Origin of the sequence: Oscillatoria nigro-viridis PCC 7112 (assembly GCF_000317475.1) — a bacterium.
In the GTDB taxonomy this organism is placed as follows: Bacteria; Cyanobacteriota; Cyanobacteriia; order Cyanobacteriales; family Microcoleaceae; genus Microcoleus; species Microcoleus nigroviridis.
Genome location: NC_019729.1, coordinates 5,012,454 through 5,070,124, shown reverse-complemented (window position 1 = coordinate 5,070,124; position 57,671 = coordinate 5,012,454). Strand labels below are relative to the sequence as shown.

Here is a 57,671-nt window from a genome sequence, read left to right as displayed (position 1 = left end):
TAGTGCGATTCCGGAAACCTTTATCTATGACGGTAAAGAACAATCCATGTACGATTCCCTCTGGAATAATCAGATGTTAATCGATAAAGGGTTGGGTGCATTGATGGAAGAAACTTGTTCCCAACCAGGCACTAGAATTGGTTTGTTTAACACACCTGATTTTAAGATCGCAGGAACACCCTATACATTTATTGATGCTACCGAACTAGCATCTGTTAAACTCGGACGGCAGGCGCAGTTAGCAAGTTATAACGATTACCGCGAAATGTGTGGTTATCCCAGGGTGACTGATTTCAATCAAATTACGGGTGACGAATACGCTCAACAGAAATTAAAAGAGCTGTACGGTCATGTTGATAAGATTGAATTATTTGTCGGATTGTACGCTGAAGATGTCCGGAAAAATTCAGCAATTCCGCCTTTAGTAGCACGGATAATTGGCATTGATGCTTTCTCCCAAGCTTTAACTAATCCTTTGTTATCGCCTAAAGTCTTCAATAAGGAAACTTTTTCTGAGGTTGGTTGGGAAATTATCCAAAATACCAAAACAGTCTCTGATTTAGTGAATCGTAATGTGCCTCCAAGCGATCCCAAGTACAAAGTCTCCTTCGAACTTTAAGTTGTAGCTGACAACTAAGACTCAAGGTAGTGGGCGGCGCAAACACACCTGCGCCCTCAAAAATGGGGAAGAAAAAGCCGATATTTTCCCAAGCGCTCGGCTACGGCAATTCGGAAGCAATTGCACCAGCATTTATACTGTTTAACAGATGCAACGGTTTGTGTAGAGCCTTTTTTAGCGATTAACCGAAGGTTGTGTGATGAACAAAAAGTTATTTACCGAATATCCGGAACAGGACGAACTCAAATACTACGATCTTTTGGTTGAGCAAGCCAAGCTTCGGATGGATAATCTTTACGGCAATAAGGAGCGGGCGCTGCGAGATACTCACGCCAAAACTCATGCTTGCGTTAAAGGAACTCTGGAAATTTTTGACTTTGATGAGGAAGCGATTAAACAGGAATTGGGCAAACGCGCTTCGTTAACTTCTTCGCAACTCAATGCTATTTCCCTTAAGCAAGGTTTGCTGGCCAAACCCAAAGAATATCCTGTTTGGTTGCGATTTGCTAACGGGGCTACCAAAGTATACCCCGATTACCAAAAAGATTCGCGCTCAATATCACTGAAAGTGATGGGGGTGGAAGGGGAACGACTGGCGCAAAGCCACGAGTCAAAAACCCAGGACATCATTGTTCACAATTCAGAGATATTTGTGAGCCAAACCATCAAAGACTACTACGGCTTTTTTTCTGCTCTGGTTGAATCACCAGAGACATTGAAAAAGTGGCTAATGCGACATCCCAGACACTTTATAGCGGTCTCGACGCTTACGGGTAGCCGGACTCCGAAGAGTTTGCTAACAGCCAAATATTGGAGCGGTTCACCCTCTGCTTTGGGTCTCTATCCCGATTTCGATCCCTCTAAACCTGGTCTAGTTCCTGTCGAATATCCTGCTGTAATTAAGTATGGGTTTACTCCGGTTTCATCCCAACCACCGCACGAGATAATTCCAGAAGAATCTCGACCGGGAATTCCTAAAATTCCCTTTGTCGATCGCGCTAAAGCCTTGGGTTTAGATCCGAATAAACCAGACAATTATTACCGGGACAATCTAATTCAAGCTTTGGCGAAACCTGATGCCGAATACTGGTGGGATTTTGGCATTCAGTTCCAAACCAGCCTAAAAATGCCGATCGACGATGGCATCAATGTCTGGAAGGAAAATGAATCACCCTTCTTGAGAGTAGGTCGTCTCACCGTCCAGCATCAGATTATTGATTATGAAAAACAATCTGATTTCAACGAAAACCTGAGATATTCTCCCTGGAACGGCTTAGCAGTTCATCGTCCAGTAGGTGCGATCAATCGGATACGCGGTGTTGTTTACCCTGTTGTAGCGAATTATCGCCTTCAAAAGCGAGGCATTGTCCACCAAGAACCAACCGGAGAAGAAACTTTTTAAGGGAATAATTTGAGGCTGGGACATCATTTAATGCCATCAGGCAAGTGTCGTCCGAGCAAATGGCCACTCAAAGAAGTTCCCAAGCGAAACCTTCAAAAAATCCCATCCCTTTTTAGGGGGTGGGAATGTTGAAAATTATGAATTCTTAGTCCTCAGTCCTCATTATTCAGTAGCAATTAATCAATAACTGGGTTCTTACCCAATTATTAATTATTCTGCTAGCAACCAACTGATGACTAATGACCAGCGACTGATGACTAATAACTTAAGCTTGCCGTGAGTAGTATTCCACCACTAACAGTTCGTTAATCTGAAGAGCAATCCACTCGCGCTCGATAACGCCGTTAACTTTGCCAACCAGTTTTTGCTTATCAAATTCCAAGTGATTCGGCAAGTGAGCCAAGCCTGGGTCTTTGAGATTAGCTTCTACCATTGTGCGAGAGCGCTCTCTATTTTTCACCGCAATTACATCACCAGGCTTGCACTGATAGCTGGCGATATTGACTTCACGGTCATTGACAGTTATGTGACCGTGATTTACCAATTGTCTGGCGGACGGAATGGTTGGAGCCATTCCCATCCGAAACACAGTATTGTCCAAGCGCATTTCCAAAAATTGCAGTAACACTTGACCTGTGGAGCCCGTGACACGGCGGGCTTTGCGGACGTAACGGAGCAGTTGGCGTTCCGTCACACCGTAATTGAAACGGAGTTTTTGCTTTTCTTGCAAGCGAACCGCGTACTCAGAGAGCTTTTTGCGGTTTTGACCGTGCTGTCCAGGCGGATAATCTCGTCTGGGGGTTTTGCGGGTTAGACCCGGCAACTCTTTCAGGCGACGGACGATTCTCAATCGGGGGCCTCGATATCGAGACATTTATTTTCCTCTCTAATATCTGTATGCAATTTTATGCAGACTCTATATTATATGTTGGTAACGGCCAAAATTCAAACAAAGATCGATAAAAAAACGATCGACCGCAGGGCGATCCATAATGTGCGGTAAATTCTGAAGGAAAACCCGATCGCTCGCCCCAATCAGCCAAAAAAACTCACTACTCGATCTGCCATGCACAACCGCAATTTTTCCCGCACTTCTTCCCCAAAGCCAGCACCGACAGGCTCAAACCCTACCGGGCGCTGGATATTGGCTCTCGGCACGCAGCTAGCAGCACTCGGTTTGTTGGCAACAGCACTGCCAATCTCACCAGCCTCAGCGATCACCATTAGATTCCCTCGCTCTAGGAATCCCTATCGCGTCTGCGCCCTGGAACTAATCGAAGCCGGAGTGGGGGCAGAGGCAGCGGCAGCCGCTTGTGCTGACGCGCTCCACCCCCGCGACATATCTAAATGCGCCCTCCAAATCAACCGCAAAACCAATATTTCGGGTGTCGAAGCGCTCTCTAGCTGTCGGCGGGTGAGGCGTCCCAACGAATTGGCTAGTTGCGTAGTGAATATTAACGGCAAAAGTCGAACTCAACCTGCAGATCCCCTGGTAGTGCTTGATGGATGCCGCCGCAGTTTATTGCCCCAACAGTTTTCTGAATGCGTAGTCGGTTTGAGCGGCAGGCTCGAATTTCCGACTGACAGGTTAATCGCCACTTGTCTTGACCCGAGGGGCAGCGTGAGCCAGTTGGACGGGCGTCCTGCACCGACGCCTCCAGCGGAGCTAATTTCACCGCCTTCGCCCGTCAATTAATCACTGTTAACTGTTGACTGTTAACTGTTAACTGTTGACTGTTGACTGTTGACTGTTAACTGTTGACTGTTAACTGACTAATGACTGATGACTAATGACTACTTTTTATAATCAAATGTCAGAAATTTTTGCTCAAATTACAGTCGAAGAATTAGGTCGCCACTTAGCAGAAACCAATGCTGAGAAATTGCAGCTTGTAGACGTGCGGGAACCTTACGAAATTGAACTCGCGGCGCTGCCGGGATTTGTAGCTTTTCCGCTGAGCGAGTTTGCCGAATGGTCGGGTGAAATTGACGCTAGACTCGATCGCGATACAGAAACCCTAGTTCTGTGCCATCACGGAGTGCGATCGGCTCAAATGTGCCACTGGTTAGCGACTCAAGGATTTACCAATGTTAAAAATATCGTTGGCGGTATCGATGCTTACTCACTGGTGGTCGATCGAACCGTCCCCCGCTATTAACATCAAATCCAGTTCTTAATTATCGTTTTATTCAGAGTCCGCGCGGGCGGACTTTGTATGTGTAGTAACGAATTATAGAGAATGTTGGCGAATTAAAAAAGGGTGAAACCAAACATCCCATAATCATGGCAAAAGAACTATGATGAGCCAGAAGTAAAAAGAGCAGAAAAACTAGAGACACGGGTCAAGGCAATCGGAATGTTACGCCAAAATGCCCACATTCTCGACAGATTCATCGCCGCAGCAGTCACAATATGTTGTAGACGAGTTTTGGCAAGACCCATGTAACGAGCCCGGCGCAAACCAAAAACACGAATTCCTTGAGATAGGGAACTTTCAACACCAGCCCGTAAGGCATAAAGCTGCTTAAAATCCAGGGTATGTTGTCTAGCCCTACCCTTGGCAAGAGCTTCGTAAAGAGGTTGAGGTTTGAGAGTCAGAACACGAGCTGACGCGGGCGAATGAGTACATTGAGAGGGCACAGGACAACCAGCACAATCAGCCCGACTTTCATCGCACTTGAATGACTCGATTGTCATAGCGATCCGAGGGTTGATGCCAAGATTTGCTGATGTGGCCCTGGGGACAATTCGCATGGCGATGCTCCCAATTGACCGTAAAACAAGAAAGATCGAAGCCTTGCTGTGCTTGTTCTTGCCAACTAGAGTCAGGCGGTACAGGGCCAAGGATCTCAATACCTAAATCAGTCTCGCTGGTGAGCAAGTGTTGGGCGTCAACATAAGCAGTATCGACGATATGTTCTTGTGGCAATCGGTGTTTACCCTGCAAAGCTTGATGAATCACCTGAGTCATTTCGACATCTCCGATGGTTGCGGGTGTCGTTTCCACATTAGTAATTAGGGTTTGCTGAATAAAGAGCAAAAGATTTACGAGGGCTGGGTGATGCGATTGCGCGATCGTCCGTCAGGTCGCCGTGAAAAACAGGTAAAATAGGTCAAAACCCGTGCATCACCATTTGCGATTGCGTACAGAAAAGCTGAGCTTGCTCTCCTATCACCCTCCGACTTTGAACTCCCCTCATGTGGAAGGATCGCATTTACCGTACAAGGGAAAACCGAGCGTGGTGCAAAGAAAAAGGAATTAGGCGAGCGTGGGCCCCCACTAGGAAGACCGCCAGCAAATGTGAGTCAATCAAAAAAGAGGCAAGCGTTGGAAGATAAAAGGATTAGAAATGCAATTGAGGGCAAGTTCGGGACTTGCGTAAACGAAGATTCGGTCGCTCATCTAATGATGGCTAAACTCGATAATACATCTACTACAGTTATTGAAATTACTTTTTTAGTCATGAACCGATGCTTCCTGGTGGCGCCGGGTTTTTTGTGTGTTTTTATGTCTATTTGGAAAAAGAACACCTGTTTTTGGGTTGAAGATAATCCTCAATTATAATTGGGGGGAATCGATACAGGAAAAGCTTATCTTTAACTGAGCTTTCAGATATCGATCGAACTTGTTCTTTGCGGGCGATCGATTATTCAGCAAACCCTACATAGGGCTTACTGAATAAGTTAGGAAAAATCGCGATCGCAATTAATGGGCAATTCAAGCTCGGCAAAACATAACTTTTTGTTGACTATAACTTGCCCAGTTATAGCTTTTAATAATCATTGAACCATAAATAGGTGTGATTTTTGGTTTTTGACATAAAAACACACAAAAAACCCGTCTTAACCAGGTAGCAAGGTTCATCACTAAAAAAGTAATAGCAATAGCTGTTTCCGAAGTATTATCAAGCTTTGCCATCACTCGATTCAAGCTAAATCTTCTTTTACCTTGTCCAAATTTGCCCTCAATAGAGTTACGAATTCTTTCATCTTCCCAGGCTTGTTTCTTGGTTTCCTTACTAACAATTGCTGGTGGCCTTCCTAAAGGGGGGCCACTAATTCTAATTCCTCTTTCTTTACACCAGGCTCGATTTTCCCTGGTTCGATAAATGCGATCGGCATGGACTGATTCTGGATAGCATCCTGTGTAAATTTTAAATGCTTCAAATGAGTGCTTTTAAGTCTCCTGATTCGTTAAAGTTATCCCAACTTATCCGGTCTAAAAATACATATCCTTCACTGCAACTCGCTGACAGTTTAGCTCCAAACTCTACGGGTTTTCCTGCTTTTCCTCTAACAATGGGACGGATGTGCGGTTGGCTTAAACTTACCCCAACTGTCCGATATACTCTGTTTTTTATTTTCCAATAACCAGAGTTGTTGGCGATAGACTTCTGTGAGAACTAGCAAGGTTTTATATTGCTTTTTGGTCAAACTTTGTAGGGTGGCACCTGATTCGATTAGCTGTTCAATATTAGCGAGGTTTCTTTTGATATATTGCAGTTGTTTTTTAAGGGCTTGGATTTTTTTGTTTCGTTTAGGTCGTCGTTGTTTTGCTACTGCTAAGTAGTCTTTCCTGGCTATTTTCCGGTAGGTTCTGGGTTTTTTATTGATTTTTACTTTGAGGGATTTATAGAGAATATCGATGATTTTTTCGGTATGAACTCTGGCTCGGTTTAATAGCCCTAAGTCGGTGGGATAGCTAATATCTGCTGGAGCACAGGTCGCATCTATGACTAATTTTCCTTGATTGGTTAATTCATTTTTTGCGTCCGAATCCTTTTTTTTTTCGGGCGGTTTTGGGGTGGTTTCGCGCATTTTTTCCACCATCCGTTCGTTCACTTTCTTGATTAAGTTTGCACTGATTCGCTGCCGAAAGTGGACTAATAATGATGGATCAAATGGGGGTTCATTACTGTATGTTGATTGACCTATAAAGTATTGCAGGTATGGGTTTTCTCGGATCTGTTCTACTGTTTCTATGTCGCTGATTCCCAGCTTTTCTTTGATAATTAATGCCCCTAATGCCATCCTAAATGATGCAAGCGGGTGCTCCCATTTCGGTCGGAAAATTTGCAGCATATTCTGATTCAAATTCTAACCAAGGAATTAGTTGGGTCATTTTTACCCAACGGTTATCTTCTGACAATCTTCCTTCAAAGGGGAGTTCAAAGTCGGATGGGGAGCTTGGGGCAAGCTCAGCTTTTCTATACACGATCGCAGGTGGTGATGCACGGGTTTTGACTGATTATACCTGTTTTTCACGGCGACCCTTACTACTTTTTTGTTCGGAAAACCCATACACTGTTTACTTTTCTCACTGATTCAGCAAGCCCTACATAAACTTTTGGTTTGATTATCAAGTTTGGTTACACACTCACCATACTTTTGCTATCTCCTGCGATCGTCGCCCATGCCAGGAGTACAGTCAAACCAAATGCGACTATTGACCCAGCAATTCACCTGAGTCGATCGATACTGACGCACAAACTTTGTATGTAAGGTGTGGAGTCCGCAGCTTACCACATAGATAATGTAAAAATTGTTTTCGGGCCTAATATCGTTTCCGGTTGCATCGGAATAATATATTTGGATCGTGTCAGTGGGAGCTTAAGAGCTCGCGATTTGGGTAGCGAGCTCTTAAGCTCCCACTATAATTCCGATGTCACCGGATTTGATATAAATTTTCTTGAATATGCGATCGCAGTTGCACCTCAAAACGATTAGTTACGATGTGTTTGCTTTTTTACTTTTTTCTTGTGAGCACCCATAATTGACAAGAAACTTTTAAATTTCAACCATATAATACTTCTTCTACAGGCGGCGTGGCGTCTGTAGGGTCGAACTGTTTGATTTTCAAAGCTTGTAGCAAAAACAGCCAGATATAAAGCGGATTCAAAAAAACATACCGCTGCCAAAGGCGCCGAGGTTCCTTAATCATCCGAAACAGCCATTCCAAACCTATTTTAGATAAAAAGTCAGGAGATTTAGCCAAATTACCCGCATGAAAATCGTAAGCAGCACCTACAGCAATCAACGGCATTGATAAGTCGTCCCGGTATTCGTAAGCCCAGACTTCTTGCCGGGGACACCCTAAACCGACAAAAGTAATTGCTGCACCGCTGTTGCGAATTTGCCGTGCAATTTCTTGTTTCTCTTGGGGCGAAACGTGCCTAAATTTAGAAGGCTGAGTTCCAGCAATAATTAACTTGGGAAAACGCTGGCAGAGATTGCGAGATAAAGCTTCCAGTACAGAGGCTTGAGAGCCGTACAAATAGATAGGTAATCCTTCTTCTGCCGCACGTTCGCAGATTTGTAACATCGCATTCGGCCCGCAAACTCGATCGGGCAATTCCGTATGGTAGAGCCAGTTTAACGCCCACCTGACCGGCTGTCCGTCTGGCAATACTAAGTCAATGTGATTAATCCGATAACGATGAGTGCTGTCGAGAACTCCAGTCATTACCCCGTGAACCGCTAGAGCAGAAACTGACATTGGTTTTCCGGCGCTGGCTGCCGCAATAATTTTGCTAACAGCCGCTTCATAATTAACGGCATTTACTAATATGCCCAGTACATTCTTTTTCCCTTTATCAATCATGGAGCACCTCTTTAAGTCAACGCTCGCGGTTACACTCATAAATCTCCCCTAAGATTTGTTTAACCTTGTATTCTTCAATCGTTTACCGAAATTCCCAGCACATTCTGTTTGTCCCGCTCACTCATGGGAATCCTCTTTCAGCCAACGCTCGCGGTTACATTCATAAATCTCCTGTAGGATTTGTTTAACGTTATATTTCATTTTCCAGTTGGGATAGTGACTGGAAAATTTTGAATTGTCGCTAATCCACCAAATGTGATCGCCAATGCGATTCCCTTCAGCATAAGTCCAATTAAACTTGCGTTCCGCAATTTCCTCGCACATCTGGATAGCTTCTAACATCGAACAATTGCTGTACCTGCCTCCTCCTGTATTATAAACTTGGGCGCTTTTGGGAGCTTTATAAAATTCATAAAATGCCGAAATTAAATCAGCGCTATGAATGTTATCGCGAACTTGCTTGCCTTTGTAGCCAAACACGGTGTAAGGAGTTCCCGTGACAGCACACTTCATCAAGTAGGCGAGGAAGCCGTGCAATTGAGCTCCAGAGTGATTTGGACCCGTCAAACAGCCGCCGCGAAAACAAGCGGTGTTCATATTAAAATATCGACCGTATTCTTGGACTAAAACATCAGCAGCTACCTTAGAAGCACCAAACAAACTGTGCAGGCACTGATCGAGTGACATATCTTCCCGAATGCCGCTTTCGTAAGTATGGCCTGGTTCAATTTCCCACCTGTGTTCTAATTCAATTAAAGGCAAACTGTTAGGCGTATCGCCGTATACTTTATTGGTAGAAGTGAAAATGAAAACCGCTTTAGGACAGTACAAGCGAGTTACTTCTAGAAGATTGAGAGTGCCGTTGGCATTGACGGTAAAGTCTATTTTCGGAGCACGAGAAGCCCAATCATGGCTGGGCTGGGCTGCTGTGTGAATTACTAATTCGATCGACTCGCCGTACCGCTGAAAGATATTGGTAATCGCTTCATAGTCGCGAATGTCCACATCTAAGTGATAATACTTGGTACCCAAAGACTTTTCGAGCTGTTGGCGGTTCCAGTTTGTAGAACCATCAGCACCAAAAAAGAACTGGCGCATATTATTGTCGATGCCAACTATATCTAAGCCTTGTTTGGCAAAGAACTTACACGCCTCAGAGCCAATTAAACCCGCCGAGCCAGTAATGATTGCAACGCCCACGTTTCACCGCCTGAAAAAATATAGTTTTTTGTGTTTTGCCCGCTCGAACAAATCAGAAGTTATCCTGATTTTCCGTCGAGTACATCTTCGCACAATTGGGCAAAGAATTTACCTTTGATATTCCAATCATAGATTTCCCTGACGCGCGTTTGACCCGATCGACCCAAGCGATCTCGCAATTCACGATCTTGGGCTAAACACACTATAGCTTCTGCTAGACCTTGCACAGTGCGATCGGGGTCAGTAGCAGCCACTTTAATCCCCGTTTGAGCGGTCACTTGAGTAGCCGGGCCCCCCAAATCCAAACAAATCGTCGGACGACCAACCCCCATCATTTCCGTGCAAACAAAACCACCAGAGTCATGCAAACTCGGATGGAGGAGAACGTGAGACTCCCCCATTTTAGAAAGAGTTTCAGTGCGAGATAAAGTTCCCCAAAAAAATACTTTATTTGCCAGTCCCAATTCTGTTGCCAAAGCTTCCAAACGCTGCCTTTCCGGACCGTCTCCCACAATCCAGTATTCCGATTGTTCCAGCTTTGCCTCCGCAAATGCACGGAGTCCCAAGTGTACCCCTTTCCAGTGTAAGAGACGACCGACACTGATGAATCTAATTGGTTGCTCCGGCGGGATAGGAAATTGCTCTAGTTCTTGAATTTCCTGCTGCGATAAACCGACTTGGGAGAAAATCTTCACGTTTTTTGCTTTGAGAAATCGCAGTCTGGCTGCGGTTTCTTCCGTAGTTGCCAGCGCCACAGCACTGCGGCGCGCTGTCAGCCCCACAAACGGATCGCGTTCTCCTACGCTTTGAGCCAATGCTCGCAGCGTTTCGTAAATTTTGCCCCGGCGGCTAAAATCTTCCCAAAAAGGCTTTGGTGCTGCTTCTGCACCCCCCACAGGCCCCCAAATAAAAGGATGCGGCAACAGTGCCAGGAAACTTGGAGACCAATGTTTGACATAAGTTACGTGATGTACTGTGTCAAAACCGATTTCGCGATCGAGCTTCCGAGCGATAAAATAAGCCCAGATTTGCCACAGATAGTAGTGAAGTTGCAGCAATCCTTGTTTCCCCTTCCAATCTTCGCTCCACCCAAACGGATCAAAATAAACAAAGTGCAGGTTTGGCACTGGGTTCCGCTCTAGTTCTGCTTCAATGTACGATCGACAAAACGTGCGAGTCAATACCCAACTTTCGTGATATTTAGCAGATTGGATAACAGTATTCCATCCTACTCCCTCTTCGGAGCCGAGATTCGGTTCGCAAGCAAACGCAGATAATAAAACTTTCATGGCTAAGTCGTAATTAGTAATTGGTAATTGGTAATTTTTCCCTCTTTCCTCTTCCATCCCTCCGTTAAATCATTTAAAAAATCCGTTGCCGAACTTGCTTCACATATTCTCCATCAAAAAAGATGTAACTTCGACATAAGCTTTAGCTGCTGTTTCCGGAGTTTTTTGAGAGATTATCTGTCGTGAACGCTGTCCCATCGACTCAATTAAATCAGGATGATCTATAAAAATTTGCATCTTCTCCGCTAACTCTTGAGCACTGCTAGGGTCGAAAATATAACCGTTCTCGCCTGACATAATTAACTCACAGGAAGCTGCACCCTTTGAACACAATACTGGTTTTCCCAACACCATCGCTTCGGGTACAACCATACCCCAGACATCCTCAAAAGTAGGAAACACAAAAATATCAGCTTGCTGAAAATAAGCACCTAAATTTCCATATTCCACCCATCCCGCCCACGTTACTTGCTCTTCAAAATCGTACAGTTTAATAAATGTTTCTAGTTCTTCCCGCTGATCTCCCTTGCCAACAATCAACAGCGAATAATCAACATAACCTTGATTTTTAAGAATAGCGCAAGCTTCTAAAAGCGTTTTAATTCCCTTTCTCGCCGTAATGCGCCCTACATACAGAAAAATCGGGCGTTTTAACTGCAAGTTGGGCGGCTGAGTTTGATCTAATCGTTTCAGCAAAGCTCCCGCGTCAGGTACGAGATAGGTTCGGGTAAAAATTTTATCCTCCGGTACATTGAGAACTTCCATCAAATATTTTTTCCCCGCATTGCTATTGGCAACAAAAGCATCGGCAAACCGCACAAGGATGCGGCGCACAAAAGTCCTAAAACTGGAATCTCGAAAGTCTGTATTTGGGGAACTACCATCGTAAATAATCGCAATTTTCCACCTCAGTAGCGGTTTTAAAAACGCAACAATTACAGTCCACAAAGAGAAAGCTTGGGGAAAGACCACATGAGGTCTAAATTTTAGCAAATAGCCGATAATACTAGGCGATACTACAATGAATCCGCGATCGTACCCTGTTTCTATCTTTTCCGTCTCGACAAATTTAGTCTCCCCTACCAACTGAATTGCCGATGCTCCCGGCAGCGTAGGATCGAACCCAGACCAAACACGACCAGTATAAAATACAGTATTCTTAAAAATTTTTGTAAATTCCCTCAAAACAGGCTGCCAGTAAGCTCCCAGTTCCACTTCCGGGACAAGCCAAGCAATGCGGAGTTCATTTCTATCAACCATCCTATTCACCTTGAGTTTTGTTTTTAGTCAATCCCAGTTTACTCAACACTGAAAGCCAAACTAACCTGCGATAAGGTAGCAGCCAATAAATTGGCCACAACCAGCCACCATGCCGCTGAGTAAATACTTTCCACTCTTGAGCCGGTTGCAGGGTAGTATCTTTGAAGGATAAACCTTTCGGTTTGCTCATTTTATCCAATCCTTCACTTAAATTATCAGCAGCCGTTTTGGTCACCTGGGGGTTGAGAGAACAAGTGCCTAAATAGCCAGGAGCAATCCAAACTGTACATCCTTTCTGTCTGGCTCGTAAACCATAATCCCAATCGCCAATATAATGGACAAAAGCCGGATCGAGGTTGCCGACCGTTTGCACAACACTGCGGGGAATTAATACGCAGTTGCCGTGCATAGTATCGCACATCTGAGGCTCTTTTGTTGGTTCTAGAATACCATATCGGAATGGGTGCAAAGGGTTATTTCGCACCACACCGCCGTATGTTGTTTGACCCGTTTCCGGGTCGCAGGTAGAACCGGAAACGATTGCTTTGGTTTCTCCTTTTTCTGATAATTTTTGAGTGGTTTCTAGCAAGACACTTACGGTTTCTGGATAAATAAGAGTGTCATCATTTAACCATAGGTAGTAGTCGGGATCATCTTTCATTGCTTCGGTAAAAGCCCCACGCATTCCCCCGTTCCAAAATAAGTTCCCATCTCCGGAAAAAATCTTGACTTGAGGATAGGTTTGACGAACTGCCTCGCTGGTTCCGTCTGTGCTGGCATCATCGACTAGATAGCCTAAAATATCAACATCTGCTGGAAGTGCCTGCTTAAAAAGAGCATCTAAGCAAGCTAATGTTTTCTCTTTGCGGTTGAAGCAAGTTAAAAGCGCGGCGATTTTAGTACGGTTCATTATTCCCAATTTGGCTGCTTTTAGCGATAGTTAATGTAAAAAGATTGCTGAACAAATCATAACTTTTGTCTTTACTTGAGAGTTGACAAAAGTTCGTTAAAAATAGATAAATAGCGCTTTGCTTGTATCTGTAAGGTGAATTCTTTTTCCACTTTCTGGCGGGCGCGAATACAAAGTTTTTGATGCCGATTTGGATCTTCTAAAACCCAAGCAATTCCTCGCGCTAAGTCTTCTGTTTCATAAGGTTTAGCTAAATAGCCATTTGAGCAGTGTTCGATCATATCGGGCAGCCCCCCGATATGGAATGCGGCGCTGGGGATGCCGCAAGCAAGGGCTTCCATCACTGTATTTGGCAAGTTATCTATCACAGAAGGGGCAACGAAAATATCTGCTGCTGCATAAACCGTTGCTAGGGAAATATCATCGGCTAGTCTCCCCAAATAGTTAGTTTTAAAACCAAGTTCAATGGGATTTTCGGGTTCAGAAGATCCAAAAACCAGCAACTCTATCCGATCTTTCCAGCCTGATTTACTGAGGCTTTGTAAAGCGGGTACGAGCAAGTTAAATCCTTTCCAGCGATCGCCCGTTCCACCTGCACCTCCAAAGAGTACAATTTGTTTATCTTGAGGTAAATTCAGAATTGCTCGCGCCCAGTGACGATTTATGGGTTTGTACTTTTGAGTATTGATGCCATTAGGAATTACTTCAACTCGAAAATTTTTGAATAAAGAACTAGAATTAGCGCATTTAGCTAACCAAACACTAGGGCTAACCAGAGTTAGGTTAAGCTTTTTCCAAGCTTTAGCTTTCCGCTGCCACACCCACCGCGACAGATCCGAATCTTTATTATTGTGAAGTTGCGGACAACTACCACAAGATTGAGTGTAGCGATCGCAATCTTCACTATAATGACATCCACCTGTAAAAGGCCACATATCATGGAGCGTCCAGACTAAGGGTTGATTAAACTTCGGAATACTTTCTACTTGTAAATAACCTCCACAAACCCAGTGCAAATTAATAATATCCGGTTCGAGTTTGGCAACTTGATCCGGGAGAGAATCGGGCAGCCATTGCGTAGAAAATATACCTGGGTTTCTCTCAGGATAAAATCGCAAGGGTGCGTTAGATAAAGTTGAAATAATCTTGTCAAACTTATTCGCAATACTATTCTGCGACGAAATTACATTGCGATCGCCACTACTCTTATTTTTGACCAGCATTTGCGAAGACACACCAATCCCCTGAAAACCTTGGTGCAGTCGATAAGCGGCGCGGGCAGCCCCCCCTTCACTATCAGAACTATTGAGAAGTACAACCTTCATTTCCCCTGCCTTTTCTCTAAATTTCTAGCTGACTTTGCCTGATTTTTTAAAAATTTTATTGACTTTTTTTTGCACCTTCCTTAGCAAGGGCGGATCGTAATCATATAAAGTGTTTTCAGTAAAATTATCTGCTTGCACATCCCGGATGGCAAAGGCTGGGTGTTTCATCGGAAATATTATAGCTTCTACAGGCATATTACTATAAGGACTGTTGACATCCTCCGTATTAGTTCCCCCTACACCATGTCCGATATTAGAAGCTAAATTGACATTTGCAAGAATATTCATACCATTTTGAATAAAACTAGCAAATGTCCACTGAAAAGCCCAACTCTGTAATTTTTTTTCATAACAAAGCTGAAAAGTATTTGTCCAAACTTTTACAGCATGGGAGTCTCCCAGTACATCCATCAAAAAATTACCATCCCGAATTTCCGGCCACAACTTCATATCTAAATCATAATGCTGCCAAGCTCGCCTCCAACTCGCCCAGCTCCAGCAGTGATTATAGCGAGAAAAGTAGTAACTATAATCAGTTCTTTTTCGCCCAAACTGAACATTTTGACCAGAGATTGACAGAATCCGCCGAGCGTCTCGGTAACGCTCCAGCAATTCTTCAGCGAAGCGGAAAAAAGTAGGATGAGGGAGACAGTCATCCTCAAGAATAATTGCCTCTTCAACTTGATCGAACACCCAATTCATACCGCTAGAAACCCGCAGGCGACAACCGAGATTTACGTCTGCGTAATTCTTCAAAACTTCGCAGTCCCAATCTACTTGGTCAATAATAGCTCTAGCCGCAGCACATTCTCGATCTTCTCCAGCCCTATCTGGACGTGGGCCGTCAGCAATTACTAGCAATTTGGGAGGTTTTGCCTGACGAATTGCCTCAAATACTCTAGCCGTTGTATCTGGACGTTTGAAGATGATAAAAGCGACGGGTGTTTGGATTTGGTAATTGAACATTTCTTCGACTCTACTTTTTTTAGTAGTCTTCAACATCTGAATTAACAAGATCGGCAGTCATCTGCGATTTAAATTTAAACCACTTCTGAAGCATCACAGCCGCTATGAATGCCAGTGTATCATTGCTAGTCTGATAGGGCAAAAATCTATAGCGAAAACTAGCCATTCTCGGGTCACTTTCTTGGTATAAAATATCTTGGGCAAAGTTCCCCCAACGCTCATCTATCAAATCAATTGTCATACCAGCATGAGCCGAAGGTAGCAACATATTAGAGCCGTGAAGACCAATTACTAAGCGGCTTTGTGAATAAACACGGCATATTTCCTTTTCAACTTTTTCATTAAAACTATCCACTCTGTAATCTTCAATCCATTCTGGGAAATTAGTTTTTGTCCCCAAACCAGCTACTGCAAATTTTGCTTCTGGTAATTGCAACCTGATTTTCTCAAATAACTGCTGAATTTTAAAATTTTGCAATGGCAATGCCCTTTCTCGTTGATTTAGCTTTTTCAGAACTCGGAACAGCCCACTGTTAACTAATAAACGATCTTCCCGCCAAATAAAAGTAATTCTTGTTTCTGTTTCTGGTTCATTAAATTTGTGTTTGGGAACTCTAGTAAACCGCGTGATGTCAAACTGACTAGGATGAGAATGGGCTTCACTGACATAAATTTCATCAAAGCGTTTAGTTTCTTCCTCAACAAACTCGGCGAAGCTAGGATAGTAAGTTTGACCATTTTTTAAAGAAATAGGTACTGTCCAGACTTCTGCAACTTCATCAGGAACCATCCACCTTAGAAATTTAGGAACTATCACAACTAACCCGCAGTCTGAGTTGCATTCTAAGTGCCTTTGTGCATTTAGCAACTTGAGCAGAGAGTGACCATAAAGATGATCGATACAGTTTAATATAATTACCCGCTTGCAGGGTTTAAAAATCTCTTTTACAATCTCAAGTTTATCTGGTTGAGGATTTTGGAGCGAATTGAGTAATGGTTTGCCTAGCCATTCTTTTGTGTTAGCAACTTTTGCAAAAACTTCACCTTTGTTTGTATCAACTTGGACAGAGTTTGTGACTCCATGACCTACTCTCAACTCGTCGATTATTTCGCTGCCACATCCCCCGCACTTACAGTCCAGAAGAATATGTATCCCTTGCCACAAAATATTTTTGGGATTGAGTTGCGTCCCGCAATAGGGGCAATTGGAGCGCTGTTCGATTTTAGGTTTAATTTGAATCACTTTACTAATCCTCTGATTCTACAAGCTGCCTTGTATAAGTTAAGGGATCGCCAGATGAAATTTGCGAAGGGGCGCAATTCCTTAATCAGGAAATTGACTAATATAATCACGTAAAAATAAGTTATCAGAGTAGCCATTGTTGCTCCAAAAGCTCCATACTTTGGAATCAGCCAAAAGTTCAACGCTACATTAAAAATAGAGCCGACTACAGTCAAGTAAAGACCGTAGCGCAACTGAGCTTCTATGTTCAAATATGTACTCCGTGCTACTCCAAAGTTACTGCCAAATTGGGCCCAAACATATAGTGAGAGTACCGCTGCTGACTTCGCATAGTTTTCACCGTAAAGCAGATGCACTATCCATGGAGAAAGTAATGATATCGGTATGGCCACTCCCAACCATAAAAATATCATAATATCCGAGTAAATTTGAAATTTATTTAGATATTCTTCATAATTTGTCTTTCTCAAATTCGCTAGTTTGGGAAAAATAGAGCTTGATAAAATCATCGGCAAGAAATCGCAGATTTCAGAAATTTTAACAGCGGCAGCATAATAGCCCAGTTCAGCATTTTTATTCATCGCACCGAGCATGATCTGATCGGTTTTTGAGTACAGATAAATTGCCAATCCCGATAAAATTATCGGCCAACTCTCTGATAGCAGTTCCTTAGACCGATCCCAACTGAATTGCCAATCCTTAATTTTATTGCCAGTAAGCTTATAAAAATATACATAAGCCATTCCTACCAATGCTACCTCTGCCAATCGAACCCAGGCGAAGGCAAGCAGGGGGGCTTTAATTGTCACTAACCCAATTCTGACAGCAGCAACTAAAAAACATACCGAATTTTTAGCCAACACTGTATATTTAGACTGGATTTGGGACTGAAACCAAAAATTTATAGCCTCAAAAGCATTAAATATAGTTCCTGCTGCGATGATACCTACCAGCCACCGAGTCAGAGTGTCGTTGGGCTTGAGTAGCGCAATCACGGTGACAGTTAACACCAAAGTGATGCAGCCACCAGTAAATTGCAGTCCGAAGGCAGTTCCCAGGGTTTCATTTTTGCATTCAGGGTCGCGAGCGATATTCCTCACTACCAGAGTACCCAAGCCCATAGTTGCTACCGAACTAAACAGCGACACAAAGGCGATCGCGTAGTTGAGCAATCCAAATTGTGTGGGACCAAGATAGCGAGCCACCCAAAGGCCTACAACCAGACCTAGACCCATCTGCAAGATTTGGTCAGTGAACAGCCAAGCTATGTTGCTGAGTACCTGGCGCAGACCCGGACCAAGCTTTTGACCTATACCAGCCAACTTGTCTAACATCGGCAATTTAAAAATTTTACCAAAAAATAATACATTTTTTGAACTTTTTGCAATCTAGCCAAAGTAGTAATGATTTATAGTATATCATAAAGATTAGCACTTATGCAGGATTTATACCAATCACCCTAACTACAACTTTTATCACTATGTATTCTAAAATTTCAAATACCCTACGATTCGTTTAACCTAAATGAGTATTATTACTCGCTTAGGTTAGCTCATTTGCTAGAACAACTGATGAGATTTGTAGGTAGGGTTTAACCTAACTCCTATCCCTACAAATCCAAAGGTGAAAGTATAATCCCTAGTTTACTGGGTATGATCCACTATGCTAAAGCAGGATTAAAAGGCAGAATAGAACTACTGAGAGCCAAACTTGGTAAATGTTGAGCAAGCAGTCTAGGCGTAGTGAAAACAAAAAGGATGATAAGTTGGAGTTTAATATATGAAAACACCTGTGGCTTTTTTTGGATTTAATCGCCCTCATACAACAGAGAGGGTATTTGCAGCGATTCGGGAAGTTAAACCGCCCAAACTTCTACTTGTGGTTGATGGACCACGCTCTGATAAGCCAGAGGAAGCTGAAAAATGTGCTGAGGTAAGAGCCATAATTGAAAAAGTGGACTGGGATTGTCAAGTTTATAAAAATTATGCTGAGGCTAATATGGGCTGTAAGCACAGGGTAGCTAGTGGGTTAGATTGGGTATTTAATACAGTAGAAGAAGCAATTATTGTGGAAGATGATTGCTTGCCAAATCCATCTTTTTTTCATTTTTGTGAAGAAATGTTGGATTTATATAGAAATGAACCCAGGGTAATGATGATTAGTGGGACTAATTATTTGGAGGAATGGAAATTAGATCGGCAAAGTTATCATTTCTCTTATTATGGAGGTATTTGGGGCTGGGCTTCTTGGCAGAGGGCATGGCAATTTTATGATATTAATATGCAGGCTTGGATCAATCCTGACGTGAAAGCAAAAATTAAAGCTATACTGGCTGATGAGGCTCAGTATAAAATTAGAGCGCGGGATTTGGAAAATACTTTTCAGGGTAAGGTAGATACGTGGGATTTTCAATGGAGTTTTGCTCGCTTGGCTCAAGGGGGCTTGTCGATCGTGCCTTGTGTCAATTTGGTGGCTAATTTAGGTTTTGGGTTAGAGGCTACTCATACTGGAACTCTCAATAAGGAAATAGCAGAAATGAAACAATTAGATTTAAAGTTTCCTCTTGAAATCAATGATAATCTGATGGTCGATCGAGAGTACGATCGATTAATGTTTGAAAAACTATTTATCAGCCATGAGAGTTTGATTAATAAGGCGATCAAACACTTAAAAAAAATCCCCGATAAACTCAGGTTCAAATGATTTTTGCCAATCCTAATGAAATGATACGAAATGTCACTGTCAACTTACTCAACTTAATGAAAAATAGGCTATGAAAACTATCTCAGTCTTGGATACCTCAATCTGTAGCTCTAATTTAGGAGACCAGATCATTATGGATTCAGTGAATAGCATTTTATATGAGATGTTTCCCGATCGACTATTTATTAATTTTCCTACCCATGATGTCATATCGAGCGATTCTTACCGCTTAATGAGTAAAAGCAGTTTAATTTTTGTCGGTGGGACTAATTTATTGTCCTCTAACATGAACTCGTATAATCAATGGAAGGTCAGTTTAATGGACTCTCTATTTATTACAGATATTACGCTAATGGGTGTGGGATGGTGGCAATACCAAAATCAGCCTAATTTATATACCAAAATTTTGTATAAACGGCTATTAAGTAAAAAATATCTGCACTCAGTGAGAGACAGTTACACAGAAAAACAGCTCAAACTGATCGGGATTAATAATGTAATTAATACTGCTTGTCCTACTATGTGGAAATTAACAGAGGAACATTGTGTCCAAATTCCTCAAGGTAAAGCAGAGTCAGTATTAGTTACTTTTACTGAGTATAATCAAAATCCTAGTTTAGATAAGCAGTTAGTGGAATTACTGAAACAGGAATATAAGTTAATTTATTACTGGACGCAACAGCCCAAAGATTATCAGCACATGAAAGATATATGTGGCGAGGGAGCAATTTATCTTAATCCTAGCTTATCAGCTTTAGATATGGCTTTGTCTCAGTATCCGGTTGATTATGTAGGGACACGATTACACGCTGGGATTAGAGCTTTACAATATAAAAGGAGAACTTTAATTCTGTCAGTTGATAATCGCGCTACAGAAATTTCTAAAGATACTAATTTGCCAGTCGTACAAAGAGATGATTTAAACAGTGTGGCTAATTGGATTAATGCTAAAGAAGAAACTTTAGTAAAAATCCCTTTAACAGCCATTAATGAGTGGAAAAAGCAATTTTTAGCGACTGTCAATAATTATTAGCTAACCTGTTAAGCTGTTGAACATTTAAACTGTGATACAAGCATTACCCTTATTTTTGATTTTGCGACCCCATTTAATTATTAATTCTCCTTCAGTTAAGAGGCGATGCAATAAATACTCTAGCTCTTCAATTGATGTAAAGAGTCGATTGGCAATATATTCTTTTGTCGAATGCCATACTAATTCAATTAAGTTATAGTCTGGGCTGTATTCGGGGAGAAATTCTAAATGAAGATTAGGCATTTCTGTTTCAATTATTTTTAGGTACTCTTCTTTCTTATGAAAACTAGCATTGTCCAGAACAATCACTATTTTCGCTCCTTTTTCAGCCAATTATGAGGCTTGATTACCTGTTGATACCCATTCATTGATTAGCTCTTCATAAAAGAGTTTTAGCACTTGATAAAAATTATATGAATTGCCTTTCTTGAGGAACTCTACCCACCTTTTTTTATCCGAATTCCTCACTCCTCCCATTATATTAACTCTGCCTTTCCTTCGGTCTCCTCGGACTTTTTTTCGGCTGCCTTTCTTACACCAGTTCTTTCTGATGGTGACTCTTAAACTAAATCCACTCTCGTCCCAAAACCATACCTGTAAACGTTCTGGCGATTCTTTTTCTCTTTTTAAATATTCGGCTATCTTTATTTTAAACGCTGTTCTTTTTTCGGGATTTCTCTTTGACTCCCAACTATACTTAGCCCAGATGTAAACATACTTTTTTTGCTTTAATATCCTCCGAACTTGTCCTCCACTTAATTTTATTCCTGTGGATTCCTCTAAGTATGTTGCTAATCTCTGCGCTGTCCATCTTCCAAATTCATATCCTAATTCTTGAGGATCTTTCTCTATAGTTTCTAATAATATCTCTATATATTTATCTGTAGCTTTTTTGTGATTGCCCTTCATTCTTTCATCTATTAGACTTTCTAGATTGTCGGGGTCTCCCTTCATACACTAATAAGATACTTTGTTTACTGAACAACCCAAAAAATCAGCGATTTTAGATTGAGTTTTACCGTCATTGAGGAATAACAAAATCAGAATTCTTTCTATTATATTTGCCTTTTCTTCCTCTTTTAAGGCTTTCTGTAGTTTCTCTATTTGTTTGGAATTGAGATGGTTTTTGGCTGGCATTTTTGTATTGATTGACTAAACTATTTTTTTATGATACCTATTTAAAGGCACAACAGCTTACGCATTTAAACTGTATATTCTAGCAAGCGAGGACGCTTAGACTGCAAGGATTTCACGGTTACCCAATAACCTATTTAGATGCTTAATTATGAAAGTATTAGTGATTAATACATCGGATATTAGTGGTGGAGTGGCGAGGGCTGCTTACCGTTTACATGAAGATTTACAAGGTCTAAATGGGGAGCATCCCGATTTTGCAAGTGCGTCAGTTGTTTTTGCAAGTGAGGCAAGGTAAAATGTTGGTAACATTTATTTTTGGGATAGGCAAGTGTGTAACCATTTTGCTGCCTATCTTTTTTTACCATAACTCGGCTGAATCTTTACCCAGTCAGGATTTTGGGCGGGTTGTCACCCCTTTAGGTCTACGTCTTAGCTTTCATGTCACCCCTTCAGCTTACATTCAGGACATTCCATTGGTTTTAATTCTCGGTTGATGTTTTTTGTTACTCTCGATCGCTCTCTATCATACCTCAATCCAGCAACGCCGATTTTCAGTGTTTAGAAAATATAAAGGCGGTTGTGGAACGCTTGGCTATCGAGCAAAATCAGACTGGTCAGATGATATTATCGCACAGCTTGGCACATCTTCGATCCGCCCAAGGAACTTTACTTCAGTCGACAGTGCGAGCTACAGAAGGCCTTTGAGGGTTGCTGCTGCTAGTGTTGGAAGTGTTACTAGCATTGTCTATGGCAAGTCTAACTGTCAACATTACATAACTCAGCCAAGCATTTGCGATTCCCACGATCTGAGCTTCTGTAATGTTGCTCATAATAATAGACACCAGAAAACAAATAGGCATTCCCGCGTCTTCCAGGTTGCTACGACTCAAATACCGGACTGCGTAAGCCAAATTAAGAAGCAGGGAAATCATCATTAAGATTAATCCCGGCCAACCGAAGGCTAACAATATTCCGATCGCGCCATTGTGAGGATTTTTAGGTTGAAATCCATTAGAAGTATAAATAAAATAAGCAGGAGTAGCGGGGCCTAACTTATCTTGTTGAAAAAATCCCTCGTATCCGTAGCCAAACCAGGGACGCTGATTGGCCGCAGCTATTAACTGCGGCCAGAATTCGGTCCGCCCAGTTAGAGTCAAGTCCTTGCCTAACCCACCTACAACAATATCCTCTAGGTTGTCTACTACAAAAACCGTCATAATTATGCTGACCACCAGGAAACATATAATCGCAGTAAATGCCCACTGAAAAGTTAATTTTTTTATAAAGTTTAGTGAGGACACTGCAATTATTAATATGATAGTAATCACTAGAGCCGCTCCCGACTTATTAGCTCTCACCAGGTAAAAAGAAAAGAACATCATTCCCAAAGAAATCCAGCGTTCTTTCTGAGTTTTAGCTCCTTGAAAATAATGCAAATACCAAAATGCCGTACATAAAGCTAGGACTCCACCGAGAGAATTTTTAGCTTGCGTTAGGCCTACAAAGTCGCCTGCTCCCGGTGGTTTCATTATAAAACTTGCCAAACCCAGTGCCGTGTATCCCCACCGCCAAAAACGAGATAGATCATGCCATTTATATTGCGCGGCTAAGTAAAATCCGAAAGCAGTAAATGCTGAAAAAGCTAGGCCTGCTCTTAGCGTTACGTCAGGAACTAGAGACCATAATGTAGACAGTGATGGCAGTAATATGTAAAGTAAAAAGAAAGGATTCACGATCAATACTTTGGCAAAAAAATCTATAAACTTGCTACCAAAAGCTTTGACCCGAGAAAACAAAATTAATACTATCCACGGGTAAAAAAAATAAGGTAGCATACTTAAAATACTGCCAGATGTATCTTGCAAATTAGTAAGATGCAAGTAATTAAAAGGAGGTTGTGTGAGAGAGGGAGAGATGAAAATATAAAAATAAGCAAAAGTTTTTTCTAAAGCCAAACCTATTTTTTTGCTACTGGACAATTGAAATAATAGCAAAGTCGCGATGGCGATTATAGCAATTAGCATCCATATAAATAAAGAATTACCTAAAATCAGCTCTTTCAGCATAGCCGCTTTAGACACTGGTTGATTCATAATTGCTTTCCTTTATCAAAAACAAGCTCAAGTAATCTAGATAGAAAATATAGCCGTCAACCCGCAACCACGCTAACACAGAAATTAGCCCTAAAGCAAAAATACAGCAACATTTTTTCGGCTAGCGCTTAAAATAATCAGCTTTTTGCCCAGCACTAAAAAGGCTACACTTATATAAATCATAGTCAATAAAATTAGGTGGCTTATGGTTAACACCAATTTTCCAAGACAGATAGCCCCGTCGTTTATGGGTGTTGTCTTGTTTGCTTCCACTGTCATCACCGACGCCAGAAGCAGCACGGCACAACTTCCCATCCCGCTAGGTGCAGAGCAAGCCCAGACCGTTGCGCCCGTTAGGCGATCGCCCGAAAGCTATAAACTCGGTGGTGGCGATCGCATTCAACTAGAAATACTCGAAGTACCCGAACTCAGCCGCGGCTACGAAGTCCTTTCCGACGGTTCAGTCAACCTGCCCCTGATCGGCTTGGTCTCCGTCCGCGGCCGCACCTTAGTAGAAGCCACCAACATCATCCGCAACGCCTACCGCCGCGTCCTCAAAGACCCCATAGTCACAGTCAGCCTCGTCGCCGCCCGCCCCCTCAACGTCGGCGTCATTGGAGAAGTCACCAGGCCCGGAAACTTCACAATTACCCTAACTCCCGGCCCGGGAGCCGCGCCGAGTGTCCAGTACCCCACCGTCACCCAAGCGATCAGACTCGCAGAAGGCGTCACGGGTGTCGCCGACATCCGCAACATCCGCGTCCGCCGTCCCCAACGAGACGGCCCCGATCAAGTGCTCAACGTCAACCTGTGGAAATTCTTGCAAGAAGGAGACATCTCTCAAGACCTCATTTTGCAAGACAGAGACACAATCGTGATTCCCACAGTCGCCAACTTCAACCAAGCAGAAGCTCGTCAATTTGCGACGGCCAACTTTTCGCCACCCCCAGAAAAACCTCGATCGATCTCCATCGTTGGCCAAGTCACCCGCCCAGGGGCTTACGTCGTCATCGGCGGCAACACCACAAACGACCTCAGCCGCGAAGGTTTTCCCACCGTCATCCGGGCCATTCAGCTAGCTGGCGGCATCACGTCGGATGCCGACATCCGGCAAATCCAAGTGCGGCGCGTCACCAGAAGAGGCGAACAAATTATCCCAGTCAACCTGTGGCAGTTCCTAGAGTCCGGCGACGGCGCCCAAGATACCATCCTCCAGGAGGGAGACACGATCGTCGTGCCCAAAGCTACGATCGTCAACCCTGCAGAAGCTGGTGTACTCGCGAACACTAACTTTGCCCCCGTCGGCATTAACGTTTTTGTAGTAGGAGAACTCAGAACATCCCTCGATCCCTTGAGGCTCCCAGCTAATGCCACACTGAATCAAGCTTTAGTTTCCAGAGGATTTTTTGGCTACGAGAATACCAGAGCTAGAAGAGATAAAGTTGAGCTAGTCCGCCTCAATAACGACGGTACAGCTACTAAACGGACGATCGAAGTCAATTTAACTCAAGGAATTAACGAAGAAACCAATCCTCAACTTCGCAACAACGACATGATTATCGTATCTCGCAAGGGTCTCGTCAATTTTGTCGATCGCATGAACGCTGTAATCGGACCTGTCGGGCCAGCTACGGGAGTGTTAAATTTTATAAACGCTCTCCGGTTTTTATTCAGGTAAGAAGGTGGCGGGCGAGGTGGATAATTCCTGGCAAAGGCTAGAATAAACTAAACAATAAGATTACCCAGCCGCGACCTGGCCGCTTCAAAAATATCAACCTCAAAAATATCAACCTCAAAAATATCAACCTCAAAAATACCCTTGCTGAATATGGATAGCAGACAAGATTACCAACCCTTCACACCCAAATCGAACGGCAAACTGCGGGAGTTATCTGCTCAGAACTACAGAGATCACTTCGTAGAGGAGAGAGAAGAAGAAAAGCTAGACTTGTCCTGGCTCTTAGGCGTCGTGCGCCGTCGCTTCCCGGTCATGGCAGCAGCCACCATTGCTTTGAGCGCCCTGGCAGGAACTGCGATCGTCGCCACTTCTAAAAGCATAACTGTCGAGTATGAAGGCTCCTTTTCCCTGTTAGTAGAACCAGCCACGGCTGAAGGTTTGCAATCCAAACTATTAAACAACACCCAAGCTGCCGACTTCGCAAAAATTAATATAGAAGGAATTAGCCTACTAGACTACGAAACCCAAATTAGGATTTTGCGAAGTCCCAAAATGATGCAGCCAGTGATTGATGAATTGCGGGCTTGGTATCCCAAAATGAACTATAGCGAACTGATCTCAAAAATGTCGATCAACCGCATCAGCTACACGAAAGATGGCAAACAGCAAGGCACAAAAATTTTACAAGTTCGTTACAAAGATGCAGATAGAAAAAAAATTTACGGCGTATTGGATAAAATTTCTAAAGCTTATCTAGATTACAGCTTGCAGCAACGGCTGATGGGCATTAATCAAGGTATTAAATTTATAGATATGGAGATGCCAAAGCTCCGAGAAAGAGTGGAAGTTCTGCAACTGCAAGTCCAAAGACTGCGGCAGCAGAGCAACTTGTTTGAACCTCAGATAGAGGGAAAATCTCTGTCGGAACAAGTTCAAAGCATTCGGGGCAAGCAAGTAGAAATTAGAGTTGACCTAAAAGGGATGCGAAACCTCTACCAAAGCTATGAAAAACTACTCAACGAAAATAATCCCCAGGGGCTGCTGATGACCCAAGGACAAGCTTACGCCGGACTCTTAGGTCAAATTCAGAGAATAGACTCGGAATTGTCATTAAAATTAGCTCAGTACAGAGAAGACAGTTTGCCAGTTTTAGCGCTGCGAAAAAGTCGGGAAGAACTGATTTTAACCGCCACTCAACAAGCAAGAGAAGTGGTGATGGGAAATTTAGAGACCCAAATCAAAGAAGTTGAAGCGCGCGATCGCGAAATGACCGCTTCGCAAAATGCTCTCAACCAAAAAATTAGAAACTTTTCAGTCACAACCCGAGAATACGACAATTTACAGCAGGAACTGCAAGTAGTTACTAAGAGTTTGTCGGACTTCTTGGCAAAACGAGAAGCCTTGCGGATCGATGCGGCTCAGCAGCAAATCCCCTGGGTGCTGATCAATCCTCCGGAAATTCCGCGAGACAAATTCGGCAACCCTCTAACAGCTACCGTCAAACAAACCAAAAAACAGTTAGCGCTGGCAGTAATTTTAAGCACTCTCCTGGGCATAGCCGTCGGCTTGCTCGTAGAGGTACTAAATACTGTGTTCCACACTCCAGAATCACTGAGAATCGCCACAAGATTGCCAATACTCGGGGTGATTCCGTTTACCAAAAAAGTCAAGCGCAGACCGCCAGCCAGACAGAGGAAACTAACATCGGCTCGATCGAACTCGAAAGTGGAAGTAGTCGAACCGGGCGAAGCTAGACATACTGGTCCGATGAGCGGGGGACCGAGTATTTTGAGCGACTTGGACTATCAATTTTTAGAAGCATTTCGATCGCTATACACGAACATTCACTTGCTGAGTGCAGGCACGGCAATTCGATCGCTCTTAGTCGGCTCAGCCGTAGCCGGAGACGGCAAATCTACAGTAGCTTTGCACCTGGCAGCCACAGCAGCAGCAGTCGGACAGCGAGTATTGTTAGTAGATGCTGATTTGCGCTGCCCGCAACTGCACGCTAAGTTAGGACTGCCAAACGTGCGCGGGCTGGGCGAGGCCATCTCCACAGATCTCAGCCTCAACGACGCGATTCAACGAGCCCCGAACCAAGAAAATTTGTTCGTACTCACCGCAGGCCAAATTCCCCCCGATCCGATCAAGCTTCTTTCTTCCAAAAAAATGCAGTATCTGATGGAGCAATTTCAAGCATTTTTTGACTTAGTAATTTATGACACCCCGCCACTAGCAGGCTTGGCAGACACCCACTTGATCGCAGCTCACACAGACGCTACGATTATGGTCGTCCAAATTGGGCAAACAGACCGATCGCAAGTTCGCAAAGTTTTAGAAGAATTAAAAATTTCTGGAGCTTCCGTCTTGGGAATCGTTGCTAACGGCTGCAAAAACACCGGTCAGACCTACCGCCAGCGCCCGGTCGTTTTAGACACGCTCTACGACCAAAAACTATCGGCTTTAGGTACGCAAAATCCTAAGTAGACAAAAAATGTTGATGCAGGCGGCCGAGCGCCGCCGTCCTCAACCGGAAACGCACAACCAAGCTATACCCTCATTTTTTAATATGAGTACCATTCGAGAAAGAAAATGATAGACTAACGGACATAGCCTCCTGTGTCAACCGAGATTGCGCGGATCTTTAAATTTTGCGGTAATTACTCAGAAAATGATTGAGAAATCAGCAAAAGTGGGTAAACTAGATTTAGCAGAGCGCAATCTCAATCAGGAAAAAACACCTTTGAAGGTGAACGTTAGTGTAAACGTTAATGAGAACGTTTCAACCCAGAAACTTGGTAGGGATTATTCTATGAGTACAGTTATGGTTGTTGATGATAGCGTCACTCTGCGGGAGATGATCGCCGACTTGCTCAAAGGTAGAGGACTAAACGTCACGGTAGCGAGTGATGGCGTAGAAGCTCTAGAGCAAATCAAGGCTAACCGCCCCGATTTAGTCGTTCTGGATATAGTGATGCCCCGGATGAACGGCTACGAAGTCTGTCGTCGGCTCAAAAGCGACCCTAAAACCCAAAATTTGCCGGTGGTAATGTGTTCGAGCAAAAGCGAAGAGTTCGATCGATATTGGGGAATGAAACAAGGAGCCGACGCTTACATCGCCAAGCCATTTCACCCTCAAGAATTGGTCGGCACTATTAAGCAACTGCTGCGGGGTTGAAGTAGAGGAATAGGGACGGGAAAAAAATGTCTTGAGTGCTGATTATTTCTGCTCCCGCAGCCTCTCTAAACTACTCGATTGACAATAGTCCAAACATCCCCGTCCGATCGCACGTAGGGAACAGAAATACTCTTAAAACCAGTAATAAAAGGCTTGTAATAAACCTGCCAGTAGCTGGGACTAATTTGGTCGGCGATAGCTTTGAGTTCCTTCACTTCCGCTGCCAGTTCCGCCGCCAGTTCATTAATCCGTTCCGCGTGTCCCTGAGCTAGTAATCTTCCTTCTTCAACTTGCTGCTCCAGCGGAGTGATTCTTTGCAACTTTACCGACTGCTGCTGTTTCTGAGTCAGTTGAGCAGACAGAGCCGCGATCGCGTCATCTATACCCTTGACTTCTGCAGACACTTGTGCTGTTTCCCTTGCGTGACGCCGATAAGCATCGGCGATCGCTTGGGGCGAATCACCTGCTGGGACAACATCGGCAAGACTAATAAGCTGCTGGCGTTCTAGGCGCAATTCCTCAATTTGAGAGTAAATTGCCTCTATATCTGTCTGAAGTTTGTCCACCTAATTACCGCGTGGTTGTTGGATATTTTAGCATATTAACACAAACCCATCCCCTAATCGGCAGAGAAATTGCATATTTTAGGCGGGCTAGAAGCAAAGCCCGACAAACAGATGTTGAATAGTTTGAAAAATACAAACTTTTATATGTCTCAGTTGAGCGATGCCGTCGATATCCAGTCGGGTTAATCAGGCCGTGTCCGGTAAAATCAGCATTAGAGAGTGGTAGTGAGGAATGCAAGTACGAGCGAGTTTTACGAGGATGAAAATCGACTGACTTGCGCGAGATCAATTCGGGGGTTCCTCGATCGGATACAGGTTTTTTATTTGACCGCGAATGAATCACGTGGCGGGTATCCTGGATGCTTTCGGTCCCTAAAAACACAATTGCCAATTCCCATTACCAATTATCAATTATTAATTAATTTTTTTAAGTTGTTAGCCCTTGCTGCCTCAACAGGACTATAGTCTCTACCAACACATCGGGTTGCACAGGTTTAGACAGATGTCGGTCAAAACCCGCAGCAAAAGCACGATCGCGGTCTTCATCCCTAGCATAAGCCGTCAGAGCGATCGCCCAAAATTTCCCTGTCTGCGCGTTCAAAGAACGCAGCCTTCGTAGCAGCGAATAACCGTCTTCCTCCGGCATTCCGATATCGCTGACCAAAACATCCGGGCTAAACTGAGAAGCCACCTCAAACGCCTCAGCAGCAGACGATGCAGCCCTGACAGCGGCCCCGGAATCTGTCAAGACAAACCTCATAAATTCCCGCGAATCAACCTCGTCATCAACCAGCAAAACCTTAACTCCCAGTAAATTACCAGCGCCAGCCAAAACCGGCGCTTCCTCGCCGCCGATCGAATTTACCTGCATCGAAGGGAGACGGAAAGTAAAAGTCGATCCCATATTCAGTCCCGGACTGCTCGCCCAAACCGTGCCGCCGTGGAGTTCCACCAACTGCCGGACGATCGCCAGACCCAGCCCCAAACCGCTATAATTGCGAGTAATCGTAGCATCCGCTTGCCGGAAAGACTCAAACACGTAAGGCAAAAAATTCGGTGCAACCCCAATTCCAGTGTCGGTAACAGCCAGCTCAACCTCCGCATCAACTCGCTTCAGCCGGATGTCAACTCGCCCCCCGGGCGGCGTAAACTTAATCGCATTCGTCAGCAAATTCCAAATCACTTGCTGCAAGCGGCCGGGGTCTCCTGATACCCAAAATTTCGGATTTAACTGAGATTCAGGATTGCCAGAAACCTCCCCGGGTGGGGAAAACTCTGCTGTTTCCCAGCCCAAATCTACAATTGCAAACCGTAAATCGATCGACTTAGCATCGGCGGCCAACCGCACCGTATTCACCGCTCCTTCCACCATCGAAATCAAATTTACCGCACAAGGATTCAACGTCAACTTGCCGCGAATAATTCTAGAAATATCCAGCAAATCATCAATCAATTGAGTTTGCAATTTAGCATTTCGCTCGATCGTTTCTAAAGCCCGCCCAGTAGCAGCCGGACTCAAACTGCGTTGCAGCAGCAGTTGCGCCCAGCCCAAAATCGCGTTTAAGGGCGATCGCAGCTCGTGAGAAAGAGTGGCCAAAAACTCATCTTTCATGCGATTTGCCTGCTGAGATTCCTCGTAAAGTCGGGCATTGTCGATCGCCCCCGACACGGCCTGAGCCAACTGCATTAAAATAGTTTCATCATCTTCGGCAAACTCCCCCTCGTACTTGTCCGACAACTGAATCAATCCCAGATTTCTGCCGTCCCGAGCCGTCAGCGGTACAGCCAGCCAGCCCCGCATCGGCGGGTGCTTCCCCGCAGCCTTGCCGAACCCCCGCCATGCCGGGTGAGCCTCTAACTCGCTTTGAGTCATTCGCATCGGCTGTTGGTACTGGCAAACTTTTTGGTAAATGCCCGTACCGTCTGGCTCTTCGCAGTAATCTCGCCACGCAGCGTATTTTTCTGACATCGAAAACTTGCTAATTCCCGCATCCCAGTTGGCGGTCGGGTTGAGGTTGACCGCTACCTGGTGGACTTCCAGAATTTGGCGGGCGCTATCGGCAGCTAACTGAAGTATTTCTGCCACCGACAGCGTGGAGTTGATAGCAACTGACGCGGAGGTTAACTTTTGCAGGCGGTGCAAATACGACCGCTCGCGGGCCAAGGCGCGGGAGCGATCGTATTCTAATTGTTTGCGATCCGTAATGTCGATCGCCACGCCGAACAGCCGAAGGGGTGTACCCGATGCGTCAAAAACCATCCGCCCTTTGTCGTGAAGCCAAATCACTGAGCCGTCGGGTCGCACTTTGCGGTATTCCGACTCGTAAACTCCCGTGCCCGTGAGTGCGGCATTCAAATCTGCCAAAAACCTTTCGCGGTCTTCTGGATGCACCGCATTCTTTTTTTGCTCAAAAGTACCACAGGTGCTGTCTGGGCCCAAACCCATCTGTGTTGCGGCATTGGACGAACGGCGGACTTCCCCCGATGCCACATCCCAGGTAAAAGCGATGGTGTTAGCTGCTTCTAGGGCAAAGCGCAAGTTTTCCTCGCTTTCTTGCACCCTCGCTTCTGATAATTTGCGATCGGTAATATCCCAAACCACGCCGATCGACCGCACCGATTTACCCGTATCATCATCAAAAAACTTGCCCCTACCCGCGATCCAGTGCAAGCTGCCGTCGGGCCAAATAACTCTAAACTCGTAGTTGTATTCTATTTTGTTTTCTAAAGCAAAACCAAGCGATCGGGCGACCGAGCTCTGGTCATCCGGGTGAATGCAGCTAAAAAACGCTTCGTAAGTTCCCGCAAAACTGCCTTTTTCCAGCCCGAATAACATTTCGTGTCCCTCCGACCAAACCACCTCCCCATTTAATAAATTCCAATCCCAAGTTCCCATTTTCGAGGCTTCGATCGCCAATCTCAGCCGTTCCTCCGAAATTGCCAACTGCGCCGACGTTTTCGCGTAGTTCTCGCGCAACTGCTGATTTTTCAAGCTTTCGCCCACGGCCCCCGCCAGCCGCTTTAAGTGCCGCCCTTTGAACACGTAATCGCTCAAACCCGCTTTCATAGCTTCGACTGCCACTTGTTCGCTGCCGCTGTCAGTACACATAATTACCGGACAATTCGGGTAGCGGCTGTGAACTTTTTGGAGAATACTTAATCCGTCGCTCCAGTGCAGTTGGTAGTCGGTAATTACTAGGTCAAAACCCCCGGCTGCCAGGATGTATTCTAGAGTTTGGATATCAATAACCGATTTCATTTCTAAATCGGGAAAAGTTTTCCTCAGTTCTCGCTCGATCATCAGGCGATCGTTCGGGTTGTCGTCGATCAACAGAATAGACAGCATTAGCCTTTTAGTTTTTGTATTGGCGCAAACATTCTTCAATCTAAGAATATGTTATTAAGCAATCTCGCTATTTTGAATATTTACTGAGATGGTCAATTATACTTACAAATAAGTTTATTGTATTTGCAAGTATTTATTATATCTTACAGATTGTAATATCCTCAGCCACCCTTTTAGGGGCGTGTCCACAAGCAAATTAATGAAGTAAGTTGTTGTAAAACAGATCGGAAAGCATGCTCAAGCGGGAAAGGTGCAAGAGATGACTTAACTCTTACTATACTAATTGTTTATTCTGTCTTCTGGTGTGAAGACGCGGGTTAATTGATTCTTTGAGCTACAGCAGAATATTGCTGTTAAAACCCTCTTCCCTAGAACCTCATCTGTTAAATCCCGATTCACTGCGCGTTGCCGAACTTGCTTCCTCAAGTCTCGGACTTGCGTAATTTTACCCAGAAGCGAGTACCGATTCCCAGAGTCGATTTCAGCCCGATCGCACCCCCCATCCGATCGACTCCTTTGTTCGCGATCGCCAGCCCAATTCCCGTCCCTGGATAAACTTCTCGAGCGTGCAGGCGATCGAACAACCCAAAAATCCTCTCTTAAAATCTTTCGGCAATACCAATGCCGTTGTCTTCTACCAAAAGATAGACATATTTCTCCTCAGCTTCTGCATAAACCCGCACCTGCGGCTGTATCCCAAGCTGCACGAACTGGTGGAGCATTTGAGAGCAAGTTAGCCAATACTTGCAGCAGCGTAGCAGGATGGGCCAACACCGTAGGTAGCGGTTAGACAACCGTTATCCGAGCTTGTTTTTGGGCAATTTCTGCCTCTATTTGCGCGATCGATCGAGCTACAATTAAATTAAGAGAAACTGCTTTTAGTGGCAAGTTAGCTTTGCTGAGGTGGCCGTACTCTAGCAAATTTTCGATTAAAGTATTCATCAGACTTGCAGCCTCATTAATCCGATACAAGTAATCCTGTGCGGTAGCCTCCAACTCGCTGGCTTTATCTTTTAGCAACATTTCAGCAAAAAACGAAATTCCCCGCAGAGGAGCGCGCAAGTCGTGAGAAACTGAATAGGTAAACGATTCGAGCTGTGCGTTAACTTCTTCTAACTCAGCAGTACGCTCTCTCACCCGCTCTTCCAAAGTTTCATTAAATTCCCGCAAAGCAAGTTCAGCCTGCTCGATCTCAGTAATATCTTCAACCAATCCCTCAATGGTACTTTCACCTTCTGCGCTGTAGAGATATTGAGTAAACCGAATCCATTTTACTCTACCGTCTGCCAAAGGAAATGTAATTTCAATATTTTGAGACCGAGACTCCCCTGAATCTAGGGGTTGCCCAAACAATTTCTGAAGATAAATCCCTTGGACATCTGCTAAATTGCTGGCATCAAACAATCGCAAAAAAGCTTGATTGCTTTCCAAAAGCTGCCCCTCGAAAGTCGCTCGAAAAACTCCGAAATTTAAGTGTTCTAGCAGAGAATGAAGTTGATTTTCCAATCGGGCGACTTCCAGGCGGCAACTCGATCGAGCACTGCGCGAACCGTAACGCCAAGGCGGACATAGTGCTGCGGCGACTTGATAATGTAGTCATCCAATCCTGATTTCATCGCCTCTACAGCAATTTCTTCATTGCCAGTATTCGCAAACATTACAATCGGGCATTCTGGATAATTGGCTTTGATAGTTTTAAGCACATCTAAACCGTTCGTCCAGCGTAGTTGGCAATCAGTAATTACCAGATGGAATCTGCCTCGTTTCAGTGCTTCTCCGAATAATTTATCGTCAAAAATTTCCGTTATTTGCAATTTCGACAATTGCCGCTCTAATTCGCTTTTTACGAGCAGCCTATCTGTTGGGTTGTCGTCAATTACCAGAATGTGTACCACTTTAACAATTGATAATTTGGCTGTTAGCTTGAGTGCCACTCACTCCTAATAAAAATGTTGGAGGTTGTCCTCTTAAAATAAAAAATGACGGGCTTCCTCGCTCAAAACTTAATTCACTCGTTACCAGAAACAGCCTGGTAACGAGGAAACCAGCAATAAAAACTGGTAAAAAGCCACTACAAACCACGAAATTCTATCGGTTCCGGCAGTTCGGTATAGTTTAGCCAATACTCCCTAAAACTCTGCATCATTTCTAATAAAGAAGCAAACCCGACTGGTTTAACTAAATAAGAATTTACCCCTAAATCGTAAGCTCGCTTGACATCAAGTGTTTGGCTAGAAGAAGTAAGCATAACCACCGGCAAGCGTTTTAGTTCCGGCTGCTGCCTCAGCCAAACCAGAACTTCGTGACCGGAGCGCCTGGGCAATTTCAAATCTAGTAAAATTATCGCAGGTAAAGGATAGCGATCGCGATCGCTGTATTCTCCGTCCCCATTTAAATAAAAAACCGCTGCATCTCCATCTCGCACAATTTGCAGCGAAGTATTAGCAAAAGTCTCATTGCGAAATGCCCGCTGCATCAATAGAATATCAACGGGGTTATCTTCCACCAGCAAAATCGTCTGCGTTTGCGTCATGCTTCCTCAGTTGTATCCAAAATCGACTGCCTTGTCCTAATTGAGATTCCACTCCAACTTGACCGCCCATGCGATCGACTCCTTTTTTTACAATAGCTAATCCTATACCAGTTCCAGGATAAGATTCGATACCGTGCAGCCGTTCAAAAACCCGAAAAATGCGTTTTTGATGTTCGGGAGCAATACCGATGCCGTTGTCTTCTACCCACAGACGGATGAGGGCGACTGGCAATAGAGGGCTGGCCGTAAGTAACCGGGAATGTTCCCACTGTCCCACAGTTTGCCTTTCCAATTCTCCCGCTATATCCCTGTCTGTCTGTCCCTCTTGAGGCAGCTCAAGTTCCTCTGCCCATATCTGCACTTGGGGTGGTGCAGCTTCCACAAATTTTATAGCATTGGTGAGCAGATTGGCGATTACTTGAACTAAAGTAAGGCGGTGGGCAATTACCGCAGGCAAGGGCGATCGAACGCTGATTTGAGCGTGCCTGGATTTAGCGTCAGCTTTGACCATAGCAATTGCCTCGGCCACAGCAGATTCTAACTCTAAAACTTGCAGCGATAAATCAGCGCGGCTGAGGCGGCTGTAAGCTAGCAAATCTTGGATTAATGCTTCTAATTGTTGCCCAGAATTAACAATTTGCTGGGCGTATTCTTGACCGAGCTCGTCGAGGAGGTCGCGGTAATCTTCTAATAAAGCTTCAGCTAATCCCTGCATTCCCCGCAGAGGAGCCCGCAAATCGTGGGCGACGGTATAGGTGAAAGATTCTAATTCTTCGTTAGCAGCTTGAAGTTGATTGGTGCGGAGTTCTACTCGCCGTTCTAAGGTAGCGTTGAGCATCCGAATTTCCGCTTCTGCTTGTTTGCGCGCAGTTACATCAATGGCGGTACTAATTACTAAACTTCTGCCGTCAGAAAGCTTGCCTAAAGGTGCGGAATAAAAGTCCCAAATGCGAGTTTCGCCGCTGGCTGTGGCAATCATATATTCGCCTTCAGAAGTGCGGGCATTTAATTGGTGCAGCCGATCGATATCTGCTTGCACTAGCGATTGGCGGCTGTGGTAAGCTTTTTCTGTCCAATCTTCTATTGTGGGTATTTCTGAGTATTCGTAGCCTGAGAGTTCTGTCCAAGCGCAGTTAATTTGCAAAACTTCTCCGTTTTCAGCGTGCAGCATAATTGGCAGCGGTGCCTCGATAATGGCGCGGCGGAAACGTTCTTCGCTTAATTGTAGGGACTGGCGATCGTGTTCTAGCTGTTCTAACAGTTGATTTTGCTTGATTTCGGCATTGTCGCGCAAAGTTCGATCGCGCTTCACCAAATAGTAAACCACCACCATCAACAGGAAATTTACTAAAGCAGCAACGGTAAAAGTCAGGATTGTCAAATTAGCGCTGGCTTGAGATTCTCGGGCGCGCTGCTGCAATAGCTGAGTTTCTTCCGCAGTCATGGCGGCTATCTGCTGCCGAATATCGCCCATGATTTGGTTTCCCCTAGCGGATTTAACTCGCCGCAGGGCTGCTTCTAAGTTTTGTTCGCGTCGCAGATTGATGGTTTTTTCAAGTTCGGCTAATTTAGAGTCGATCGCAATTTTCAAGTTGCGAATGCGCTGTTGCTGCCGGTTGTTGTCGGCGGTTAGCTGCTGCAATCCGACTACTTGTTGGTTGATGCGGGCGATCGCGCTGTGATAGGGTTCTAAATACCGTTCTTCTCCCGTCAGCAAATAACCGCGCTGTCCGGTTTCAGCATCTTTTAAGGTGGAAAGCGTGGCTTCGAGTTCGGTTAAAACTTGGTGAGTGTGGCTCACCCAGCGTTGGTTTTCGACTAACTTGAGAGTATTGCGGTAGGAAGTTGCCGCATTTAAAATTAGCAGCGCCAAGACCATTCCGATACCTGCGGTGATTTGGGGAGTCAGCGATTGTTTCATGAAATACTCGCCGTGGGAGTCCTGCTTTTTTTATTTTAGCTGGATTAAGACTACCCGAATTTTTGGCGCGGTCAGAGACGGCGACTAAAGCCTATAGCGCGTCGCGTGAGAACCCCGGTCTTTCCCGCAGGGTATGAAACGCACTTGTAGCCTTTAGGCTACGAGTCTGTGTTATAATAATTGAGCAATGCCGAACAAGTAGGCGTATCAACTACGTGATGAACTATTCCTAGTACGGTGAGATTCCCGGCAGTAAGACACCCTCAGCGTTCATCGTCTGAGAAAGACTAAGGCACAGCCAAGCAACGCAGGATAGTGAGCGTACCGAACTGGCAAGCGTGTTGAAAAGTGCGAACGAAAGCATACAAAAAGTAAGCGTAATTGCAACACCGAAAGGTAGTTGTTTTGAACGTCTAGAGGTGTCTTGACAGCACCTTTAAGAGTGTTAAAGTTTCTCAAGAATCTCCGTACCTTCAGGTCGGAGAGTGTCAAAAATTTAAGGTTCAAAGGTGCGATCGATCTTGTTTCTAGTTTAGCCTCGCTCCTCCTCGCAGCCCCCTGGGAGCATTTCATATTTGTAAAAACACTGATTCTGGCTCCTGACTTCTGACTTCTGACTCTTTTCTCCTGGCTTCTGACTCCTGACTCCTAACTCCTATTTCTAGCGGAGGGCTGCTTTCATTGAGATGCTCCCCAGCCCCCTTAAGTCGGAGATGCAATAAATCGCTTTCTTGCGTTTCGTGGTTGAGGCAGAAACCAGACAATCTAGCATAGCCTGCAAAGCTTAATTCGCCTTTTTTTTTGCATCGATTTTTGTATCGTTCGTGTTCCTTTGGCAGTTTCAAATTGCGGCGCAAAGAAAAGAGTTTTTACCTATTGACTCCTGTTGATTTTTGGGGTATATTTTAGATAATGGGAGTGGTGACATAAATTTAAATTTTGTCACCACTCCCATTATTAAATAATACCCGATCGAGCTAGCCAAGTCAAGCTTTTTCCCCCCAAAAAAAAGGCGAATTTTTAATATTTTATTTAAGAAATAATCTTGTGGAGGCAGGGAGAAATTCACAGAGGCGAGGACGCGGGTGAATAGTATCAGAAATCTGAAATGCGAGCGATCGGGTAATTGGGGAGAATTAATGGGTTGAAATTAGTTTAACATCGGAATTACAGCATATTCGGTGGTTCATGAAGTACACTATAAAGCTATATTATGTGGTGTTAATCGGTAGGGTGCGTCGCTGCTTCTAATTTGATAAAGATTGCTCGCCAGATCGGTGGCGACGCACCTGACTCGCGTCGCTCTTCTTGTGTGTACCGCACATACATGGAATATGCTGTATATCTTTTTGCGAGCGAGAAGCTCGATCGCACTCGCAAAGAGACACTCGCCCTGCACTGAAAAAAATATGATTCCGAGTGCAGTGCCGCAACAATATAATTACACAATCGCAGCCGCTTTCGTCGCGAAAATGCGATCGATCGCATCTTCAACAACCTTATCAGGCGTAGAAGCACCCGAAGTCACGCCCACCACAATTTGACCATCCGGTAACCAACCTTCAGTTACGACCAAATCGGCCCCCAAAGGCTTGTGTTCGATCCGATTTCCGGGTAAAATGCGCTCCGCACAATCAATGTGATAAGAAGGAACAGTTTTGTCGATCGCAATCTCCTGCAAATGCGTAGTATTAGAAGAATTAAAACCCCCAATCACCAGCATCAAATCTAACTTTTCGTCAACCAAACTCAACATAGCATCTTGCCGTTCCTGAGTCGCATCGCAGATAGTATTAAAACTCTGAAAATGCTCGCTCAAATTCTCCGGTCCGAACTTCCGCATCATCGTCCTTTCAAACAACTTGCCAATATTCTCCGTCTCAGTTTTGAGCATAGTAGTTTGGTTGGCAATCCCCACCATTTCCAAATCCCGATCCGGGTCAAAACCAGCAGAATAAGCCTTACTAAACTTAGCAAGAAACTCATCGCGGTCGCCCCCATGCAAGATATAATTGCTGACATATTCAGCTTCTTGCCAATTCAGCACAATCAAATACTTATCAGCAAAAGAACTCGTAGCAACAGTTTCCTCATGCTTGTACTGACCGTGAATAATCGAAGTATAATCTTTCTTCTTGTGCTTCTCAACAGTATTCCAAACCTTAGAAACCCAAGGACAAGTAGTATCAACAATCTTGCAGCCCTTATCATTAAGCAACTGCATTTCTTGGACACTCGCTCCAAAAGCAGGTAAAATTACCACATCGCCGCTATCGACAACCGAAAAATCTTTCTGCCCCTTCTCAACAGGAATAAAACCAACTTCCATATCCCGCAAATGCTGATTTACAGACGGATTGTGAATAATCTCATTAGTAATCCAAATCCGTTCCGAGGGGAAATGCTGGCGAGTCTCGTAAGCAATAGCTACAGCGCGTTCCACCCCCCAGCAAAATCCAAAAGCCTGAGCGAGTCGGATCGTGACTGCGCCGCGTTCCAGCCTGTAATTATTGTCGCGAATTTGTTGGATCAGACTGCTTTGATAAGCCGTCTGCATCACCCCAGCTACCTCAGCTTCGTGTCCAAAACCCTTGCGGTGGTAGTTTTCCGAATGTTGGAGCGATCGTTTAAAAGCTTTAGTATCCATGCGGTATCGAGTAGAAATCTAGGTTAATTACCTTTGATTTTAGAATGCCTGGGGTGCGATCGCGATTATTGGCTCAGTGGGTTCGAGGGGATATGCTATTTATACGATCGACACATTGAATTGAGAGCAAAGAAGAATGAACGCGACGAAAGCGGTTCGTTAAAAAAAACTCAAAAAAAAAGCGTAGAGACCCAGATACCAGCGTCTCTACACGATCGAACTCCCACAGAAAATCAGCTTCAAATCTTCTTCGGCGCAAAAGGAGAACTCGATTCAAACGAACTGAAACCGCCGGCAAAATCCTCACCGTAAGCTTCTTCCCCGTGCAGCCCGATATCCAAACCTTGGTCTTCAGCAGATGAGGGCACTCGCAGTTCCATAAACTGCCCCAAAATTTTCAGGATCGCAAAAGTGCCGACAGCCGCAAACACGTAAGTAGCTAGAACGCCTACAAACTGGGTCACGATTAGCCCCGGATTCCCGGCAAACAGACCGTCATTTCCGGCAGCGTTAACCGCTTTAGTCGCAAATAAGCCAGTCAGAATCGCGCCCACAGTTCCGCCGACGCCGTGAACCGGGAAGGTATCCAAAGAGTCGTCAAATCCCAGCTTAGCCCGCCAACTAACGGCAAAGAAGCAGCAAACCGAAGTGATCGATCCGATCAAAAGTGCTCCCACTGGAAGCACGAATCCAGCCGCAGGTGTGATGCCCACCAATCCCGCTAGGAAACCGCTAGCAATTCCCACTGCTGTGGGTTTGCCTCTGAGCACCCATTCCACAATTGTCCAAGTTAAACCGCCGGCTGCTGTTGAAATCATCGTGGTGACAAAAGCCACTGTTGCTAAAGAACCAGATCCCAAAGCGCTACCGCCGTTGAAGCCAAACCAGCCGAACCACAGCAGCCCAATTCCCAACAAGACGTAGGGTACGTTGTGGGGGGTGTGGGGCTTGTTCAAGTGGTCTTTGCGGGGACCGATTACCCAAGCTGCGATAACGGCTGATACGCCCGAACTGATGTGTACGACTGTGCCGCCGGCAAAGTCGAGAGCTCCCATCGCCCCCAGCCAGCCTTTACCCCAAACCCAGTGGGCTAAGGGAGAGTAGATGAAGGTAGACCACAGCAGCACGAACCAGAAATAGGTTTTAAATGTTACCCGTTCGACGATCGCCCCGGAAATCAAGGCTGGAGTGATGATGGCGAACATCATCTGATAGACCATGAAGACTTGGTGGGGTATTGTCGGTGCGTAGCCGATCGGATCGGGTTTGTCTGCCGTGACGTTGTTCAAGAACATCCAGTCGAAGCCGCCGATGAAGGTTTCGATTCCTTGGGCAAACCCTTTATCATTGAGGTTGCCGGGGGTGACATCAAAGGCCAAACTGTAACCCCACAGCGTCCAGGTGACGCCGATCAGTCCCATCATGACTAAGCTCATCATCATGGTGTTGAGGACGTTGCGCGATCGCACCAGTCCCCCGTAGAAAAACGCCAGCCCCGGTGTCATCAGCAATACCAGTGCTGAGGAGACCAACATCCAGGCCGTATCGCCGCTGTCGATCGGATTCGGCGCCACCGCAGCCGCACCAGCAGCATCTTGAGCTAAGGCATTGTGCGTCAGCGGCACGCTTAACAGCCACAGCGCGATGATGCCGATCGTTAAACTTTTTTTGATCACGTTAGTTGTACCTTTTCATACTCAGCAATTTTCAGGGAAGACCGAGCCGATTTTAGATGCGAGGATTTTAGATGCAATAGTTATTTGGTTTTAAGTCCCTGTTTTAGCGGAACAAATCTTCAATAGATAATTCCCCCATCCTCAACCCCCGGACTTCGTATAGCCGGACTCATCTAAATTCGTCAACCATCAATCCAACGGTCTGTGCCTTTTGGATTGCACCATTTGTACAAACTGTTATTCTGTATCACCCTATACAAAATACCTAAGTATCATATTTCTTAATCTATCCGTCGCTACTTGACATAGCCCATGACAGCAGATCGATCGGGAAGGGGGAGTTGAGGAGAGGGGAAGAGTTTTGAGTTGGGGAGAACGGAAGGAGGAGAGGGGGAGAGTTGGGGAGAATCTGACTTCATCCTCGATCTTTCTAACTAAGGACTAAGGACTAATTTTTCAACTGCATCTGATCGAAGAGTTGCAGGGCCGATCGCCAAACCAGATAACCTCGATCGTTAAGGTGCAAGCCATCTGTGCTGAGTTCGGTTGGCAAATTGCCGTCAGCATCCGCAAACAGCGGGTACAAATCCAGATACAAAACATTTTCAGAACTAGCAATTTCTTTGAGGCGTCGATTTATTGCCCGAATCCGACTGTTAGGAATTGCCAACAGCCGATCGCGATTTTCCCAAGTAGCTTGTTCCCCGCTGTGGGGCAAAATCGACTGCACAACCACTTGTGCTTTGGGGTGAGCCCACCGCAAATCGCGAATAATCTGCCGCTGGTTGTCCAAAATCCCTTCGTCGCTGGTTCCCCGCAACAAATCGTTAATCCCAATCATCACAAACACCGTATCCGGCGCAGTTCGATCGAACAACTGCAACCGCTTCAGCAAACCCACGGAAGTCTCCCCCGAAATCCCTTGATTCAGCCAAATTCGATCGACTGGTAACAGCTTGGTCGGGAACCACATACTTAGAGAATCCCCAGCCAAAATACTCAGTCTTGAGGGTCGATTCGCAGCCGCCGCCTCAGCTTCTCGACCCAACTGCGTCACCCACTGCTGGTAAGTCCATTTGTGTCGCGGTCCTGGAACGGGCACGTCTAGCACTGCCTTTGCAGAGATCGCCGGTTGGCCAATTTGTTCCTCAACCGCTTCTGCCGTCACCGCAGCACTTGCCGGGAAGATTTCTGTCAAGTTGTTTCCCCGCAGCAGCAGTTGAGCGACTGTAAGTATCAGTACCCCGTTCGTCACCAAAGATAGCAAAGCCCAAACCGGAACAGCTTTCGATCGGCTAACTTCCATCCCTAAGAGGGATTTATGAGTTCTACTTCTGCTACCCCCTCCAAACTTCTCCATAAACTCAAGCTATTTGCAGGCTTCACACCGAATAATTTGCACTGATTGCTGCATCAAATTTTACCCTTCAATTAAACCCTCAATTCTTGTAAGAATCAAGCTCTGTGCTGTGTTGGGCGCCACGGCGATGCAGAACTATGCTTTTTCGCACTACTTTACCATAAAAAATCTGCCTGCCAAAGTTTCTGGCACCGCAATCGAATTTGTCAAAGCGGCAGCACAGCACAAAAATATATCTAAAAGTGATCGAACTTACTCAGTTGTGATGCTAAAATCCAAAAATGAAAAAATTAACTATAACTGAAGCAGCCAAAATTAAAGGTGTGAGTGCTTCCACCTTACGCAGGTGGGAAGCCGAAGGCAAGCTAATACCGGAACGCACCGCTAACGGTCACAGACGGTATGACCTAGCTCATCTTCTGGGGTTAAAACCCAACGGCGCTTTAACCATAGCTTACGCTCGGGTTAGCAGCCACGACCAAAAAGATGATTTAGACAGACAAAAACAAGTTTTGGAATTGTTTTGTGCATCTCACGGCTGGCAATTCCAAATCATTGATGATGTGGGTTCTGGGGTTAATTACAGTAAGCGGGGTTTACAAGATCTAATTCGGGCGATCGCAGACAATCAAGTAGAAAGGTTGGTACTAACTCACAAAGACAGACTGCTGAGATTTGGTTCTGAACTAATTTTTAATTTGTGCGAACACTTTGGGACAGAGGTAGTGATTATAAATCAAACCGAAAATACTAGCTGTGACGAGGATTTAGCTAAAGATATACTAGAAATAATCACTGTTGTCTCCGCCCGCCTTGATAGCAGCAGGAATCCCAAGAACAAGCGCGTCGTCGAAGAACTTAAAGCAATTGCCGGTCAACTCTAATCCATACACCAGTTTGCCAAGTTCGTTAGTTACAGATTCTCAATTACCAATTACCAATTACAGACGCACATCTCATGCAATCGAAAACTGCATCTACGCAATTAAAGGTGAACTAAGCTGCTACGCATCTAAATTGAATACAGAGACGGGCTGTCCTGCCCGTCCCACAATAATTGCAAACAAATTGACTGTCAAATTAGATGCACAACAGCTTAGCAATAAAAATATGCCCGCGTTCGCATCGAAGATTGAAACGCGAGCACAACGATAAACAGCCATAAGTTGGGGGCTATTTCTGATTGGGGTTTTTCTGAATAAAGGGGTCAATTAGCTTATAAATAGCTAATCTAGGACACGAAAGGTGAATTGAGCGATCTCTTCGCACGCTCTACAGTTTGGTAGTCCTCCCCCCAGAAATCCCACCGTAACCGCCGTAGCCACCCTCAATTCTGTTGTCCAAGCTCGTTTCCTTCACAAACCCCGTGTAAGCTTCCATCCCGTGTTCGCCGATATCCAAACCTTCAGCCTCCTCTGCTGCAGAAACGCGGATACCCAGCAAAGCTTTGAGTGCCATCCAAAAAATCGTACTCAGCAGCACGGTCATCCCGCCTACAGAGAAAATGCCTAGCAACTGCGGCCCGAGTTGATCGAAACCTCCGCCCAAAAGCAATCCGGCCTTGGGGCCTGCGGTATAAATTCCCGTTCCAGGCCCGTCCGCAAACAAGCCAACCGCAAGAGTTCCCCAGATGCCGCAGACTAAGTGAACTGAAGTTGCCCCTACAGGGTCGTCAATTTTCAAGTTGTCGAAGAAAGTTACGGCGAAAACTACCAGGATACCGGCGATCGTGCCGATAATGGCAGAGTTGGGGACGTTGATCCAAGCGCAGCCTGCTGTGATCCCGACTAAGCCTGCGAGGATGCCGTTGATAATCATCGAAAGGTCGGGTTTGCCCAGGTACAGCCAAGCAGTAATCGTTGCAGCAACTCCCCCGAAGGCGCCGGCGGTGTTGGTGGTGATGGCAATGTGGGCGATCGCATTTGAATCGACTGCCATTGTCGAACCGGGATTGAACCCGAACCAGCCCAACCACAGAATCAAACAGCCCAAGGTGGCAATGCTCATATTGTGTCCCGGCATCGCCACAGTATCGCCGTCGCGGTACTTGCCGATCCGCGGCCCCAAAAATGCCGCTCCCATCAAAGCAGCCCAACCGCCTACCGAGTGAACCACTGTCGAACCGGCAAAATCCGAGAAGCCGGCTTTTGCCAGCCAGCCGCCGCCCCAAATCCAGTGTCCGGTAATCGGGTAAGCAATGCCTACTAGCAGCAAGCTGAAAATTAAGAAGTCAATGAATTTAACTCGCTCTGCAACTGCTCCAGAAACGATCGTGGCAGCAGTTCCGGCAAAAACTAATTGAAAAAAGAATTTAGCGTTGAGGGGGACTCCCGTCCAGTTTAATGCCTTGAAAATGCCTTGATAAGCGTCTCCTGTGGCGGGGCTGTTGTCAGCTACATTCCACAGAAAAAATCCGCCGCTGCTGCCGATAAAACCGTTGCCGTTGCTGAACATTAAGGCAAAGCCGATCGCCCAAAATGCGATCGTAGAAAGCGCAAAAACAATCAAGTTTTTTGACAACACGTTAACGGCATTTTTTTGGCGGCAAAAACCGGTTTCCAACATACCGAAACCAGCGTTCATAAAGAACACTAGCATCCCAGCCACCATGACCCACATGGTATCCATGCCCACCTTAAGGCTTGCTAATTGTTCCTCGGTGGTTGGCGCGGGAGCGGTTTGGGCTACCGCCGCATATCCCCACACCAAGACGATGATTGCTGCTATTGGTATGCAGGCTTGCCAACTTGGACTGAGGCGGGCGATCGTCCTGTGTAATTTCTTGAACCTGTTAACTTTCGTAAAAAAGTTAGCTGCTGGCAAATTTAAAGACTCCTGCCTGACTTGTTTCGACTTTTTCTTTCCGACAGTCATTTTAATCACTTTCACCCTCTTTACGGTTAGTAAGCTCAGCAATATTCGGAAAACTTTCCAATTTTACTACAAAAGTTTAGAGATTATTTGTTCAGATTGAGATAGTTTTGATAGCCTAGCTCTTCTAATTGATTTTGTTTTTTCATTACTGATTCGGACAAAGTTTTGCGGTAATGCAGGACTCGCTCTAGCAATTCTGGCTGATGAGCTGCCAGTATCTGAACTGCCAGCAAGCCAGCATTCTTAGCGTTGCCGATCCCCACTGTTGCTACGGGTATCCCGGCTGGCATTTGCACGATCGAGTACAGCGAATCTACCCCTTGCAGGTGGCGGCTCGGTACAGGCACGCCAATTACTGGCAAGGGCGTTAAAGATGCTACCATACCGGGGAGGTGCGCCGCTCCCCCGGCACCTGCGATAATGACTTTCAAGCCTCGTTGGTGAGCGGTTTGGGCGTATTCCACCATGCGCGAGGGGGTGCGGTGCGCCGAGACGATCGCCACGGAGCAAGGTATATTGAATTCTTCGCAAACTGCGATCGCATCCTTCATAGTTGGCAAATCCGAATCGCTACCCATGATAATTCCAACTGTCGCTTGGTGCATAAAATTTTCCGATTTGAGATTTCAGATAAATGCTAATTTTATAATGATTGCGTTAACTCAAATTTAGATATTTTGTACCAAAACTGACCCTTAAAAGCAATTTTGCCACCAGCCCCCGTCTGAGCAGCCCTGCAGCCAGCAAAAAGCAAAAAGCTCCCCCTCCTCATCGCCAGCCACCGGATCGATCCGTAGCGAATCTTAAATCTTAAATCTAAAATCTAAAATCTAAAATCGGATGACTGAAGCCACAACCCCAACTGCCACCCCCACAGATATTCTCAATGCTCGCCTCCCCGGTTGCAAGGATTTGCAGATGCTTGCTGTTGACGAAACGGGAATCATTCAAGAAGTTTTGCCGATGGACGCGGTATTTAAACGGATTTGTCCTCCCGATTTGCAAGTGCTTGATGTAGCAGGCAATTGGCTGTCTCTGGGCGGTGTTGACTTGCAGATTAACGGGGCTCTCGGTTTTGCTTTTCCCGATTTAGAAAGCAAGCATATGGAAATTTTGCCGAAAATTTGTCAATTTTTGTGGAATCAGGGAGTGGATGCTTTTTTGCCGACTTTGGTGACAACTTCGGTGGATAAGTTTAGGCGATCGCTCTCGACTATAGCTGATTATATCCGAACTGTACAAACCGCTGCTCCCGCAACAATTAATCCCAAAACAGCGGAAATTCTCGGCGTTCACCTCGAAGGCCCTTTTCTCAACCCCCAGAAGCGAGGCGCTCACCCAGTTGAGTTTTTGTTACCGCTAACTATAGAAAATGTCAAGCAAGTTTTAGGAGATTGTGCCGATATTGTCAAAATAATTACTTTAGCGCCGGAGTTAGACAGCACTGGCGAAGTCATTTCCTATTTGCAAAGTTTGGGAATTTCCGTCAGTCTCGGACACTCCCAAGCGACGGCAGAGCAAGCCCAACAAGCATTTGCCCGGGGAGCTTCAATGGTAACTCACGCTTTTAATGCGATGCCGAGTTTGCACCACAGAGAACCGGGTTTGTTGGGAGCGGCGATTGTTTATCCGGGCGTAAAATGCGGTTTAATTGCTGACGGGCAGCACGTTTCTCCGACAATGATTGATTTTTTGCTACGCGCTGGTAGGTATCAAAAAGGCGTTTTTTTAGTGAGCGATGCTTTGGCTCCTTTGGGTTTGCCTGACGGTGTTTATCCTTGGGATTCCCGACAAATTGAAGTCAGAAAAGGTACAGCTTGGGTAAGATTAGATTACCACTCGCCCCTGGAATCTGCTACTTTGGCGGGTACAACTCTGCCGCTGTTGGCGGGAGTGCAGAATTTGGTGGAGTGGGGAATTTGCGATGCCGAAAGTGCGATCGCCCTGGCAACTGAATCTCCAAGAAAGGCGATCGGAATTTCGGGAATTATTGGCAAATCGGCAAGTCAATTGTTGCGCTGGAATTTAAATGCGGCGACAAAGCAATTGACTTGGTATCGACTCTTTTAACCTGTTATACCATTTTAGATTAAAGAATTGAAGAAGTGGGAAGGTGCGAACTGGTATTAGCCGCTCGATTTGAGATTTTAGATGTGCCCTTTTAATCTAAAATCTCAAATCGCAAATCTAAAATCGGTTGTTGCAAGTTGCACATTTTCCGAACCGGATTGCTATATAATATCTAACCGTTGGCAATCACTCAGCAGCAGGCAGACTAATGAATTTTGTAGACGACAAGACTATAGTTAGACAGTATTTTAACTCGACCGGATTCGATCGCTGGCAGCGAATTTACGGCGAGGGCCAAGTCAATAAAGTTCAGCTAGACATCCGCACCGGGCACCAGAAAACGGTGGATACAGTCATCGAATGGCTGCAAGCTGACGGCAATTTGCCCGGGCTTTGCGTCTGCGATGCTGGCTGCGGTGTGGGATCTCTGAGCATTCCTCTGGCTGACGCTGGGGCAATTGTTTGCGCTAGCGATATCTCTGAAAAGATGGTAGCAGAAGCCTACGATCGAGCGACAGCAGTTCCCGGCAAGCTCTACAACATCTCCTTCGCCGCCCAAGATTTGGAAGCTTTAACCGGCAAATTCCACACAGTGATTTGTTTGGATGTGCTAATCCACTATCCTCAAGATAAGGCTGCAAAAATGATCGCTCACCTAAGTTCGATCGCCGAATCGCGACTAATTCTTAGTTTTGCACCCAAAACTTTAGCACTCACCGCCCTCAAAAAAATTGGTGAACTGTTCCCCGGCCCGAGCAAAACTACCCGCGCTTACCAGCACCGCGAAGCTGATATTATCAAAATCTTAGAAAACAACGGTTTTGTGATTAACAGAACAGCGATGACTAGCACTAGCTTTTACTATTCTCGCTTGGTGGAAGCTGTGCGGAAATAGGTTAAAAATCTCTGCCAATTCTGAGGTCAGTTTACATCATTTATTGGCGCAGTGGGGCAGGTTTATACAATTTGTTGGTGGGTGTCAAAAATTTCCACCAACCCGCCCCTACATGGTAAAGTCCCGGACAAATTTGTAGGGGCGGGTTCACCGATCGATTGGGCCGCCCACAGATAATCTTAATAAACCCGCCCCCACCCAACCGACAACCCCGATCGACCATTCTCGCCCCACAGTTAAATTCAATGAATTCTTAATTTACGGGTGGGGTGGGGGCGGGTTTTTATAATTTGTCGATGGGTGTCATATATTTCGGTAAACCCGCCCCTACAGCGATGGTTAAATGTTGGATAAAATTCCTGGTAAAGTATTGAATAAAATCTGTAGGGGCGGGTTCACCGATCGATTTGGCAACCCACCCATAATTTCGATCGACCCGCCCCCCAACCCGAAAATTCAATTAATCCTTAAATATTGAAACAAGCTTGAACTTTATTCGCTAGTTTAGGCGTTTTCATTTGATTAAATATTTTAATAGCTTGCTGCCAGTGATTCTGAGCTATTTCTAATTCTCCCAAATCCCGGTAAGTCAAGCCGATGTAATAATTGCTAATACCTAATTCGTACTTAGCACCAATTTTAGTATAAAATTCAATAGCTTGGTTTTGATATTTCAAAGAAGCTGAAAAATCATTGCTTTCTCGAAAAACATCGCCCAAAATGTACCAGGCACGGGCGATGTCTGATGTAAAGTTGCAATTTTGGGCGATCGCCACAACTTGCCCTAAAGTTTGCTTAGCTTGTTCGTACTCGCCAATATGTTTTTGAGCTAAACCAGCCATATTCAAATCCCAGCAAGCTTGCCAAGGCGGAACGCTTTCTAAAGGTTGTTGCAAGTGTCTTGTAGTTTCTTTCAATGCTGCCTTCGCCTCACTCGCTTGTCCTAAATAAGAGTGCAAAAGAGCAACTTCGCAGTAACAACTATTTAGCCGAGATTGAATTGCAGGAGATACTGGAGACAAAGCTAAATTAAGTTTTGCCTGATAAATAGCTAATCCTAACTCGTATTCACCAGCAGCAATATAGCACAGACCCATATCACTATAGGAGTTAAATTCTGTCCATTTATCGCCCTCACGCTTAGCAGCCAATTGAGCTTGGCGGTGATATTCTAAAGCTACCTCAAAACCATCCGCTAGCAAATAGGCGTGACAGTCGCCGATGCAGCGATACAGACTTGCTTCCCGGTTAGGCGAAACTCGATTTACCAGTTTTTCTGCTAATTCTAAAGTTTGGCTGATGTATCCCCACGATAAAAAATATAGAAACAATTCTTCTGGTAAAATAGCTATGGCAGGGCGGCACAAGACATCCCACGCTGAATCATAATCTTCAATTTCTCGGAAATGATAGTAAGCTTCTAAAACTTGCAAACCTAACTGAGGGGATTGAATGTGTTCTACACTGGTAAACCAATGTTGCGCGATCGCCCTTTGAGTTTGTTCCCATTCGCTGCTATTCTGTAACTGATTCAAACCCTGCGCCCGAATTGCTGGGTGCATTCGGTATTTACCCCGATAGGATTGTAGCAAAGAAGAGTCGCACAGCCGCCAGATGATTTTTAATTGTTCTGTTGGGTTTACATCCCACAGCAAAGCCTTGACGCAAGTATCGGGCAACCACTCTATTTCTTGATACCGACAAGCTGCCAAACGACACAGCAATCGATAAGCTTGAATCGAGTGTCCGCTCAGGCGATTTAACTGATGGTTAACAAGAAATGAAAATGAATCTAACTGCTTGAGTTCCTGACTGTTTTGTTGCCAAGCCTCGGCGATATTGCCTTCATAATAATTTTGAATGTATTTATAAATCAGATCCATGCTGTAAGCATTGCCTTGATAAAGCGCGTGCATTTCTTGCAGAGATTGTAAATCTTCTGAAGTTTTGGGATATTCAAAATATTGTTCCCATGCTTCTGGACTCAAGCCTTTTAAAATGAGAGTTTGAACGCCTCTGATGTCTGGTTCTTTTAAATTTTCTCTACTGGTAATCAGGGTGACTCCTCCTGTAATTCTTGGATCGCTGAGTACCCGCAGCAATTCTACATAATTGCGGTACTCAGGTAAAAACATACCGTTACGTAAGGCAGACTCTAAGTTATCTATAAAAATTGCGACTTTGAATTGACGCAGCTTTTTTTCTAGCAAGCTTAAACTAAGGCTAAAATCTCTGGGTGCATCTTCCTGAAAATCTTGTTGCAGCCAAGTCTGAACAAATGAATCGGCACTCCGCAAGTCTTCTGGAGTGTAGGCAATTTTCATATCTAAGATTTTTTCAAATTGGCAACTTGCTAAATATTGCAGTGCTAAGGTGGTTTTGCCGATGCCGCCTTCTCCTACTATTATCAAAATTTTGAAATTTTCTGATGTCCATTTTTGGAGTTTGGCAATATCTGAAGTCCGTTCTACCCAGCGATAATTTAATGGTTGTGGTTCTCCAGGTGGCGCTGGGATTAGTTCGGGCCTGAATTGAAAAAATAATGCCTGCAAATCAGACCAGCTAGAGCGCTTGTCGTTTCCTAAACCAAAGGCTTGATATGCTGTTGTCAAATGTTGGCGTACAGTTGCTTCTGATTTAATTGCGAGAATTTTGGCGATTTGTTTGTTGGGTGTTCCAGCTAGTTTTTGCTGCAAAACTTGCTTGCATTTGTTGCCTAAATTGTTGTAAATGGTGGTAAATTCTGCTTGATTCATGGGTAGTTTGCCTGTGGAAGTGCGATCGCGCGTGGCAGCGCCATGTCAGAAGTTGGTGACCGAGAATTTCAAAGGTGGTACAAGCCCCCGTCTCGATCCGTGGAATCAATCGAAAGCATCCCAAATCTCAAATCCTCAAGCCCCCGTCTCGATCCGTGGGGTCAATTCTTCAATCATCCAATCTCAAATCTCAAATCTAAAATCGATTGACTGCACAATTGTGAGTTTTGAATGTTTATTGATTTTACACTGAGTTACGGGTTAAAAAGTTATTCAATAATTAAATTTTTGCAAACACCATTTTGGAGGTAAGAAGTATGGAGTTTCTGGCGGATGGAGATTGTGCGGATGCAACGCTGCTAATTGTTGTGCGATGCTGTGCGTCATCGCCTGCGACACTGGGATCGATCGTGTAAACGATTGTTACAAAAGCTGGAACTATGCGTAAAAACATAGGGCTATTTCCGCAATCTATATAGAGGCCCAAATGTAGGGAGTCAGAAGCTATGAGGTTTGTATCAGAGAATGCAGGAGGCGATCGCGCCGATCGATCGGGCGACAGCAAAGCGAAGTCTAATCAGAAGGTGGAAACAGATATGTCATCAGCGCCAGAAAGCAAAGAGAATCCGATTAATCAGGTTTTGGATCGAGTTGAGAAGATTTTGTGTGAAACTTGGGCAGAAACAGGGTTTGGACAGGTGACTATTGAGAGTGAGAAGGCGGAAAAGGGTAAAGGTAAAATTCACGTGACTGTGAAGGGTTCTACTTTTTATCGGTATCACATTTCTGAGGAAGATGTTAAGGAGTGGAATTCAAAGCCGTAGGTGCGATCGGTTGGGTGGGGGCTGGTTTTTATAATTTGTCGATCGCTCTCAAAGATTTAGGCGAACGCGCCCATACAGGTCTGGTAAAATATTCCTATAAATTTGTAGGGGCGGGTTCACTGATGATTTTCGTCACCCACAGATAAACTTTATAAACCCGCCCCCACCCCACCATGAAACTTACTAAAAAAAGATAACTGGAGTATTGACAGGTTAAATTAAATCGTGTAGATTATTTTTTATAGACGGAAAGTACACCCACAAGCATCTATCCTGTACGGCTTCAATGGTCGGCAGTATCGTTTTTTCAAGCATCGTAATTTCAAACAATTGAATATTTGCAGTCCGAGACGGGTGTGATGTTCGCGGGGCTGGGGAAGTGGTGATGACGCATTATGTGCGATCGACCCTTCTCTGGCCCCTTGTTTTTTGGCAAACAAATTGACTTGACAATTTGGAGGTTAAATATGGATCGTTTAGATGGAACAACGCTAAATGACCAACTAATTTGGTCTAATCCTGAACCCGTAGAAATTTACGGCTATGCTGGCGATGACACGCAAGTAGGCGATGCGGGAAACGATCTGATTGTTGGCGGTTCTGGAAATGACAGTTTATTGGGAGATCCGGGAAACGATGTTATCTATGGTGGTCGGGATAGCGACTCTATGTATGGCGGAGTGGGTGCAGATCAACTGTTTGGCGGCAAAGGAGATGATTATTTAGTTGCCGGCTTTGACACAGATACGCTGACAGGGGGTGGAGGTAGTGATACTTTTGGTTTGATAGGCGAGGGCGTAGCTATTATTACCGACTTTAATGCTGCTTCTGATTTCCTCCGACTGGTAGATAACCTGACTGGTTCTCGCGTTTTAGTTGCTCGTAATGACAGCAATAGTGTCGGAGTTTACGTTAGCAGCAATGGCGGTTCTTCTTTTGATAAAGTCTTGGCATTGTTGACCAATTTTACTGGGGATGTTGGGAGTGTTTCAGCGAAAATTATCGGTGGAAATGTGACAATAAGTCCCACTCCGACTCCTACTCCTACTCCCATTCCTACCCCTCCGACCTCTGATAACTGGCTAGATCGGGTAAATTATTTTCGTAACCTCGCCAACTTACCACCTGTGACTAACAATTCTGCATGGACGCAAGGGGAAATAGAACACTCACGTTATATGGTTAAAAATGATCAGTTCACTCATTTTCAAGACCGTAATAACCCTTGGTATACGCCAGCAGGATCTGAAGCGGGTCAAAACAGCAATGTGACAGGTTGGTCAACAACTCAGACACGAGACGTGGATTTTATAGATGCATGGATGACCGGCCCTTTTCATGCGTTAGGAATTATCAACCCCAAACTAACGCAAGTTGCTTACGGTACCTATCGCGAAGCCGATGGGGGAATTGAAACAGGGGCAACTTTGGATGTTATTCGGGGAATCAATTCTAATTCTTCACCCCAATACCCTGTTATGTGGCCTGCAAGTGGCAAGACGGTTCCCTTAAGACAATATGGCGGAAATGAATATCCCGAGCCGTTAACAGGCTTTCCAGGATACACGGCTCCTACGGGCTTACCTATTTATTTACAATTGGGTTCTGGGAACGTCACGCCTCGAGTCACTTCTCACTCATTAACGCAGGGAAATATACCCATAGAACACGGTGTTTTTGATGAAACAACCTACAGCAATCCCGATCCATCTGCTCAACAATTGGCACGCAGTATCTTGGATTCACGCGATGCAATTGTAATGATACCCCGCAACCCATTAATACCTGGAAATTATACTGCTTCCATTACATCAAGCGGTCAGAACTATACCTGGTCATTTAATGTTGTCTGATGCCCTGTATTTGAACCAGCGCTCGCCATTGCTAAAAATAGGCGCTCGCCATTTCTCCAGTTAGTTTTTTTGGCAAACCAAATAGGTAGGAAAATTATGACTGTCAAACGACAAGGGATTTATTTAATCGGAGAAGATACAGCCGAAAACATTGCACTCGAAGCCGGACAACTTCAGGATATCCCTGGAGGATTGGCAACTCGCAAAGGCAATGATACAGTCAGCGGTTCCTCTGATGATGAAGTTGTATATGGTGGCAAAGGAAATGATGAAATTGAGGGCGGAGGTGGCAATGATTCCCTTCGCGGCGACAAAGATGAAGATACTGTTATCGGAGGAGATGGAGATGATTGCTTGTGCGGCGGTCAAGGCAATGATTCAATTGTCGGCGGTAGCGGCAATGATAGTTTGCACGGCGATCTGGGTATCGATACTCTAACAGGTGGCAGTGGCAATGACACATTTTTCCTAGTGCTAGATGATGAGAGTATTGATTACATTACCGATTATCAAAATGGAGGCGATCGCATTGCTAGCGACAATGGCATTTTGAATTTTGATAACTACACTTTTAGTGCGGGTACGGGTGCTAATGGTGCTAGTAGTGCCGACACGGTGATGATAGATAAAAGTACCAATCGGGCGATCGCTGTTTTGCTGAATGTTTCTAGCAGCACGTTTGCAGCTAGTCCGACACCGACACCAGCGCCAACACCAACTCCAACACCAACACCAACACCAGCCCCAACACCAACACCAACTCCAGCCCCAACACCAACACCAGCCCCAACACCAACTCCAGCCCCAACTCCGACTCCGGTGACGACTCCAACTCCAGCCCCAACACCAACTCCAGCCCCAACTCCGACTCCGGTGACGACTCCAACTCCGGTGACAACGCCAACTCCGGTGACGACTCCAACTCCGGTGACGACTCCAACTCCGGTGACGACTCCAACTCCGGTGACGACTCCAACTCCGGTGACAACGCCAACTCCGGTGACAACGCCAACTCCGGTGACAACGCCAACTCCGGTGACAACGCCAACTCCGGTGACGACTCCAACTCCGGTGACAACGCCAACTCCGGTGACAACACCGACTCCTGTGACAAATACAGGCACTATTGCATTCAGTGCTGCTAATTATCGAGTTGATGAGCCAATCGGATTAGAGAAAGGAGGCCAATTTATCAGACCATCTAAAGTCACTCTTCTCCGCACTGGTGGCAGTCAAGGACAAATAAGCGTCACACTCACACCCACTGATGGCACAGCTAAAGCTCCTGGTGACTACACCAACACTCCCATACAAATCGCATTTGCCAACGGAGAAACTGAAAAAACTGTCTCAATTCCTGTACTCATAGATGATTTGTTAGAAACTGATGAAACTGTCAACTTAAACCTCAGCAATCCCACTGGCGGTGCAACTATCGGAACGTTGCCTGCTACTCTGACAATCGCTACTGCCGTACAAGGAGACAGCCAAAACAATATCATGGCTGGAGTTGGAACTGGTCAAATTGTAGTTGATAAACCTGTAGCTTTAGATGGTCAGGCAGGCGATGATTCTTTGGAAGCTGGTTCTGGCAATGATGCTTTATATGGTGGCGATGGCAGTGACATTTTAGTCGGTATGCGCGGTAGCGATAGCCTTTTTGGGGAAAACGGCAATGATGTACTTTATGGCTTCAGGTATTACGATCTTGCCGGTCTTGCAGGAGTTGGCGAAGTCGATACTCTTGTTGGTGGAGCCGGTGCAGATTTATTCGTCATAACTTATCGAGAAGTTGGAGGGCTTAACACAGGCTATGACAATTTAGATAACAGCCTTGATAATGAGGATTACGCTCTAATTACAGACCTCAACATCGGTGAAGGGGATTTAATCCAGCTATTTCGGCCTGGTCAAGGTTTAGTGCTAGGTATTGATTATCGACTGGCACCATCTCCTGTTGGAAAACCAGCAGGTACAGGCATCTATGTTGTGGAAAATGGCGTTGACAATTTAGTTGCAATTGTGAAAGACCTTACTATAGGTGGCGGTTTATTGAATAAAAATGCTCCGCCTCCTGCTGGTATCACTTACGACCAAAATAACCCTGTTCCCAATTTTACGCTTACCAGTTAGTAATTTTTGACAAACAAGACTATTGCGATTTGGGCGATCGCCATTGGTACGGGCAATCCCCCTGTGGTTGTCCGTTCTGCTTTTGCGATCGCGACGGGAGCGAAATCTCCAGAAAGAACCGAACAAATTCCGGTAACTCATTTATAAAATTTAGCGAGTATCTGATGCGTCAAACTTTAGTTTTTCTGGCTATAACCACATTTCAAGTAACACAAATATCAGTAGCTTTAGCTCAAAACAGTTCAGCATTTGAGCAGAGAATGATTTCAGAAATTAACCGAGCTAGAGAGAATCCTCCAGCTTATGCTGATTGGCTGCAAAGAGTCAAACAAACATACGATCCTGCTACCAAATCGCTTTTCTTTATCTTGTCTTAAACACTGGCATAATGTTTAGCGATTAATTCTCTAACTAACGGTAATAACTCCAAAGGAACTTGAACAAACGCTTGCTCTTTACTATCAAACGCTGCTTCATCTTCTGCTACCGCTTCATCTTCTAACTGTCGATCGTAATGTTCGATCGTTTGGCGCACTTGTTTTTCATCCCAACCCAAGGGAAATTGATTTTGTGTTGCCATATTTACCTACCACGTTGTCGGCGTTTATAAGCACTCAAAGGTTTACCTGTTAACTCATACGCTGTTATAACAAAAGCGCTATACGACTCTGGTTCAGGAACGTAAACGATCTTAAGATAACGACCATCTATAGTTTGACCAATAGCTACCCGCGTACCTTCACGCCCCAACGATCCTCACCTGGCTTTCTCATTATATCCTCAACTTCTACCTCATTGACTCCATGTTCATAAATATGAGGTAAATCAGTTTCAGGATCGATATAAAAGCGCAAATTCATACACTAATTATTTTTGTTAAACAGAGGAGCCAAAATCTAAGATAGCATAAAAAATTGCTTAGGACGGTTTATGGACATGAAGCTGCTATAACTTTCGCGTTAATTAAGGTAAAAATCCGATCCAGTTCTAGTAAACTTGCTAGTTCTACAACCTCTTCTGAAGTTAAAAGATTAGCCTTTTTCCTCTCTGCCAGTTCTTCTAATCTAGCTTGCAGATTTTCCGTAAATTTGAATAAGTAAAGATTTCTAACTTTCTGAATCGAAATTTCACTATCAATCCAGTAGGAAGGTTGTACCATAAGTTCAGCTATCATGGTGATTTAATTACTAAATTGCTACATGAATAGTCTTAATTTTATCATAAAAACGAGCGCCATTTCATCCATCCACATTTATCAGCGGTAAAAAAAGAGCGATTGCTTTATCGACAATCCCCACCCAACGGTAAAATTAAATTAAATTAAATTAATCATTAAATTATGTCATCACTAATCTTAACGCGAATCTTCATGGCAACCGCAGCCGTATTCGGAGGCTTATCCGTTGCCGGCGGTGCTTTCGCCTCCCACGCTTTAAAAAGTCAATTGACCGATCGAGCTTTAGCAATTTTTGAGACTGGCGCTCGATATCAAATGTACCATGCCCTGGCTCTATTACTTGTCGCTTTACTCTTGAGCACCGCCCAAGAGTCTCAAACCTTTTTTGCAGTCGCTGGATGG

51 protein-coding genes and 3 pseudogenes (2 of these 54 cut by a window edge) are annotated in these 57,671 nt (G+C 44.9%); 22 read left to right on the top strand and 32 right to left on the bottom strand.

From position 1 onward, the window contains the following. Both OSC7112_RS21255 and OSC7112_RS21250 read left to right on the top strand, forming a co-directional pair. Window positions 1–619, top strand: the end of a protein-coding gene (locus tag OSC7112_RS21255) for a peroxidase family protein (RefSeq protein ID WP_015177834.1). 1,028 nt of this gene lie to the left of the window's left edge; 619 of the gene's 1,647 nt are visible here — the last part of the coding sequence; its start codon lies off the left edge, out of view; it ends in the stop codon at window positions 617–619. A 199-nt stretch (window positions 620–818) separates the two neighbouring features. After that, window positions 819–2,021 (top strand): catalase family protein, encoded by a 1,203-nt coding sequence (locus OSC7112_RS21250; RefSeq protein WP_015177833.1) that lies wholly within the window; start codon window positions 819–821, stop codon window positions 2,019–2,021. A 265-nt stretch (window positions 2,022–2,286) separates the two neighbouring features. Here OSC7112_RS21250 and rpsD read toward each other — a convergent pair whose 3' ends face one another. Continuing rightward, entirely contained in the window at window positions 2,287–2,895 is a 609-nt protein-coding gene (gene rpsD / locus OSC7112_RS21245; protein WP_015177832.1) for a 30S ribosomal protein S4, read from the bottom strand. A gap of 192 nt (window positions 2,896–3,087) precedes the next feature. Here rpsD and OSC7112_RS21240 point away from each other — a divergent pair, with 192 nt between their 5' ends. Together OSC7112_RS21240 and OSC7112_RS21235 are read left to right on the top strand one after the other, a co-directional pair. Continuing rightward, window positions 3,088–3,717, top strand: coding sequence for a hypothetical protein (locus OSC7112_RS21240; protein WP_015177831.1), 630 nt, complete (start codon window positions 3,088–3,090; stop codon window positions 3,715–3,717). Window positions 3,718–3,811: 94 nt separating this feature from the next. Then, complete coding sequence (locus tag OSC7112_RS21235; protein ID WP_015177830.1) at window positions 3,812–4,180, top strand: rhodanese-like domain-containing protein; 369 nt, start codon at window positions 3,812–3,814, stop codon at window positions 4,178–4,180. 137 nt (window positions 4,181–4,317) lie between these two features. Here the strand turns inward: OSC7112_RS21235 and OSC7112_RS36045 are convergent, their stop codons facing one another. Next, complete coding sequence (locus tag OSC7112_RS36045) at window positions 4,318–4,719, bottom strand: transposase (RefSeq protein WP_071883998.1); 402 nt, start codon at window positions 4,717–4,719, stop codon at window positions 4,318–4,320. Further along, window positions 4,691–5,029 (bottom strand): hypothetical protein, encoded by a 339-nt coding sequence (locus OSC7112_RS38475; RefSeq protein ID WP_150111574.1) that lies wholly within the window; start codon window positions 5,027–5,029, stop codon window positions 4,691–4,693. The genes OSC7112_RS36045 and OSC7112_RS38475 overlap by 29 nt, the downstream gene beginning before the upstream one ends. A gap of 200 nt (window positions 5,030–5,229) precedes the next feature. Here OSC7112_RS38475 and OSC7112_RS37210 point away from each other — a divergent pair. Further along, window positions 5,230–5,627 (top strand): annotated as a pseudogene (locus tag OSC7112_RS37210) (transposase); the annotation flags it as partial. A gap of 113 nt (window positions 5,628–5,740) precedes the next feature. On the opposite strand, the pseudogene OSC7112_RS21220 reads toward OSC7112_RS37210, so the two are convergent. Further along, window positions 5,741–7,237, bottom strand: a pseudogene (locus OSC7112_RS21220) (IS5 family transposase). A gap of 137 nt (window positions 7,238–7,374) precedes the next feature. Here OSC7112_RS21220 and OSC7112_RS40050 point away from each other — a divergent pair. Continuing rightward, on the top strand, window positions 7,375–7,524 hold the full coding sequence (locus OSC7112_RS40050; RefSeq protein ID WP_190274246.1) for a hypothetical protein: 150 nt from the start codon (window positions 7,375–7,377) through the stop codon (window positions 7,522–7,524). Between the two features lie 292 nt (window positions 7,525–7,816). On the opposite strand, the gene OSC7112_RS21210 is transcribed toward OSC7112_RS40050, so the two are convergent. The 9 genes from OSC7112_RS21210 to OSC7112_RS21170 form a co-directional block, all read right to left on the bottom strand. After that, window positions 7,817–8,623, bottom strand: a complete 807-nt coding sequence (locus OSC7112_RS21210; RefSeq protein WP_041622664.1) for a WecB/TagA/CpsF family glycosyltransferase — start codon at window positions 8,621–8,623, stop codon at window positions 7,817–7,819. A 117-nt stretch (window positions 8,624–8,740) separates the two neighbouring features. Further along, window positions 8,741–9,823 (bottom strand): NAD-dependent epimerase/dehydratase family protein, encoded by a 1,083-nt coding sequence (locus OSC7112_RS21205; RefSeq protein ID WP_015177828.1) that lies wholly within the window; start codon window positions 9,821–9,823, stop codon window positions 8,741–8,743. Window positions 9,824–9,882: 59 nt separating this feature from the next. Further along, window positions 9,883–11,169, bottom strand: a complete 1,287-nt coding sequence (locus OSC7112_RS21200; RefSeq protein ID WP_015177827.1) for a glycosyltransferase family 4 protein — start codon at window positions 11,167–11,169, stop codon at window positions 9,883–9,885. Window positions 11,170–11,211: 42 nt separating this feature from the next. Further along, window positions 11,212–12,372 (bottom strand): glycosyltransferase family 4 protein, encoded by a 1,161-nt coding sequence (locus tag OSC7112_RS21195; protein ID WP_015177826.1) that lies wholly within the window; start codon window positions 12,370–12,372, stop codon window positions 11,212–11,214. A 1-nt stretch (window position 12,373) separates the two neighbouring features. Beyond that, a complete protein-coding gene (locus OSC7112_RS21190; protein ID WP_015177825.1) occupies window positions 12,374–13,282 on the bottom strand; it encodes a glycosyltransferase family 2 protein in 909 nt (302 codons plus the stop codon). 71 nt (window positions 13,283–13,353) lie between these two features. Beyond that, window positions 13,354–14,607, bottom strand: coding sequence for a glycosyltransferase family 4 protein (locus OSC7112_RS21185; protein WP_015177824.1), 1,254 nt, complete (start codon window positions 14,605–14,607; stop codon window positions 13,354–13,356). A gap of 24 nt (window positions 14,608–14,631) precedes the next feature. Further along, window positions 14,632–15,573: a hemolytic protein HlpA gene (locus OSC7112_RS21180; RefSeq protein ID WP_041623329.1), complete on the bottom strand. Its 942-nt coding sequence runs from the start codon at window positions 15,571–15,573 to the stop codon at window positions 14,632–14,634. A gap of 19 nt (window positions 15,574–15,592) precedes the next feature. Further along, the gene (locus OSC7112_RS21175; protein ID WP_015177822.1) at window positions 15,593–16,816 is read right to left on the bottom strand and encodes a hypothetical protein; all 1,224 of its coding nucleotides are present in this window, start codon (window positions 16,814–16,816) and stop codon (window positions 15,593–15,595) included. Continuing rightward, window positions 16,813–18,150, bottom strand: a complete 1,338-nt coding sequence (locus OSC7112_RS21170; RefSeq protein WP_015177821.1) for a flippase — start codon at window positions 18,148–18,150, stop codon at window positions 16,813–16,815. Before OSC7112_RS21170 ends, OSC7112_RS21175 begins: the two co-directional genes overlap by 4 nt. Before the next feature lie 445 nt (window positions 18,151–18,595). Between OSC7112_RS21170 and OSC7112_RS21165 the strand changes: the two genes are divergently transcribed. Further along, a complete protein-coding gene (locus OSC7112_RS21165) occupies window positions 18,596–19,519 on the top strand; it encodes a glycosyltransferase family protein (RefSeq protein WP_015177820.1) in 924 nt (307 codons plus the stop codon). 70 nt (window positions 19,520–19,589) lie between these two features. After that, window positions 19,590–20,552, top strand: a complete 963-nt coding sequence (locus OSC7112_RS21160; protein ID WP_015177819.1) for a polysaccharide pyruvyl transferase family protein — start codon at window positions 19,590–19,592, stop codon at window positions 20,550–20,552. 24 nt (window positions 20,553–20,576) lie between these two features. Here OSC7112_RS21160 and OSC7112_RS36035 read toward each other — a convergent pair. Continuing rightward, window positions 20,577–21,689: pseudogene (locus OSC7112_RS36035) on the bottom strand (IS630 family transposase). A gap of 148 nt (window positions 21,690–21,837) precedes the next feature. On the opposite strand from OSC7112_RS36035, the gene OSC7112_RS40045 reads away from it, so the two are divergent. Next, window positions 21,838–21,984 carry a hypothetical protein gene (locus OSC7112_RS40045; protein WP_190274451.1) on the top strand — a complete coding sequence of 49 codons (147 nt, stop codon included), beginning with the start codon at window positions 21,838–21,840 and terminating at the stop codon, window positions 21,982–21,984. A gap of 376 nt (window positions 21,985–22,360) precedes the next feature. On the opposite strand, the gene OSC7112_RS21140 is transcribed toward OSC7112_RS40045, so the two are convergent. After that, window positions 22,361–23,782 carry an O-antigen ligase family protein gene (locus OSC7112_RS21140; RefSeq protein WP_015177817.1) on the bottom strand — a complete coding sequence of 474 codons (1,422 nt, stop codon included), beginning with the start codon at window positions 23,780–23,782 and terminating at the stop codon, window positions 22,361–22,363. Between the two features lie 205 nt (window positions 23,783–23,987). Here OSC7112_RS21140 and OSC7112_RS21135 point away from each other — a divergent pair, with 205 nt between their 5' ends. The 3 genes from OSC7112_RS21135 to OSC7112_RS21125 all read left to right on the top strand — a co-directional run bounded on the left by OSC7112_RS21135 (window position 23,988) and on the right by OSC7112_RS21125 (window position 28,638). Further along, a complete protein-coding gene (locus OSC7112_RS21135; RefSeq protein WP_015177816.1) occupies window positions 23,988–25,460 on the top strand; it encodes a polysaccharide biosynthesis/export family protein in 1,473 nt (490 codons plus the stop codon). Window positions 25,461–25,610: 150 nt separating this feature from the next. Continuing rightward, the gene (locus OSC7112_RS21130) at window positions 25,611–27,947 is read left to right on the top strand and encodes a GumC family protein (RefSeq protein ID WP_015177815.1); all 2,337 of its coding nucleotides are present in this window, start codon (window positions 25,611–25,613) and stop codon (window positions 27,945–27,947) included. A gap of 325 nt (window positions 27,948–28,272) precedes the next feature. Continuing rightward, the gene (locus OSC7112_RS21125) at window positions 28,273–28,638 is read left to right on the top strand and encodes a response regulator transcription factor (RefSeq protein WP_039886668.1); all 366 of its coding nucleotides are present in this window, start codon (window positions 28,273–28,275) and stop codon (window positions 28,636–28,638) included. A 65-nt stretch (window positions 28,639–28,703) separates the two neighbouring features. Here the strand turns inward: OSC7112_RS21125 and OSC7112_RS21120 are convergent, their stop codons facing one another. The 11 genes from OSC7112_RS21120 to OSC7112_RS21075 all read right to left on the bottom strand — a co-directional run bounded on the left by OSC7112_RS21120 (window position 28,704) and on the right by OSC7112_RS21075 (window position 42,687). Further along, entirely contained in the window at window positions 28,704–29,204 is a 501-nt protein-coding gene (locus tag OSC7112_RS21120) for a hypothetical protein (RefSeq protein ID WP_015177813.1), read from the bottom strand. A 427-nt stretch (window positions 29,205–29,631) separates the two neighbouring features. Then, a complete protein-coding gene (locus OSC7112_RS21115) occupies window positions 29,632–32,550 on the bottom strand; it encodes a response regulator (protein WP_015177812.1) in 2,919 nt (972 codons plus the stop codon). A 422-nt stretch (window positions 32,551–32,972) separates the two neighbouring features. Beyond that, entirely contained in the window at window positions 32,973–33,134 is a 162-nt protein-coding gene (locus tag OSC7112_RS41185) for an ATP-binding protein (RefSeq protein ID WP_223300659.1), read from the bottom strand. Window positions 33,135–33,149: 15 nt separating this feature from the next. After that, complete coding sequence (locus OSC7112_RS41870) at window positions 33,150–33,272, bottom strand: hypothetical protein (protein WP_263053538.1); 123 nt, start codon at window positions 33,270–33,272, stop codon at window positions 33,150–33,152. A 64-nt stretch (window positions 33,273–33,336) separates the two neighbouring features. Beyond that, complete coding sequence (locus OSC7112_RS41180; RefSeq protein ID WP_223300658.1) at window positions 33,337–34,056, bottom strand: PAS domain-containing sensor histidine kinase; 720 nt, start codon at window positions 34,054–34,056, stop codon at window positions 33,337–33,339. Beyond that, a complete protein-coding gene (locus OSC7112_RS41175) occupies window positions 34,029–34,484 on the bottom strand; it encodes a response regulator (RefSeq protein WP_041622663.1) in 456 nt (151 codons plus the stop codon). Before OSC7112_RS41175 ends, OSC7112_RS41180 begins: the two co-directional genes overlap by 28 nt. Window positions 34,485–34,621: 137 nt before the next feature. Beyond that, entirely contained in the window at window positions 34,622–35,083 is a 462-nt protein-coding gene (locus OSC7112_RS21100) for a response regulator (protein WP_015177811.1), read from the bottom strand. Continuing rightward, entirely contained in the window at window positions 35,046–37,004 is a 1,959-nt protein-coding gene (locus tag OSC7112_RS21095) for a sensor histidine kinase (RefSeq protein WP_015177810.1), read from the bottom strand. Before OSC7112_RS21095 ends, OSC7112_RS21100 begins: the two co-directional genes overlap by 38 nt. A gap of 1,441 nt (window positions 37,005–38,445) precedes the next feature. Beyond that, window positions 38,446–39,651 carry a 4-hydroxy-3-methylbut-2-enyl diphosphate reductase gene (locus OSC7112_RS21085; protein WP_015177809.1) on the bottom strand — a complete coding sequence of 402 codons (1,206 nt, stop codon included), beginning with the start codon at window positions 39,649–39,651 and terminating at the stop codon, window positions 38,446–38,448. 239 nt (window positions 39,652–39,890) lie between these two features. After that, window positions 39,891–41,327 (bottom strand): ammonium transporter, encoded by a 1,437-nt coding sequence (locus OSC7112_RS21080; RefSeq protein ID WP_015177808.1) that lies wholly within the window; start codon window positions 41,325–41,327, stop codon window positions 39,891–39,893. A gap of 448 nt (window positions 41,328–41,775) precedes the next feature. Then, the gene (locus OSC7112_RS21075) at window positions 41,776–42,687 is read right to left on the bottom strand and encodes an SGNH/GDSL hydrolase family protein (protein ID WP_015177807.1); all 912 of its coding nucleotides are present in this window, start codon (window positions 42,685–42,687) and stop codon (window positions 41,776–41,778) included. A 281-nt stretch (window positions 42,688–42,968) separates the two neighbouring features. Here OSC7112_RS21075 and OSC7112_RS21065 point away from each other — a divergent pair, with 281 nt between their 5' ends. Then, window positions 42,969–43,571, top strand: coding sequence for an IS607 family transposase (locus OSC7112_RS21065; RefSeq protein WP_015177806.1), 603 nt, complete (start codon window positions 42,969–42,971; stop codon window positions 43,569–43,571). 388 nt (window positions 43,572–43,959) lie between these two features. Here OSC7112_RS21065 and OSC7112_RS21060 read toward each other — a convergent pair whose 3' ends face one another. Together OSC7112_RS21060 and purE are read right to left on the bottom strand one after the other, a co-directional pair. Further along, window positions 43,960–45,561 carry an ammonium transporter gene (locus tag OSC7112_RS21060; RefSeq protein WP_015177804.1) on the bottom strand — a complete coding sequence of 534 codons (1,602 nt, stop codon included), beginning with the start codon at window positions 45,559–45,561 and terminating at the stop codon, window positions 43,960–43,962. Between the two features lie 83 nt (window positions 45,562–45,644). Beyond that, entirely contained in the window at window positions 45,645–46,166 is a 522-nt protein-coding gene (purE, locus tag OSC7112_RS21055) for a 5-(carboxyamino)imidazole ribonucleotide mutase (protein WP_015177803.1), read from the bottom strand. Window positions 46,167–46,401: 235 nt separating this feature from the next. Between purE and nagA the strand changes: the two genes are divergently transcribed. Continuing rightward, the gene (gene nagA / locus OSC7112_RS21050; protein ID WP_015177802.1) at window positions 46,402–47,631 is read left to right on the top strand and encodes an N-acetylglucosamine-6-phosphate deacetylase; all 1,230 of its coding nucleotides are present in this window, start codon (window positions 46,402–46,404) and stop codon (window positions 47,629–47,631) included. A 208-nt stretch (window positions 47,632–47,839) separates the two neighbouring features. Continuing rightward, on the top strand, window positions 47,840–48,526 hold the full coding sequence (bchM, locus tag OSC7112_RS21045) for a magnesium protoporphyrin IX methyltransferase (protein ID WP_015177801.1): 687 nt from the start codon (window positions 47,840–47,842) through the stop codon (window positions 48,524–48,526). 467 nt (window positions 48,527–48,993) lie between these two features. Here the strand turns inward: bchM and OSC7112_RS21035 are convergent, their stop codons facing one another. Beyond that, window positions 48,994–51,282: a tetratricopeptide repeat protein gene (locus OSC7112_RS21035; protein WP_015177800.1), complete on the bottom strand. Its 2,289-nt coding sequence runs from the start codon at window positions 51,280–51,282 to the stop codon at window positions 48,994–48,996. 280 nt (window positions 51,283–51,562) lie between these two features. Next, window positions 51,563–51,736, bottom strand: coding sequence for a hypothetical protein (locus OSC7112_RS40040; RefSeq protein WP_190274245.1), 174 nt, complete (start codon window positions 51,734–51,736; stop codon window positions 51,563–51,565). 52 nt (window positions 51,737–51,788) lie between these two features. Between OSC7112_RS40040 and OSC7112_RS21025 the strand changes: the two genes are divergently transcribed. The 6 genes from OSC7112_RS21025 to OSC7112_RS21010 all read left to right on the top strand — a co-directional run bounded on the left by OSC7112_RS21025 (window position 51,789) and on the right by OSC7112_RS21010 (window position 56,469). Further along, window positions 51,789–52,106, top strand: coding sequence for a hypothetical protein (locus tag OSC7112_RS21025; RefSeq protein WP_015177799.1), 318 nt, complete (start codon window positions 51,789–51,791; stop codon window positions 52,104–52,106). After that, window positions 52,088–52,252, top strand: a complete 165-nt coding sequence (locus OSC7112_RS40035; RefSeq protein WP_015177798.1) for a hypothetical protein — start codon at window positions 52,088–52,090, stop codon at window positions 52,250–52,252. Before OSC7112_RS21025 ends, OSC7112_RS40035 begins: the two co-directional genes overlap by 19 nt. A 321-nt stretch (window positions 52,253–52,573) precedes the next feature. After that, entirely contained in the window at window positions 52,574–53,959 is a 1,386-nt protein-coding gene (locus tag OSC7112_RS21020; protein ID WP_015177797.1) for a CAP domain-containing protein, read from the top strand. A 96-nt stretch (window positions 53,960–54,055) separates the two neighbouring features. After that, window positions 54,056–56,092: a Calx-beta domain-containing protein gene (locus tag OSC7112_RS37205; RefSeq protein ID WP_015177796.1), complete on the top strand. Its 2,037-nt coding sequence runs from the start codon at window positions 54,056–54,058 to the stop codon at window positions 56,090–56,092. Window positions 56,093–56,098: 6 nt separating this feature from the next. After that, window positions 56,099–56,239, top strand: a complete 141-nt coding sequence (locus tag OSC7112_RS40030; RefSeq protein ID WP_190274244.1) for a hypothetical protein — start codon at window positions 56,099–56,101, stop codon at window positions 56,237–56,239. A gap of 17 nt (window positions 56,240–56,256) precedes the next feature. Next, the gene (locus OSC7112_RS21010; RefSeq protein ID WP_015177795.1) at window positions 56,257–56,469 is read left to right on the top strand and encodes a hypothetical protein; all 213 of its coding nucleotides are present in this window, start codon (window positions 56,257–56,259) and stop codon (window positions 56,467–56,469) included. Here OSC7112_RS21010 and OSC7112_RS21005 read toward each other — a convergent pair. Beyond that, entirely contained in the window at window positions 56,466–56,672 is a 207-nt protein-coding gene (locus OSC7112_RS21005) for a hypothetical protein (protein ID WP_015177794.1), read from the bottom strand. The two genes, OSC7112_RS21010 and OSC7112_RS21005, sit on opposite strands and share 4 nt — an antisense overlap. Before the next feature lie 348 nt (window positions 56,673–57,020). Beyond that, on the bottom strand, window positions 57,021–57,266 hold the full coding sequence (locus OSC7112_RS20995) for a hypothetical protein (protein ID WP_015177792.1): 246 nt from the start codon (window positions 57,264–57,266) through the stop codon (window positions 57,021–57,023). A gap of 165 nt (window positions 57,267–57,431) precedes the next feature. Here OSC7112_RS20995 and OSC7112_RS20990 point away from each other — a divergent pair, with 165 nt between their 5' ends. Continuing rightward, window positions 57,432–57,671, top strand: the 5' portion of a protein-coding gene (locus tag OSC7112_RS20990; RefSeq protein WP_015177791.1) for a DUF423 domain-containing protein. 153 nt of this gene lie beyond the right edge of the window; the window shows 240 of its 393 coding nt (coding positions 1–240); its start codon is at window positions 57,432–57,434; its stop codon lies beyond the right edge, outside the window.

Coding starts and splice junctions, on each gene's coding strand:
- OSC7112_RS21250 (WP_015177833.1), top strand. CDS start 819: ATGAACAAAAAGTTATTTACCGAATATCCGGAACAGGACGAACTCAAA.
- rpsD (WP_015177832.1), bottom strand. CDS start 2,895: ATGTCTCGATATCGAGGCCCCCGATTGAGAATCGTCCGTCGCCTGAAA.
- OSC7112_RS21240 (WP_015177831.1), top strand. CDS start 3,088: ATGCACAACCGCAATTTTTCCCGCACTTCTTCCCCAAAGCCAGCACCG.
- OSC7112_RS21235 (WP_015177830.1), top strand. CDS start 3,812: ATGACTACTTTTTATAATCAAATGTCAGAAATTTTTGCTCAAATTACA.
- OSC7112_RS36045 (WP_071883998.1), bottom strand. CDS start 4,719: ATGACAATCGAGTCATTCAAGTGCGATGAAAGTCGGGCTGATTGTGCT.
- OSC7112_RS21210 (WP_041622664.1), bottom strand. CDS start 8,623: ATGATTGATAAAGGGAAAAAGAATGTACTGGGCATATTAGTAAATGCC.
- OSC7112_RS21200 (WP_015177827.1), bottom strand. CDS start 11,169: ATGGAAGAGGAAAGAGGGAAAAATTACCAATTACCAATTACTAATTAC.
- OSC7112_RS21195 (WP_015177826.1), bottom strand. CDS start 12,372: ATGGTTGATAGAAATGAACTCCGCATTGCTTGGCTTGTCCCGGAAGTG.
- OSC7112_RS21190 (WP_015177825.1), bottom strand. CDS start 13,282: ATGAACCGTACTAAAATCGCCGCGCTTTTAACTTGCTTCAACCGCAAA.
- OSC7112_RS21185 (WP_015177824.1), bottom strand. CDS start 14,607: ATGAAGGTTGTACTTCTCAATAGTTCTGATAGTGAAGGGGGGGCTGCC.
- OSC7112_RS21180 (WP_041623329.1), bottom strand. CDS start 15,573: ATGTTCAATTACCAAATCCAAACACCCGTCGCTTTTATCATCTTCAAA.
- OSC7112_RS21170 (WP_015177821.1), bottom strand. CDS start 18,150: ATGTTAGACAAGTTGGCTGGTATAGGTCAAAAGCTTGGTCCGGGTCTG.
- OSC7112_RS21165 (WP_015177820.1), top strand. CDS start 18,596: ATGAAAACACCTGTGGCTTTTTTTGGATTTAATCGCCCTCATACAACA.
- OSC7112_RS21160 (WP_015177819.1), top strand. CDS start 19,590: ATGAAAACTATCTCAGTCTTGGATACCTCAATCTGTAGCTCTAATTTA.
- OSC7112_RS40045 (WP_190274451.1), top strand. CDS start 21,838: ATGAAAGTATTAGTGATTAATACATCGGATATTAGTGGTGGAGTGGCG.
- OSC7112_RS21140 (WP_015177817.1), bottom strand. CDS start 23,782: ATGAATCAACCAGTGTCTAAAGCGGCTATGCTGAAAGAGCTGATTTTA.
- OSC7112_RS21135 (WP_015177816.1), top strand. CDS start 23,988: ATGGTTAACACCAATTTTCCAAGACAGATAGCCCCGTCGTTTATGGGT.
- OSC7112_RS21130 (WP_015177815.1), top strand. CDS start 25,611: ATGGATAGCAGACAAGATTACCAACCCTTCACACCCAAATCGAACGGC.
- OSC7112_RS21125 (WP_039886668.1), top strand. CDS start 28,273: ATGAGTACAGTTATGGTTGTTGATGATAGCGTCACTCTGCGGGAGATG.
- OSC7112_RS21115 (WP_015177812.1), bottom strand. CDS start 32,550: ATGCTGTCTATTCTGTTGATCGACGACAACCCGAACGATCGCCTGATG.
- OSC7112_RS41870 (WP_263053538.1), bottom strand. CDS start 33,272: ATGCTCCACCAGTTCGTGCAGCTTGGGATACAGCCGCAGGTGCGGGTT.
- OSC7112_RS21100 (WP_015177811.1), bottom strand. CDS start 35,083: ATGACGCAAACGCAGACGATTTTGCTGGTGGAAGATAACCCCGTTGAT.
- OSC7112_RS21095 (WP_015177810.1), bottom strand. CDS start 37,004: ATGAAACAATCGCTGACTCCCCAAATCACCGCAGGTATCGGAATGGTC.
- OSC7112_RS21085 (WP_015177809.1), bottom strand. CDS start 39,651: ATGGATACTAAAGCTTTTAAACGATCGCTCCAACATTCGGAAAACTAC.
- OSC7112_RS21075 (WP_015177807.1), bottom strand. CDS start 42,687: ATGGAGAAGTTTGGAGGGGGTAGCAGAAGTAGAACTCATAAATCCCTC.
- OSC7112_RS21065 (WP_015177806.1), top strand. CDS start 42,969: ATGAAAAAATTAACTATAACTGAAGCAGCCAAAATTAAAGGTGTGAGT.
- OSC7112_RS21060 (WP_015177804.1), bottom strand. CDS start 45,561: ATGACTGTCGGAAAGAAAAAGTCGAAACAAGTCAGGCAGGAGTCTTTA.
- purE (WP_015177803.1), bottom strand. CDS start 46,166: ATGCACCAAGCGACAGTTGGAATTATCATGGGTAGCGATTCGGATTTG.
- nagA (WP_015177802.1), top strand. CDS start 46,402: ATGACTGAAGCCACAACCCCAACTGCCACCCCCACAGATATTCTCAAT.
- bchM (WP_015177801.1), top strand. CDS start 47,840: ATGAATTTTGTAGACGACAAGACTATAGTTAGACAGTATTTTAACTCG.
- OSC7112_RS21035 (WP_015177800.1), bottom strand. CDS start 51,282: ATGAATCAAGCAGAATTTACCACCATTTACAACAATTTAGGCAACAAA.
- OSC7112_RS40040 (WP_190274245.1), bottom strand. CDS start 51,736: ATGTTTTTACGCATAGTTCCAGCTTTTGTAACAATCGTTTACACGATC.
- OSC7112_RS21025 (WP_015177799.1), top strand. CDS start 51,789: ATGAGGTTTGTATCAGAGAATGCAGGAGGCGATCGCGCCGATCGATCG.
- OSC7112_RS21020 (WP_015177797.1), top strand. CDS start 52,574: ATGGATCGTTTAGATGGAACAACGCTAAATGACCAACTAATTTGGTCT.
- OSC7112_RS37205 (WP_015177796.1), top strand. CDS start 54,056: ATGACTGTCAAACGACAAGGGATTTATTTAATCGGAGAAGATACAGCC.
- OSC7112_RS21010 (WP_015177795.1), top strand. CDS start 56,257: ATGCGTCAAACTTTAGTTTTTCTGGCTATAACCACATTTCAAGTAACA.
- OSC7112_RS21005 (WP_015177794.1), bottom strand. CDS start 56,672: ATGGCAACACAAAATCAATTTCCCTTGGGTTGGGATGAAAAACAAGTG.
- OSC7112_RS20995 (WP_015177792.1), bottom strand. CDS start 57,266: ATGATAGCTGAACTTATGGTACAACCTTCCTACTGGATTGATAGTGAA.